Below are 57259 nucleotides of genomic sequence, written 5' to 3' on the forward strand. Positions count from 1 at the left end.
CGCCTATCTTCGGGGGCGCACCACGCTGGAGCGGGTCATTCTGCTTCTGGATGCGCGGATCGAGCTCAAGGCGTCCGATAAAGACGTCATGGAATTGCTGGATCGTGCTGCCGTAGTGTTCCAGATCGTGCTGACCAAATGCGATCAGGTACGCCCCAAGGCGCTCGCAGCAAAGACCGCTGAAGTCGAAGCGCTGGCGCTCAAGCATGCCGCCGCCTATCCGCGGATCATCTCCACAAGCAGCGAGACCGGTTTCGGGATCGAGGATCTGCGGGCGGAAATTGCCCGTTTTGCCGTGCCACTCGAGACGTCAGGGGAAGGACAGTCCGGATCATGACCAGCAAGACCCACAGCGACAAACTGCCGGATGTGCCTCCGGTTGTGAATGCGGAAGAAGCGCAGGCACAGGCGGCCATCCTGTCCAGTGCCCTGCCGTTCCTACGCCGGTATGCCGGGGACACGATTGTCGTTAAATATGGCGGCCATGCCATGGGTGAGGGCAAGCTGGCGCATGCGTTCGGCTATGATATCGCTCTGCTCAAGCTGGTCGGGATCAATCCGATTGTGGTGCATGGTGGCGGACCGCAGATCAGCGCAATGCTGGACCGTCTCAAAATCCGCTCCGAATTCATTGACGGCCTTCGGGTTACGGACCAGTCGATGGTTGACGTGATCGAGATGGTTCTGTCAGGCAGCGTCAACAAACAGGTCGCCGAACTGATTAACCGGGCTGGCGCACTGGCTGTCGGTATTTCCGGCAAGGATGGTGGTCTGCTGCAGGCGCGCCGCCTGACACGGACAAAGCGCGATCCGGACAGTGAGATCGAAAAGGTCATTGATCTTGGTTTCGTCGGGCAGCCGGAAAAGATTGATCCGCGGGTCCTCTATGCGCTGCTCGGGGCCGGGCTGATCCCTGTGATTGCTCCGGTTGGCGTGGGTGCGGACGGCGAAACCTATAACATCAACGCCGATACGGCAGCGGGTGCGATTGCCGGTGCGGTCCATGCCTCGCGTCTGCTGATGCTGACGGATGTTCCGGGTGTGCTGGATGAAAACGGCAAGCTTATTGAGGAACTGAGCGCGGAAGAGGCCCTGCGCCGGATTGCAGATGGTTCGATTTCGGGAGGCATGATTCCGAAGGTCGAAACCTGCCTTGAAGCCGTTCGTCAGGGGGCTAAGGCGGCTGTCATTCTGGACGGCCGTGTGCCGCATAGCTGTCTTCTGGAGCTTTTCACACGGGCAGGCCCGGGGACGCTCATCAAGGCCTAAGCGGCCTGACGTTTGAATTGGGCTGGAGATTATGGCGCTTCGTGTGAGAAGCGCCATTTTCTGTTTTCGGCCAGTCCTTCCTGTAAAGCCAGCATCCCGCGCTCCAGCAGGCTTTCCGGTGTTTCCTCGGCATTGGCTTCACGGGAGACGAGCCCGAGTTGCAACGGGAGATGAACGGGAGGGTCGATCAGGATGGGAATGCCGTGCGCCGTCATGCGTTCGGCCCGTTCGGCCGCTGCGAAACGATCGCCGCCATCCATCCAAAGCCCGAAAATATTATTACTGATGCGGCCTATTGCGTCCGTGGGACGAACCGCTTTGCGGAGCAGTGCGACGCATTGCCTGAGGGCTTCTTCGCCTGCTTCAAACCCCCGTGTTTTTGAGAGTTCCGTCAGGCCGGGAACGCGCGCGATGATCAGAGTGGCGGGCATAACCTCCTGATCCAGACGGCGGGTGCGGCGGTCTATTTCCGCTTTCAAACCCTGCCAGTTCAGCAGATTGGAGGAAACATCATAGTCGGAATCGAGCAGGATCCGGCGATGAATGCTGTCCAGTTCCCAAAAACCCGCCAGCAGGGAGCAGACGGCCTGACAGAGTTGCTGTTCCGGCAGTGACCATGAGGTCGCGCGCCAGACAACCAGACACATCTGTTCGAGACTGCGGATGTTTTCGCGACAGATCATGGCATAGCGGGTACCAGCTCTGAAAACGATTGTCCCTGTCTGTGCGGGAGTGGCGGAGAGAACGGCCTGAATGTCGTCTGTCAGACTTGAGGAACTGAACAGAAGTGTTTCGGGAGCTGCCGTATCCAGCAGGGCACCCTCGGCGGCGAGTGGCTCCAGCAGAGCCTCCATGGCGGAAGCAGCGGCCAGTCGGGGTACGATCGCCTTGCGCAAAGCTGTCGTCACGGCAGCAAGAATGGCGATTCCATCGTGTTCGGGGACAGGGACGGATTCGTTTGTAAGGCTGGAAAGGGGCGCGGAAACGGCTGTGAGTGTGCCGCGTGTTCCTGTAATGCGTCCTTCGCTATCGTGAAACGGGCAGGAAGACAAGATCGCGGTCAGAGGCGGCCCTTGCGGGGGCGTGATGGAAGCGGGCGTGCCCGTATGGGGCTGAAGAATATCTACAGAATCGCATAATGCGCTGAAAGGATGCCCGATCAGAGGAGTGGTCGGCTGCCCGAGCCATGTGTCCGGGGAAATGAGAATGATGCGACTTCGGCTGTCTGTCTCGAAGACCAGATCTACCGCCTGATAAAGCAGGGAGCGCCATCGTTCACGGCTTTCCAGCGTGGACGCCAGCATGTTCCGCAGGTCCTGCTGCGTTTTGCCTGCCGCAGATGGATTCACGAACTGGGACATCAAGGAACGTATATCAGGCAAGAGTGACATATCCCGCAGAAAGCTCTAGGTTGGGCCAGCCAGTCAAAGCCCCTCGCTTTCATAAGCTTGACGGATTAAGGATTCATGAACAACGCGCGAATGTGTGTAAGGTGAACTCCGGGGTAAAGATCCGTTGACATGCACCGTCGAGAACCGCATGGTCCGGCGGATTTTCTGCTTTTCTGACCGGAACGACCTGATGCCGAATGCACCCCTTCGTACTGCCATCGAAGCCCTGTGGGAGCGTCGTACGACTCTCAGCGCCCGTACGGAAGGCGAAGACCGCGACGTCGTGGAAAAAGCCCTGTCCGGACTTGATGCCGGAACCCTGCGTGTCGCCGAGCCTTCCGAAAACGGCTGGGTTGTTCACGAATGGCTGAAGAAAGCCGTTCTTTTGTCGTTCCGTCTGAACGACAGCCGTGTCATGGAACGCGGCTGCGGTGGTGAGCCGGCCTTCGACAAGGTTCCACTGAAGTTTGACGGCTGGGACCAGTTCCGTTTCGCCGAAGCCGGTTTCCGTGCTGTTCCGGGTGCGATCGTGCGTCGTTCCGCCTTCATTGCGCCGAATGTGGTGCTGATGCCGAGCTTCGTGAATGTAGGCGCACGCGTCGACAGCGGCACGATGATCGACACCTGGGCGACCGTCGGTTCGTGCGCCCAGATCGGCAAGAACTGCCACATCAGTGGTGGTGCGGGGATCGGCGGAGTGCTGGAGCCGTTGCAGGCTGCTCCGGTCATCATTGAGGACGACTGCTTCATTGGGGCGCGTTCGGAAGTGGCCGAAGGCGTCGTGGTCGAGAAGGGTTCCGTTCTGTCGATGGGTGTGTTCCTCGGAGCGTCCACCAAGATCGTGGACCGTGCGACCGGTGAGATTTTCATGGGCCGCGTCCCGGCCTATTCCGTCGTCATTCCGGGCACGCTGCCGCCGAAAGAGCCGGGCATGCCGTCTCTGGCCTGTGCGGTGATCGTCAAGCGTGTGGATGAGCGGACGCGCTCCAAGACCTCCATCAACGACCTCCTGCGCGACTGAGTGTCGTGAGCGGATCACACCTGCCGACAGATCCCGTGACACTGGCGCAGGATCTGCTGCGTTGCCCGTCCGTGACCCCGGCCGATGGGGGCGCACAGGCGCTTCTGGCAGGTGTGCTGGAGGGGATGGGTTTTGAGACAGTCCATCTTCCTTTCGGCCCCGCTGAGGCGCCGACGCCCAATCTGTATGCCCGGCTGGGGTCGGGATATCCCGTGCTCTGCTTTGCGGGACATACAGATGTTGTGCCGCCCGGCGAAGGCTGGGCGCATGATCCGTTTGCAGCTGTGGTTCAGGACGGTCGGCTTTATGGACGCGGCATTGCGGACATGAAGGGCGGCGTGGCCTGTTTCGTGGCTGCCGTAGCCCGGCGTCTGAAGCAGGGGCCGCTGAACGGCTCCATCTCCCTGTTGATTACGGGAGATGAGGAGGGCCCCGCGCATTTCGGGACGAAGCCAGTCATCGAATGGCTTGCTGAACGGGAAGAGCTTCCGGATTTCTGTCTGCTGGGTGAACCCACGAATCCCGAGGTTCTGGGCGATGTCATCAAGATCGGCCGACGCGGCAGCATGAACGCCGTGGTGACCGTTCAGGGCATTCAGGGGCATGTGGCGTATCCGCATCTGGCGGATAACCCGGTTCATCGTCTTCTGGCAGCGTTTTCCGAACTGACGGCGCGCGAGTTGGATGCGGGGAGCGAATGGTTTGATCCATCTTCGCTTCAGGTCACCAGTATCGACGTGGGCAATCCCGCAACCAATATCATTCCGGCGCAGGCCATCGGGCGGCTGAACATCCGTTTCAATGACCTGCACACCGGGGCCGCTTTAACGGCGTGGATCGAAGATGTCGTCCGGCGTCACGCGCCTTCAGCTGATGTGCAGGTGTCCATCAGCGGTGAGGCTTTTCTGACGCAGCCCGGAGAGGCCGTAACGTGCCTGTCGGATGCCGTGCGTCAGGTGACGGGGCGTACGCCCCGGCTCGATACCGGCGGCGGTACGTCCGATGCGCGTTTCATCTCGCGCTATTGCGACGTTGCGGAGTTCGGTCTTGTGGGGGCGACCATGCACAAACGGGACGAGCATGTGGGACTTGAAACGCTGGAGGATCTGACGCGGATCTATCTGGCGTTCATGGAAGGATACGGGCTGTGAATTCCGGACGGCAGGGTTCGTTTCCTCCCTCCGGGAACATGGCCATCCCGCTGGGTGTGTGGCTTCTAGGGCGCGGGCGTTCCGAAGGGATCAACTGTTTCGCTCCGGGAGCAGGTGCGCTGTTCGCGGCTCTGGCACCCACGATCGCACTGGCGCTCATCGGTGTGTGGATGGCCTTCATGCTGCCGCCTGCCGAACGGGTCATGGGACTGGTACGGGCGGTGGTGCCGCTGGTCTGCACGTTGTTGCAGCTTGTAGTGTCAGAGCTTTACGCGGTTTTTCTGAGCCGCAAGGGGCTGTGGACGCGCTATGCGACAGCCTCTTTATGGTGTGGCTGGCTGCCGCTGGTCATGCTCATTGTGGCCCAAGGCGTGCTGCATCTTGTGTTTCCAGGGGCTGCGGCCTCCGGTCAGGCGCTGGCCGGTCTCGCCTTCGGGGCACAGCTTTATACGCTGTGGCTGACCTGGTACGTCACGAAAGTCGGGCTTCTGACGACAGGGTGGCACGCCTTCGTCATGACGCTTCTTCAGACTCTGCCGGTTGCCGCATTCCTCTGGATTCTGTGGCTTCTGCCGCCGCATTACAATGCGGTGGTGGATCTGCTCGGGATCTCGTTTTAGGTCCTGCTGAACGGATTGTCGGGATAGCCGACATCCATCAGGCAGAGCCCTTCCGGCGGGGCCGTCTGTCCTGCGGCACAGCGGTCTTTCGCTTCCAGAATCTCAATCATTTTTTCGACCGGCCACAGACCCGCGCCGATCATCATCAGGGTTCCGGCCATGTTGCGGACCTGATGATGCAGGAAGGAGCGCGCTTTCGTGTCGATCATGACCAGTTCGCCCTCGCGACGGATCGTCAGAACGTCCAGCGTGCGAACGGGACTTCTGGCCTGACAGGCGACCGCACGAAAGGATGTGAAATCATGCGGGCCGAGGAGATGGTTCGCGGCCTGCTGCATGAGATCCACATCCAGCGGGCGCTTGATATGCCAGACACGGTTTTCCATCAGACCCGGACGGGCAGGGCGGTTCAGGATCGTGTAGCGGTAGCTGCGCCATGTGGCGGAGAAACGCGCATTCCACTCTGGCCCGACTTGCGCGGCTTCGAGCACAACAACACGGTGGGGCTTGAGATGATATCCCATGCCGTCGCGGATCTGGCGGGCGTCGATCGGGGCGTCATCCGGGAAATCGAGATGGATGACCATCCCAGCGGCATGGACGCCTGCGTCCGTGCGTCCGGCAGTGATGCTGGGCACGAGCCGGTTGCGGACCAGTTTCGAGGCGGCAGCTTCGATCAGGCTCTGAATGGAGACGCCGTCATTCTGCTTCTGCCAGCCGAGATAGCCGGTGCCGTCATATTCGATGCGTAAGGCCCAGCGGTTCAGGCCGGAAGGTTCATGCTCCTGAGCCTGTGCGTCAGACAAGTCCCATCCCTTTCGGCACGGGCTGACCGCGCAGGAAATCGGCGGCGGACATCATGCTGCGCCCCGGCTTCTGAAGGCGCTCGATACGAATCGCACCGGCGCCACACGCGATCGTCAGGGCGTCGTCGAGCGTGGTGCCGGGGGAGGCGTTGTGGGCTGTGTCCGGCAGCGGAGTGGCCGTGCCGATTTTTAGCACAACACCATCGAGCGTCGTAAACGCGCCGGGCCAAGGCGTGAGGCCGCGAATCTGGCGGTCAATCTCGGCTGCTGTGCGCGTCCAGTCGATACGGCCATCGTCGCGGGTCAGGCGTTCGGCATAGGTGACGCCGTCTGCGGGCTGTGGCACGGGTGTCGGCCGCTCGGCGAGCGCACGGACGACCAGACGTCCCCCGATTTCGGACAAACGGTCATGCAACGTGCTGGCGGTATCGGTCGCGCTGATGGGCGTAGCCTCCTCCAGCAGAACCGCGCCGGTGTCGAGGCCTTCATCCATCTGCATGATGGAAACGCCGCTTAGGGTATCGCCTGCGAGGATGGAGGACTGGATGGGCGAAGCCCCACGCCAGCGCGGCAGAAGGCTGGCATGGATGTTCAGACACCCCAGACGCGGAGCGGCCAGCATTTCCTTGGGCAGAATGAGGCCATAGGCGGCGACCACCGCAGCATCGGCATTCAGGGCAGCAAAAGCGGCGTGCTCCGTTGCGTCCCGGCGAACGCGGGCAGGTGTTCGCACGTCGATCCCGGCGGCTTCAGCGGCTTCATGAACCGGAGAGCGACGCAACGCCTTGCCACGCCCTGCCGGACGCGGCGGCTGTGTGTAGACCGCAACCACCTCGTGCCCTGCTTCGAGCAACGCGTGCAGCGCCGGGACCGAAAAGTCCGGCGTTCCCATGAAAATCAGCCGCATCGGAAATCAGCGCCTTCCGAGCTTCTGCTCTTTGGCAAGGCGACGCATGATCATGTTGCGCTTGAGCGTCGAGAGATGATCGACGAACAGGATGCCGTCGAGATGGTCCATCTCGTGCTGGATGCAGGTGGCGAGAAGGCCGGATGCATCACGCTCGATCGTCTCTCCGGCGAGGTTGCGATAGCGCACGCGGATCGATTCGGGGCGGACGACTTCGGCATACTGGTTCGGCAACGAAAGACAGCCTTCCTCGCGAGCCGCCATCTGCTCTGAATCCGTAACGATTTCCGGATTGATCAGCAGCATGGGCTCACGCGGCGCGTCTTCTTCGGCCACGTCCACCAGAGCAAAGCGCATGCCAAGGCCGACCTGCGGCGCGGCGAGGCCGATGCCGGGGGCCTTGTACATGGCGGAAAACATGCCCGGAAGCTGATCGCGGATAAAGGCGATATCCTCGGGGCGGACCTCGCGGGCGACCTCCCGCAGCACGGGCTGGGGGGCGATCAGGATCGGGGTGGGCGGCACATCGTCGATGCCGGACAGGAAATCGAATTCGCTCATGCCCTGCGATGTAGCGAGCACGGGCGTCAAATGCCAGTGTAACATGCAGTGCAACATGCCATTAACGTCGGTTTTGCACGTGCTTGGTTGAGAGCAGAGCTTGCATCCCTAGGGGTGGTCACCATATCGTAGGACCAGCCAGTTGCCGCAGAATGGGACTGGCTCTGTTTTACGTCTCGCTCATGGAGGAGGCTCTCGCCCTATGTCCGGTCGCCTGTTCACGTCCCCGATGTTCCTCGGCTTCGATCACCTCGAGCAGATGCTTGAGCGTGCTGCCAAGTCGACGTCCGATGGCTATCCCCCCTACAATATCGAGCAGCTCAGCTCCACGGCCCTGCGGATTACGCTGGCGGTTGCGGGCTTCGTCATGGACGATCTGCAAATCACGCAGGAAGACAACCAGCTCGTGATCCGTGGGCGTCAGACGGATGACAGTCAGGGGCGCATTTTCCTGCATCGTGGCATTGCGGCGCGGCAGTTCCATAAAGCCTTCGTACTAGCAGAAGGCATCGAAATTGGTGGGGCATGGCTTGATAATGGCCTGTTGCATATCGATCTTCTGCGTCCCGAGCCCGAAGTTCGGGTCAAGCGGATTGCGATTTCGCAGGGGCGGAGGAGCCCGGCACCTGCTCCGACGGTTCACCACGAAGTGGTGCCGCCTGTCGTGAAAACCCGGCGCGCAACGCGTCCTGCGCGCGATATCGACGACGAATAAGACCGGCCGCGCGCTTACAATTTTTACAGACTGAACCCAAGGCCGGACGGCAGAAGCCGCTGCGGCTCCAAAAGGAAACGGAATTGAACAATCCCTTCGAAAACGGTGATCGTTCGGACGAAAAACTACCTGCGGATCTGCGCCGCATCACGGGGCCGCAGCTTTTGACGCTGGGTATGTCCCGTCTCGCCTATGTCAGATCCGTCATGCATGAGGGCGAAATGCTCGTGGCCATCCACGCTGCCGACGGCACACCCATGGCCGTTGCAGAAGACGAGGAAAGCGCGCTCGACGCCATCCTTGAGCATGAAATGATCCCGACGCTTCTTCAATAACCTCTTTCAGAAGGTCCGCCCCCATGAGCAAAAACGCCGATATTTCCCGTCACCTCGAAGAGCAGCGCCTTGCAGGCGTCGTCGTCCATAACGGGCTGGCCTATCTGGCCGGTCAGGTCGCGGACGATGCCACGCTCGATACGGAAGGGCAGACGGTTGATATCCTGCGCCAAATCGACGCGCTTCTGGCCTCGCTGGGAACGGATAAGAGCCGGATCCTGTCGGTGCAGATCTTCCTGACGGATATTTCGGAAATCGGGGCGATGAACCGCGCTTGGGATGCGTGGCTAGACACGGACAGCAAACCAGCCCGTGCCACGGTTGAAGCAAAGCTAGCCGTTCCGGAATGGCGCGTGGAAATGACGGCGATTGCTGCGCTGAAATAAGAGCAATCAGCGGGGGCGGTTCAGGCAGGAAACAGAAACGCTCTCAATCGACGGTCCAGTTCTGCGTGCAGGGGCAGATCATGGCCGTCGATGCTCGAAACGGCTGTCAGGGACAACGCATTGACCAGCCACGCCCCCGTCACCGTTTGGAGGTCCTGCGGCAGAAGCCGGCCTTCCATGCAGAAACCGCCTTCCAGCAGTCGGGCGCGGGACGTTCCGGGCAGGGCGCCGTCAGCGATGGGGGGCGTTTGCAGGCATCCCTCCCGCAAAAACAGGATGTTCGCAGCACTGGCTTCTGCAACAGCCCCTGTCGTTCCCAGAAGAAGCGCATCGTCCAGTCCTGCTGCGACGGCTTCCATGCGGCTCATAACGGAGAGCAGACAGGCCAGCGATTTGACACGCGCCAGTGGAGAATCCCCGTCCCGCCGGTAGCGGCTGAGGCCTAGCCGGACCGGAGCAGGCACGGTCATTATGGAAGCCGTGGCCTGAATGAGAACAGTCGAATGCGACGTGGCGGGGGGCACAAGGCCACGCGGTCCAGTGCCCCGTGTGACTGTCAGGCGCAGCGATCCGTCTGACAGATTCGTAACATGGAGCAGGTCGGATATGGCTTGTGTCAGCAGCGTCCGGTCTGGCGCAGACAGGCGGAGGATCGCGCACCCTTCTTCCAGCCGTGCGAAATGCCGTGCCAGATGAGGCGTTTGTCCGTTAGCAACGCGGATTGTTTCAAACAGACCATCTGCGAGCAGAAAGCCCCGGTCATTCGGGGCAATATGGGCATCTGTAATGTCCAGAAGGCGCCCGTTGAGCCAGACTGTCGTGCTCATGCTCCAAACGCTTTCAGGAGCGGGGCGACTTTCAGAAGCATTTCCTCATATTCCCGCATCGGATCGGACAGCACGGTAATGCCGCCCCCTGCGCCGACGGAGACGGTATCGCCCGATCTCGCCAGACTGCGGATAATGACGGAACTGTCCATTGCACCGTCATTCCCGATACGGAACAGGCTGCCGCAATAGGCTCCACGGGCCGAGGCTTCCAGCAGGTCGATGATCTCCATGGCCCGTTTTTTCGGTGCCCCCGTGACGGAACCCGGCGGAAGTGTGGCCTGAAGCAGATCGATGGCGTCCAGCTCGGGTCGAAGCTGTCCCTGAACAGCTGAGACCAGATGCAGGACGTGGGGAAACTGCTCAACCTTCGAGAGTTGCGGAACACGGACGGAGCCGATCTGCGAGACACGACCAATATCGTTCCGCATCAGATCCGTAATCATCAGGTTTTCGGCAAGCTCTTTTTCGTCCGCAGCCAGTATCCGGCTGTTCCGGGTTGTGTCTTCCAGAGTGTGCCCAAGGGCAATGGTGCCTTTGATGGGACGCGTCTCGATCAGCCCATCCCGCGAGAGTGAAATGAACCGTTCCACAGAAGCACTGAGCAGCGAAAAATCTGGTGTTTTCAGATACGCCCTGAATGGAGCCGGCGAGGTCTGTCGCAACGTCCGATAGGCAGCCAGTTCATCGAAATCGTCACCACATTCTGCAACCCAACGCATCGTCAGATTGGCCTGAAAAATATCCCCGGCCCGAATGAAATCGACAATGCTGCGAACTGCATCCGTCCAGACATCCCGGGACTGTTCAGGCGCAAAGTGCAGGGAAGGTGCTGTGGAGCGGATGACGGGTTGGGTCAGATCAGGGACCGGGTTTCCAGTCTGACTGATCCACCAGCAGCGTTCTTCATGCCGGTCGAACGCCAATATGTCCGTAAAGGAGGCCGCAACCAGTCTGGGCGCAGACGAAACATGACGAGACGGGACGTTTTCGAGAGCCATGCCTGCCTCGTAGCTCACCATCCCGATCACCCCGCCCGTAAAGGGAATGATGCCCTCCGCTTTTGGACAACGGGGCGCGGCAGCGGCCATACCGCGCAGATGCGTCCAGACATCGCCCTCTACGGGCACGCCGTTCCTGCACAGGTTTTCCCCCTGCCAGTTGAGGGTCTCGGCAGGGGACAGGCACAAAAAGGTCCAGCGAGCACGTTCGTCCGTGTCCGGGCCTCCGCTATCGAGAAACGCGGCCCAGGGAGCAGCCTTCATGGCAGAAAGTGCCTGTTCGGGAGGTCTCCAGGGGATTTCAATAAAAGGCAGCGGAGCGTGGGACATTCAGGCTCCGTAAGGGAAATTCTGTCAGCCTGTCAAAGCTTTGCATCTTTGCTTGAAGTGTCAGGACGTGCGCCGCAGTCGCTTGCGCTGGCTGGACTTCGCAATGCCAAGCCCTTCACGATATTTCGCAACGGTGCGGCGTTGAATGGAGAAGCCTTCTTTTTGCAGAAGGGCCGTCAGGGCATCGTCGGACAGGACGTTGTCTCCTTCAGCCGAGACGAGCGCCTGTAGACGATGCTGGATCGCATGGGCGCTCTGGGACGTGCCGTCTTCGGACGTCAGAGCCGTGGAAAAAAACAGCCTGAGCGGGACAGTGCCCTGTGGCGTGTCGATATATTTGCTGCTGACGATGCGGCTGATGGTGCTTTCATGCAGCTCCGTGCGCTCGGCGATGTCGCGCATGGTCAGCGGGCGCAGGGCGCTGGGGCCATCGCGCAGAAAATCGGCCTGATGCTGCACAATGGCGCGACCAACCGTGAGCAGGGACTGCTTGCGGCTGTCCAGCGCGCGGATCAGGGCCGTGGCCTCTGCCGCACAGGCAAGGAGCGTCTTTCCGGAATCCGTGCGTCCATCAAGCTGTCCGCGCATCGTGTCATCAAAGCGGAGTTTCGGCAGCAGGCGCGTGTTGAGGGTCAGGCGGAAGCCAGCGCCGTTGGGGCGGACGATCAGATCGGGTTCGATGGGGGGCTCGGGCGGTGGCAGGGTCAGGCCGGGACGCGGATCGAGAGCCTGAATCTCGGCGAGCATCTCAAGCAGATCGTCCTGCTCAAGAGCGCATTTCTCGCGCAGCCTGCGCCAGTCCCGCCGTGCGAGGAGGTCCAGATTATCGAGCAAAACCTGCATCGCGGGATCAAGGCGATTGCGGACGCGGAGCTGCGCCGCCAGACATTCTTCAAGCGATCTGGCGAAAAGCCCGACAGGTTCAAAATGCATGAGACTCTGACGAATGGCTTCGAGCTTTGTCGCCTCCATGCGAAGGTTGTCTGCAAGATCCGATACCGAAACGGGAAGGCGACCGCTTTCGTCCAGACTGTCCAGAAGATGCAGCGCCGCATCCTGTTCGTTCGCAGGAAAAGAGAGGCGAATCTGGAGGATCAGATCGTCCCGGGCAGATGGAAGCGGGGCCGCGGCTTCCGGGCGATCAGAGGGCGTGGTGAAGTGGTCCGGGTCGTCGTCGTGAAACTCTTCCGAAGACGGTGCAGCTTCGGGCACTGTGTCGCCGGGCTCCAGAATGAGGAGCGGATTGGTTTCGCAGACCTGTCGCAGATGCTGGGCGAGATCGATCTGCGTGTATTGCAGCAGGGCAATCGCCTGACGCAGCTGGGGCGTCATGACGAGAGACTGCGACTGACGCTGGATCAGACCCGGGACAAGCATCCCGGCATGTTACAGCGAGAAATTCTCTCCGAGATAGACCCGGCGGACATCTTCGTTCGCAACGATGGCTTCGGGCGTACCTTCCATCAACACCTGACCGCCATGCATGATGTAGGCGCGATCAATAACTTCGAGCGTTTCGCGGACGTTATGGTCCGTAATCAGCACACCGATGCCACGATCCTTCAGATGCGAGACAAGATCGCGGATTTCACCGACTGCGATTGGATCGATACCGGCGAGCGGCTCGTCGAGCAGGATGTAGTTCGGCTGACTGGCCAGCGCACGGGCGATTTCCAGTCGACGGCGCTCACCGCCGGACAGCGCGAGCGACGGAGAGCGGCGCAGATGGGTGATGCCGAATTCCGCCAGAAGGCCATTGAGCATCAGGTCCCGCTTTTCCGGGGCGGGCTCGACGACCTCAAGGGCGGCCATGATGTTTTGCTCGACATTCAGGCCACGGAAAATACTGGCTTCCTGCGGCAGGTAGCCAACACCGAGGCGCGCGCGGCGATACATCGGCAACTGCGTGATGTCGGCGCCATCCAGCGTGATGGTGCCGGTATCGGGCTGAACGAGACCGACGATCATGTAGAAGCTGGTGGTCTTGCCCGCGCCGTTCGGGCCGAGGAGACCGACGGCTTCGCCGCGCTGCACCTGAAGCGAGACGTTTTTGACGACGGCGCGTTTCTTGTAAGATTTGCCGATACCGCTTGCGACCAGACCGGTTGCGGGCGGCTGAGAGGGGATATGGCTGTCTGTCACTTGGGTGCCTGGCTGCTGTTGGCCTCGTTTGGCACGACGAGCCCCTGAATGGGGGAATCCGTGCCCGGCAGCATGGTTGCGATGCCGGTCTTCATGTTCACGATGGCCTGCGAGCCATTGTTCTGGTTCTGCCCCTGCGTGACATGCACATGGCCGATCAGGCGGGCGATCTGGGTATCGAAAACATAGACGCCACGATCGCCCGTGGCGGTCTGGGTCGGTGTCCGCAGAACGACATGCCCCCAGCCATAGGCCCGGTCGAGCTTCGAGGAACCGCCGCCCATCGGATTGGACGAATCTGCAGCCGCCTGTCCCGGTTTTGCAGACTGTCCCGGAGCAGGCGCGTCGTTAGGTTTGCTGAACGAGACCAGCACGTCCGCCTTGACCTGCTTGCCGTCATTGGTTGTGACGGTCGCATCGCCCCGGCCAACCGACATGCGCGTCTTGGCGTGATATTCCATGACGTCGCGGGCCGTCAGAATGTCCTGCGGCGTCGTCAGCTTCAGATGCTTGCCGGTCATGACCATGACACCCTGATCCATGTCGTACAGCGCATGATCGCCCCAGCCCTGATCGGTCTGGTTGTAGATATGGACATTACCGCGCGCCTCGATCCGGTACAGTTCAAGCGAACCGCCCATCGGATCATTGCTGCTGGCGCTTTTGCCGTCGGCCGGTGTCGGCGCAGGAGCGGGCTGTCCGGGAGCAGGCGCTTTCTTGCGCAGATATCCGATCAGCGTATCCGCATCGACCGTCGTATCCCCGCGCACGGCCCGCGCTCCGCCCGTGAGTGTCACGGTCTGAGCATTGCGGTCGTAGACTTCTTCCTTTTTCCAGAACAGCTGTACGGCTTCACCGTGGGACATGTCCAGCCCGTCCGCATAGGCAGGAGCGGAGGGAAGAGCCAGAGGAAGGGCGATCAGGAAGGGAAGGAAGGCTGCGGAACGGCGGGTCATTTCTCTGTCTTCAGTCCTTGCAGGTGCAGGCGGGCCGCCGCACTCGGAGGGCCGTTGTCATCGTTGCGGACCGTCAGTCCGGGTCCCGTAAACTGCATGATACCCGCATGCTGGTCCAGAAAATAGCCTTGGGCATCCTGCGTGCCGAACGGACCTTCCGCATGGACCCAGTCCCGCGAGGCGATGACGTCCGCCTTGAGGTCCAGATCGGCGGAGGGGCCATTCAGGAGAAAACCATCGTCGCGGTAGAGCACGACGTTGTCGTCAAGATCGAGCGTCTGTTCGTGCTGCATATAGACGCCGCGATCAGCCTTGATATGTGCCCAGGAATTGCCCGAAAGCTGGATGTCGGCAACCGGCTCTACCAGGTCCACGCGATCCGGGCCCTGCTGGTGGGTGGTGCGGGCCGTGATCATGTAAAGATGGTCGTGGGCGTCGAGGCCGCGATAGGTGGCCTGTTCCATGTTGCCGCTTTCCACGCGCAGGCGGGCCATTTCCTTCAGGGCGGCGCGGTTCTGGTTCATGAGATGGGAGATCTCGGGCCAGGCCGCGATGGAACTGAGGAGGACGAGAGCGAGCCCCGGGAGTGCCCATTTAGCGAATCCCAGAAGCGAGCGGCGTCGGGCGAGTTCCTGAGCGTTGGGGGCTTGGCGGATCCGCTGGAAGGCGGCGCGGCGCAGGTTGTCGAGACGGGCGAGACTCTCTGTCCGGTTCGGGTCGAAATCTTCCCGGCGGATGCGGTGTTCGCCGTTATCAGGCGTGGGGTCGCTCATGACAGGCCGCTTCGCAGGAGGTCGTGAATATGGACGATTCCCGCAGGGCGGCGTCCTGCGTCCACGATGAATATGCTCGTGATGGGGCGCTCGCGCTGGTTCATAAGATGCAACACGTCCTGCGCCAGCGTGTCGGCACGTGCAGTGATGGGGGCGGGATTCATGACGTCCGCGGCCGTGGTCGCGTCGAGGTCGCCGGAGAGGGCGCGGCGCAGATCGGCGTCTGTGATGAGGCCCTGAAGTTCACCATTGTCATCAATGACACCCATGCACCCGAATGACTTGCGTGTCATCTCGAGAATGACGGAGCGGAGCGGGAGGCTGCCCTGTCCGAGGGGCAGAGCGTCGCCGGTATGCATGAGGTCGCTGATCGGGCGGAGGCGCGCGCCGAGAAGGCCGCCGGGGTGAAAAGCGCCGAAATCGCGGGCGGTAAATCCGCGCTTTTCCAGCAGGGCAATGGCGAGCGCGTCGCCCAGAGCCAGTTGCAGCAGGGTGCTCGTCGTTGGCGCCAGCCCCATCGGGCAGGCTTCGGCGCTGGTGGGCAGGACCAGCGGGATCTGTGCGGCACGGGCGAGGGCCGAGGTGCCGACGGCGGTCACAGCGATCACGCAGTGATTCTGCCGGGCAGCATAGGCCAGAATCGCTGCAAGTTCTGCGGTTTCGCCCGAATTGGAGAAAGCGAGGATCAGATCGCCGGGCGCCACCATCCCAAGGTCGCCATGTGCGGCTTCAGCGGGGTGCAGAAACAACGACGGTGTGCCGGTAGAGGCGAGGGTTGCCTGAATTTTGCGGGCGATATGACCTGATTTCCCGATTCCGGTCACGATCAGACGCGCGCGACTTTCTGCGATGCGGTCAACGGCTTCGCTGAACGCAACTCCGAGCGGGCCAGAGAGGGCCTGTTCGAGCGCTTCCAGCCCTTTGCGTTCGATGGAGATGGTTTGGAAGGCCGATTCCAGAGCAGTGCGGGAAAAACCGGGCGACGGGCGATTCATGATCAGGTGGGCCGGAATTCAGGCGCGGTGCGAGAAAATGTCGGACTCGTCGTAGCCCAGCAGGTCGAGGCGGCAGCGGGCCGGAAGGAAATCGTAGCAGGATTGCGCGAGGTCGCGGCGGTTTTCACGGATCAGCATGGCTTCGAGCTTATCCCACAATGCGTGAAGATGCAGCACGTCCGATGCGGCATAGCGAAGCTGATCGGGGGTGAGGGTCTCGGCGCCCCAGTCGGAACTCTGCTGATGTTTGGAGATTTCGACGCCGAGGAGGTCGCGGCACAGATAGGCCAGTCCGTGACGGTCCGTGAAGGTATAGACCAGCCGGGCGGCGATTTTGGTACAGATGACAGATGGGACCGTAATATTGAAAGCGTTCTGCAGGACTGCGACGTCAAAGCGTGCGTAATGCATCAGCTTGGTGACGGAATCGTCTGTCAGGAGCGCTTTAAGGTTTGGGCAGTCATAGCCCCTGCCGCCCATGGAGACCGGTTTGATCTGCACGAGGTGGGCTTCCCCGTCGCCGGCTGAGAGCTGGACGAGGCAGAGGCGATCACGATGGGGATTGAGACCCATGGTCTCGGTATCGATGGCAACGACAGGGCCAAGATCAAAGTCATCCGGCAGATCGCCGTCATGAAGATGGATGGCGTCTTGCGAACTCATTTGTCGTCACCAAATTTTTTTGATCACCAGAGGATCGAGGCGATTTATTGCCTGATCGTCTGTGGTGCCCAGAAGAAGACTCGAACTTCCACGTCCTTTCGGACACAGGTACCTGAAACCTGCGCGTCTACCAATTCCGCCATCTGGGCTCAGAAAGCACCGGAGTTTTTTCAGTTTCCTGAAGCATCCCGGCTCGGTGAAGAGGCGTTTACCCCTCCACGTATGGGGCGTCAACAGCCAACTGAAAGAAAAATGCAAATGCGTAGAAATTTTTCCGTGGACGGGACGTCGAGTGGAGAGGGAATAGGCCGCAGTCCAAGGGTTGTGGCGGTTCTGGGCGGAGGAGGCTTTGTCGGGCGCGAACTTGTCGGACGGCTCGTGGCCTTGGGGCACGTCGTGCGGGTGGGGAGCCGAAACCCCGAAGACGATCAGGGACTGGCGCGGTTTCCGGGTGACGGGCGTGTGGAGTTCATCAAGGCATCCGTGAATGACGCTGCTGCGCTGGAGCGTGTGTTTGCCGGGGCTGATGTGGGGATCAATCTGGTGTCCATCATGTCGCCGGACGTGCAGGCGATGCATCGGGTCAATGTGGAAGGGGCGCGACTTGCGGCGCTCGTGGCGCGGCGTGAGGGCGTGGGGCAATACCTGCATATGTCGGCCATCGGCGCGTCGCTGACGTCGCCGGGGAATTACGGGCGCAGCAAGGGACTGGCCGAAAGGATGGTGCGGGAGGTCTTTCCCGAGGCGGTTATGTTGCGGCCTTCGGTGATTTTCGGGCCGCAGGACAGTTTCTTCAACATGTTCGCGCTGATTGCGAAGCTCTCCCCGGTTCTGCCGGTGTTTGCGCCAAAGACGCGGTTTCAGCCGGTCTATGTTGGTGATGTGGCGCGGGCGATCGTCACACTGACTGAGCCGGGGCACGAAGGTCTGACTGTCGAAGCAGGTGGACCGGATGTTCTGAGCATGAAGGACTTGATGGCGTTCGTTCTGGAAGCGTCGGGGCGTCATCGGATTCTGGTGTCTGTGCCGGGATGGGCGGCGAAACTGGAGGCCGATGTTCTTGAGTCACTGCCGGGACATCTGCTGACGCGCGATCAGGTTGCGATGATGGGCGTGGACAATGTGGTGCAGCGGGGAGCGGTCGATCTTCAAGCGCTCGGGATCAGGCCTGCGGCGATGCGGAGTATCGTTCCAGACTATCTGAGGGGGAGTGTTTGTGAGAGCTGGCGGCGCTTCCGAAAGTAATTGATCCGTTTCGGACCTAAAAATTTGTGTGAAAAATGGCTCATACGATAAGAAGATGGGCCATTTCGCACGAAAGGTCAGCATTACTGACTGTTATTGAATAAAGTGACGGAATAGCTGCATTCTCACTCGCATGTTTGCAGGAGACACGACGCATGGCCGAACGGATGTTGCAGTTCGTCACCCACCCCCAGGTGCTTCCCGAGAAGCGCGACGCGGCCGAACGCCGTCAGGATTTCGGGGAGATTTACCGTGGGTTCGCGCGCAGCCGGGCGGAAGAACAGGCGTCGCGGTGTTCGCAGTGCGGGATTCCGTTCTGCTCCGTGCATTGTCCTCTGGGGAACAACATTCCCGACTGGCTGAAGCTGACGGCGGAAGACCGGCTTGAGGAAGCGTATGAGATGTCGTCCGCGACAAATACGTTTCCAGAGATCTGCGGGCGCATCTGTCCGCAGGACCGGCTGTGCGAAGGCAACTGCGTCATCAACAAGGGCTTCGAGAGCGTTACCATTGGCGCGGTCGAGCGCTTCATTACCGAAAATGCGTTCGAGCAGGGCTGGGTGAAGCCCGCTCTCCCGGACCGGGAGCTTGGGCGCAGTGTCGGGATCGTGGGCTCCGGCCCGGCGGGGCTGGCCTGTGCGGAGCGGCTGCGGGCGCAGGGTTATGAAGTTCATGTCTATGAGCGTCAGGACCGTGTGGGCGGGCTGCTGACCTACGGCATTCCGAGCTTCAAGCTGGAAAAGCATGTGGTGGCGCGGCGTCATGCGCTGCTGGAAGAGCAGGGGATTGTGTTCCATCTCTCCACGCCAGTTGGCTCGGGCGAAGGCGAGGCGGCGCTTGAGGACCTGCGGGCGCGGCATGATGCGGTGTTTCTTGCAACGGGCGTGTACCGCTCGCGCGATGTGAAGGTGCCGGGAGCTGGGCTTGAGGGCGTCGTCGATGCGATCGACTTCCTGACGGCGTCCAACCGTCGGGGCTATGACGACGATCCGGGCGAGGATGCAGCGCTTCATGCGAAGGGGCGTCGGGTCGTGGTGATTGGCGGTGGCGACACGGCCATGGACTGCGTGCGCACGTCGATCCGTCAGGGTGCCGAGCGTGTGACGTGCGTTTATCGTCGGGACCGGGCGAATATGCCGGGATCGCGGCAGGAAGTTTACAATGCCGAGGAAGAGGGCGCGCAGTTCGAGTGGCTGGGGTCGCCGGAAGCGTTTCTGGGCGATGGCAGCGTGTCGGGCGTGCGGGTTCTGAAGATGCGTCTGGGGTCTCCGGATGCGTCGGGGCGTCGTTCCATTGAAGGCACGGGGCAGCATGACGTGATCGAGGGCGATCTGGTCATCAAGGCTCTGGGCTTCGATCCCGAGGATCTGCCGGGGCAGTTCGCGACCCCCGATCTGGCCGTGACGCGCTGGGGCACGCTGACGGTGCCGCCGGGTGGCTTTGAGACGAGCCTGCCGGGCGTGTTCGCCGGTGGAGACATCGTGCGCGGAGCGAGCCTTGTCGTTTGGGCGATCAAGGATGGCCGGGATGCGGCCGATGCGATCCATCATCATCTGACTGAAACAGTAACCGGTTCTCTGGAGGCCGCGGAATGACACACAATAACGATTTCATCCGCGAGTATGCTGAGAACGTCGAACGCCTGAAGGGGCTGTATGACCCGTCCCAGGAGCGCGATTCCTGCGGTGTGGGTCTGGTCGCGTCGCTGGATGGCAAGCCGTCGCGCAGCGTGGTGCTGGCGAGCATCGAGGCGTTGGGCAATATCTGGCATCGCGGTGCGGTCGATGCCGATGGCAAGACCGGCGATGGCGCGGGCATCCATGTTGAGATCCCTCAGGATTTCTTTGCCGAGGCGATCCATAACAGTTCCAGCGACGATACGATTGACGGTCGCATCGCAGTGGGCATGGTGTTCCTGCCCAAGACCGATTTAGGCTCGCAGGAGCGGGGCCGTCAGATCATTGAGACGGAGATCCTGAACTTCGGTTACGGGATCTATGGCTGGCGTCAGGTGCCGATCGATACGGCGTGCATTGGCGAGAAGGCCAACCAGACGCGGCCGGAAATCGAACAGATCATGATCCGCAACCGCCTCGGCCGGTCCGAGGACGAGTTCGAGCGCGACCTGTATGTGTTGCGTCGGCGGATCGAGAAGCAGGCGACGGCGCAGCAGGTTGATCTGTATGTGTGCTCGATGTCCTGCCGTTCGGTGATCTACAAGGGCATGTTCCTTGCGGAGAACCTGACGGATTTTTATCCGGATCTGCTGGATGAGCGGTTCGTCTCGCGGTTTGCGATCTACCATCAGCGCTATTCGACCAACACGTTTCCGACCTGGAAGCTGGCCCAGCCTTTCCGCAAAGTGGCGCATAACGGCGAGATCAACACGATTTCGGGCAATACGAACTGGATGCGCTCGCATGAGACGCGGCTCGCCCATCCGGATCTGGACCCGTACATGGCGGATCTGAAGCCTGTGGTGCAGGCTGCCGGTTCGGATACGGCGGTTCTAGACAATGTGTTCGAACTGCTGACCTTCGCCGGGCGGGATGCGCCGATGGCGAAGACGATGCTGGTACCGGCCTCTGGCGGTGCGAACTCGGCAATGTCCGACGCGGCGCGCGCACTGTTCCGGTATTGCAATGCCGTGATCGAACCGTGGGATGGCCCGGCGGCTTTGTGTGCGACGGACGGGCGCTGGGTTGTGGCGGGTCTGGATCGCGCCGGGCTACGACCGCTGCGCTACAGCATCACGCAGGACGGGCTCCTCATTGTGGGCTCCGAGACCGGGATGGTCCGGGTACCGGATGCACGCGTTAAAAGCCGCGGGCGGCTTGGCCCGGGGCAGACGCTGGCGCTCGATCTGAAGGAAGGGCGACTTTACCAGTCTGAAGAACTACTGGAAATGCTGGCCTCGCGTCAGGATTTTCAGGGCTGGGTGAAGCGCATTCGCGATATCGAGCCGATTGTGCGGGATGTGGTTGAACCCGAGGCGCTGGACCCGGATGTGCTGCGGCGGCATCAGGTGGCGGTCAGTCTGACGCATGAGGAGCTGGAGACGATCCTGCATCCGATGGTGGAAACCGCTGCCGAGGCTCTGGGCTCCATGGGCGACGATACGCCCCTTCAGGTGTTGTCGCAGATCTATCGTGGGCTGGCGCATTATTTCCGTCAGGGGTTCAGTCAGGTCACGAATCCGCCGATTGATTCCCTGCGTGAGACGCGGGTGATGAGCCTGATTACGCGGCTTGGCAATCTGGGGAATATTCTCGATCAGGCGCCGGAGCAGTGCGACCTATTGCAGCTTCCGAGCCCTGTCCTGACGATCGGTGAGTTCGACGAATTGCGGAAGGTCTGCGGCGAGAATGCGGGCGTGATCGACTGCACCTTCCCGGCTGAAGAGGGCGAGGAAGGTCTGCGGGCGGCGATTGCGTCCATCCGCGTGCAGGCGGAGGATCATGTTCGCGGTGGATGCACGCATCTGTTCCTAACGGACGACAACACGGACGCAACACGGGTTGCCATTCCGATGATCCTCGCCACGGCGGCCGTGCATATCCATCTGGTGCGCAATTCGCTGCGGACGTTCACGTCGCTGAACGTGCGGACGTCTGGCGCGATTGATGTTCATGCGATTGCCGTCACGATTGGGGTGGGTGCGACGACGGTGAACCCGGCTCTGGCGCAGCATTGTGTGGCGGACCGGCTGCGGCGTGGTCTGTTCGGCAAGATGTCGCTGCGTGAGGCGATGGAGCGGTATCGCAAGGCTGTGGACAAGGGTCTGCTCAAGATCATGTCCAAGTCGGGCATTTCGATCATTTCGGCCTATCGTGGAGGGTATAATTTCGAGGCGATCGGACTGTCCCGCGCGCTGGTGGCGGAGTTCTTCCCCGGTATGCCGTCGCGGATTTCGGGGATCGGTCTGCCGGGCATTGCGCGCAACATTCTTGGCGCACATACGGCCGCATGGAACCGAAAGGTCGAAGCGCTCCCCGTGGGTGGGCGTTACAAGCTGCGGCGTCAGGGTGAGACGCATGCGTTCTCGGGGCAGCTTGTACACATGCTCCAGAGCGCAGTGACGGCGAACAGTTTCACGCTGTACCGGCGTTATGCGGATGCGGTGCGTCAGATGCCACCGGTGGCGCTGCGTGATCTGCTGGATTTCAAACCGCTTCATGCGCCGGTTCCGGTGGATGAGGTGGAGAGCATCACGCAGATCCGGCGTCGTCTGGTGGCACCAGGAATTTCGCTGGGCGCCCTCAGCCCCGAGGCGCATGAGACACTGGCGATTGCCATGAACCGGATCGGCGCGAAATCCGATTCCGGCGAGGGTGGTGAGGATGCCGAGCGCTCAAAGCCGCGTCCGAACGGAGACAATGCGTCTTCGGCCATCAAGCAGGTGGCATCCGGGCGTTTTGGTGTGACCGCGCAGTATCTGAATGACTGCCGCGAGATCGAAATCAAGATGGCGCAGGGTGCGAAGCCTGGCGAGGGTGGACAGCTTCCGGGCTTTAAGGTCACGGAGCTGATCGGGCGGCTGCGTCATGCGACGCCGGGCGTCACACTGATTTCGCCGCCGCCGCATCACGACATCTATTCGATCGAGGATCTGGCGCAGCTCATTTACGATCTCAAGCAGATCAACCCGACGGCGACCGTGACGGTCAAACTGGTGGCGCGGACGGGTATTGGTACGATTGCGGCCGGTGTGGCGAAGGCCAAGGCAGATGCGATTCTGATTTCCGGCCATTCGGGCGGGACGGGTGCCAGCCCGCAGTCTTCGATCCATTATGCAGGCCTGCCGTGGGAAATGGGGCTGTCCGAAGCGCATCAGGTGCTGATGCTGAACCGGCTGCGTCATCGTCTGGTGCTGCGGACGGATGGCGGCATCAAGACGGGCCGCGATGTTGTCATGGCGGCGATGCTGGGTGCCGAAGAATTTGGTATCGGCACGGCAGCATTGGTCGCGATGGGCTGCATCATGGTGCGTCAGTGCCATTCCAACACCTGCCCGGTGGGCGTGTGTGTGCAGGACGAGAAACTGCGGGAGAAGTTCGGGGGATCGCCGGAGAAGGTCATCAACCTGTTCACGCTGATTGCGGAAGACATCCGGCATATTCTCGCAGATCTCGGCGTGCGGTCGCTTGAAGAAGTGATCGGGCGGACGGACATGCTGCGTCAGGTGTCGCGTGGTGCGGATTATCTGGACGATCTGGATCTGAACTCCCTGCTGGTTCAGGCCGATCCGGGCGAGCATGCGCGTTACTGCACCCGTGAAGGGCGTAACGAAGTACCGGAGACGCTGGACGGGCAGATCATCCCTGATGCGACGGCGCTGTTCGAACGTCGGGAGAAGCTGCACCTGCATTACACGGTGCAGAATACCCATCGTGCGATCGGCACGCGGGTTTCGGGGCTGATTACGCGCAAGTTCGGCATGAAGGAGCTTCCGGAAGGCCAGCTCACGCTGTCGTTGCGCGGGTCTGCCGGGCAGTCTCTGGGCGCGTTCGGTGTGCAGGGGCTCAAGATCGAGGTCGAGGGCGATGCCAACGACTATGTCGGCAAGGGCCTGTCAGGCGCGACGATCGTTGTCCGCAAGTCACCGGCCGCGCAGTGGGCCTCCGAACAGAGCGCGATCATCGGCAATACCGTTCTGTACGGCGCCACGGCAGGCACGCTGTTTGCAGCCGGTCAGGCGGGTGAGCGCTTTGCGGTGCGGAATTCCGGTGCGACGGCCGTGGTCGAGGGCTGTGGTTCGAATGGCTGTGAATACATGACCGGCGGGACGGTCGTAATCCTTGGGGAGACGGGCGATAATTTCGGCGCCGGTTTCACGGGTGGCATGGCCTATGTGCTGGATGTGAAGGGACGGTTCGAGGCGCAGATCAACCCCGATACGGTGATGTGGAGCCGCGTTCAGGCTGGCAGCCGCTGGGATCAGGAACTGCGCACCCTTGTGGAGCGGCATGTGGCGGAGACGGGCAGCACCTATGCCGAAGATCTGCTGCATTGCTGGGAGCGGACGATGGAGCGCTTCTGGCATGTCGTGCCGCGCGATTATGCGCGGATCATTGGCTACGTGCAGGAAGACCTGTCGCAGCTTTCGGCTTGAAGCACGTTATCCCTGCCTGGGACGGAGTTTCAGGCAGGGGCGCTCCACGAGGCGCCATGACAGGATTGCGCCGGCGATCGTGGTGAGGATCGTGAGAAGTACGGCGTTTCGGCGGCTGAGGCCGTAGCGGATGTGAAGGTCTCCGGCCATCATCACCAGCGGGAGATGACACAGATAAAGCCCGTAACTATGGGTGCTGAGGCTGCGGACCGCCGGGCCGATCACAGGCGGTAGGGTTCGCAGGCGCATCATTGCAGGCATGCAGAGCGCATAACCGAAGCCTACAGTATCAAATGAAAAGATGGGGCTAAAGCGTGGCGGCCAGAGCGGGATGGGCAAAAGATCTCCCAGCCATGTCGTGAGGACGATCACTGCGCCAAGAATGGCCAGTGGTCTGTACAGGCGGGGGATGCTTTCCGAATATCGGTTCAGGCACGCGGCGGCGACGCCCCACGCGATGGAGTCAAGGCGGCAGGATACGATTTTGCTGACGGCTTCCTCCCAGTTGAGGTCTGTGGGCAGCGACAGGCGCCAGCAGACCGGAACGATGAAGAAAGCCGCAAGTGTGAGTCCGAACGCCCGAGCGGGTCTGATCCGGCAGGCAAGAAGCATGAGTAGCAGGGCGGGGAAGGTGATGTAGAACCATTCCTCCACGCAAAGCGACCATGTAACACCATACCAGTTCGAAACCATGGGCCAGCCGAGATTTTGCGTCAGGGTCAGGAACCAGGGCAGGACGCGTCGGGCTTCGTCCCATGTCACGCCGTAGGGGCCGAAACGGGCGAGCGGGATCAGCAGTGCGAACAGCCAGACATAGTAGGCTGGGAGGGTGCGCATCCATCGGCGGACGAGAAAAATTCCCCAGCCTTTGAGGGAGGTTCCGCGTTCCAGCAGATCCAGCATGATCGTGCCGATCAGAAAGCCACTGAGAACGAAGAACAGCATCACGCCATAAAAGCCGAGGATCACCAGATGGAACGGAAGCACGCGGTGCCACCAGTCCAGAAACAGGCTTCCGTCGTGGCAGATCAGGACATCAAGGATGGCGATCGAGCGCAGCAGATCGGGGCCTGCGATTCGCTGCTGCAGATTTTCAAAGGATGTCAGAGCAATTGATGCCTGGGGGGGGGTATTTTTTCATGAAATGGCGGAAGATCCCGGAGTGTGGCTCCATTAGGCTCCGAGAGGCGATTTTATACTACAGATTTGTCATCAACATCCCGTTTGACGGCTGGGATTGTGGCTCTAAGGTCAGGTTATGACCATGCTCTTTTCTGCCGCTGACGGCACGCCCAATTCGTCCTCCGGGGAGCAGATGCCGCCCCGCTGGGACCTGTTCGATCTCTATGCTTCCCCGGAAGATCCGGTTCTGGCGACGGATTTCGATCGCTGGGCAGGAGAGGCACACCGTTTCTGCGAGACTTATAAAGGGCGTCTGGGCAGTCTGAGCGGGGCGGAACTCGCAGCGGCCTTCGCTGAATATGAAGCGATTGAAGAAGGTCTCGGGAAGATCGGGTCGTTCTCCAGCCTTGGTTTTGCGGCGCATACGACTGATCCGGTCTGGGGGCGGTTTGCGCAGGGTGTGCAGGAGCGGATGACGGAGGTGGCCTCCGATCTGATGTTCTTCACGTTGGAACTGAATCGGATCGCGGATGCGGATCTGGCGCGGATCTGTGAAGCACCGGAAATGCGTAAATGGGATGCGTATCTGCGGGATCTGCGGATGTACCGGCCCTATCAGCTCTCCGACGAGGCCGAGCAGGTGCTGATGGACAAGTCAGTGACGGGGCGCAATGCCTGGAACCGGCTGTTCGACGAAACGATGGCGACGCTGAGCGTCACGATCGACGGCGAGGAAAAGCCGCTGGGCGAGGCGTTCAACCTGCTGACGAATGCGGATCGTGCGAAGCGCGAGGCTGCGGCGCAGCAGATCAGTGCGGTTCTGGGCGAGAATTCGCGTCTGCTGACGATGATTACCAATACCCTCGCCAAGGACAAGGCGATCGGGGACAAACTGCGCGGCTATCCGCGCCCGACGAGTTCGCGCAATCTGGCGAACATGGTCGAGGACGAGGTTGTCGATGCGCTGGTGGGCGCGGTGGACGAGGCTTATCCGCGTCTGGCGCACCGGTATTATGCGCTCAAGGCGAAGTGGCTCGGGCTGGAAAAGCTGGAGCACTGGGACCGCAATGCCCCGCTGCCAGGTGTGGAGGCGCGTCCGATCGACTGGGAGCAGGGCAAAGAGATCGTGCGGACGGCCTATGCCGGGTTCGATCCGGCTCTGGGTGAGATCGTCCAGAACTTCCTGACCAATCCGTGGATTGATGCTGCACCAGTGCCGGGGAAGTCTTCGGGGGCGTTCTCCCATTCCTGCGTCCCGTCCGTGCATCCGTATATTCTGATGAATTATCGCGGGCAGCCGCGGGACGTCATGACGCTGGCGCATGAACTGGGGCATGGCGTGCATCAGACGCTGGCCGGGAAAAAACAAGGCTATCTGAATGCGGATACGCCTCTGACGCTGGCCGAGACGGCATCGGTGTTTGGCGAAATGCTGACGTTCCAGTCCCTGCTGGATGCCGAAAGCGATCCGAAGCGTCGTCGTCATATGCTGGCAGCGAAGGTCGAGGATATGCTGAACACGGTTGTCCGGCAGATCGCGTTCTATCAGTTTGAAGTGAAGGTCCATGACGAGCGGGCGAAGGGTGAGCTTTCGCCGGAGCGTCTGGGAGAAATCTGGCGGGAGGTTCAGGTCCGGAGTCTGGGGCCCGTGTTCCACTTCACACCAGATTATGACCTGTACTGGTCTTACATTCCGCATTTCGTGCATTCCCCGTTCTATGTTTATGCGTATGCTTTCGGGGATTGTCTGGTGAATGCGCTGTATGGCGTTTATCAGGAAAAACCCGAGGGTTTTGCTGCGAAATATCGCACCATGCTCGAAGCCGGCGGAACGCTGCGGCACAAGGACCTGCTCGCGCCGTTCGGACTTGATGCGACAGATCCGGGTTTCTGGCGTAAAGGACTGGATGTGATCTCGGGGCTGATCGATCAGCTCGAGCAGGAGGACTGAGGAGCATCATGGCGAGGGATCTCGACAACACCGGCCTTATGGGGGAACTGCGTCGCATGGCGCGGACTTCCGGCGCGGTCGGCGGTATTGCAGCGCGGATGGCGGGTAACCGTCTGGGCTTCAAGACAGACAAGGGCGTTCATGCAGAGGGCCTGAAGTCGGCGTTGGGAAACCTCAAAGGGCCGCTGATGAAGGCGGCCCAGCTTCTCTCCACCATTCCCGGCGCGCTTCCGGACGAATATGCGGAAGAACTGGCGCATTTGCAGTCCAACGCGCCGCCGATGGGCTGGAGCTTCGTGCGCCGTCGCATGCAGGCAGAGCTTGGGGCGGGTTGGGAAAAGCATTTCCGCTCCTTCAGCCACGAAGCCGTGGCAGCGGCGTCGCTCGGGCAGGTGCACCGGGCGCGTCTGGTCGATGGGCGCGAGGTAGCGTGTAAGTTGCAGTATCCGGACATGCAGGCGGCTGTGGATTCGGATCTGCGGCAGTTCCGGGCCGCGCTGGGTATTTACAAGCAGTTCGAGACGACGATCCGTCAGGACGAGGTTTACACCGAACTTGCGGACCGACTGCGCGAAGAACTGGATTACCGGCGGGAAGCGAGCCATCTGCGGCTCTATCGGGACATGCTCTCGGAAACGCCCGAGGTCACGGTTCCAGCGCCGGTCGAGGAACTGTCCACAGGGCGGCTGCTGACGATGGACTGGGTGAGCGGGCGCAGCATGCGGACCGTTCTGGGCGAGAACCTGCCGCTTGAGGATCGCAATGCGATGGCGACAGCGCTGTTCAAGGCCTGGTATACGCCGGTGTATCGCTACGGTGTCATTCACGGTGACCCGCATATGGGTAATTTCACCGTGCGGGACGATTACGGTCTGAACCTGTTGGATTTCGGGGCTGTTCGGATTTTCTCGCCGCGCTTTGTGGAAGGGATCATCGACCTGTTCACGGCGCTGCGTGAGAACAACGAGGAGCTCGCGTTCCATGCCTACAGCAAGTGGGGCTTCGTCGGCATTTCGCGTGAAACGGCGGCTATTCTGAATGAATGGGCGCGGTTCTTCTACCGTCCGCTCATGACAGACCGCGTCTGCTCCATGCAGGAAAGTAACGATCCGGCAGAAGCACGTCAGGTTCTGGAGAAAGTCTATGACGGTCTCAAGCGCACGGGCGGTGTGAAGCTGCCGCGCGAGTTCGTACTGATGGACCGGTCCGCGATCGGGCTGGGCAGCGCGTTCCTGCGTCTGGAGGCGCGGTTGAACTGGCACAATATGTTTGAGGAACTGATTGAGGGCTTCGATGTGAATGTTCTGGCCGCGCGTCAGAAAGAAGCTCTGGAAAAAGCGAAGGTGCCCCCGGCACTGTCTTCACTTTAAGGGGTTCAGCCAACAAAAAGGGCGCTTCCTTTGCAGGAAGCGCCCTTTTTGTTTCTGGAGTGCTGATAACGGTTCAGAACTGGGCTGCAATCGTTCCGAAGAATTCGCGCGGTGCTGCGACAAACAGGTTTGCGTTGTCATCGCCAGCAACCGAGGCTGCGCCGTACACGCCGCCGATATAGTTCTGATTATAGAGATTGGTGATGCCAAAGGACGTCTTCAGGTTCTGGGCAAAGCCGACCTTGCCGAAATCGTAGGCAACATTGAGGTTTGATGTCCAGTAAGCGGGGATTTGCTCGTCGTTGGTGTAGGTCATCTGACGCGCGCTGGTGTATGTCGTGTTGAAGTTGAAGGTTGCGCGATGCCATGTGTAGCTCACGTCAGCCTTATACATGAACTTCGGGTAGTAGACCTGCTGCTTGCCCTTGATGCTGACGTAACCGCCATTATACGGCAGATGCGTGTCTTCGTAGGTGGCATCGTTCCAGCTGAAGCTGTTGGTGATGGCCAGACCGGGCAGCGGGCGGAACGTACCTGCGACGTCTGCGCCATTCATGGTTTCACGACCCACATTCATGAATGCGCTGTAGGTGTTGCCGGTTGATCCGCTGGTGATAGCGGCAAGACGGTTATAATAATCGGTGTGGTAGAAATCGGCACTTCCGGAGAAGAAGTGGGAGTTGAAACGGTAGCCGACCACATAGTTCCAGGTCCGCTCCGGGCGCAGGGATTTCTTGTTCTCGTCAAAGACGGTCTGTGCGGGGTTGGCTGCGCTTCCAAGACCGGACCAGGGCGATCCGCTGGAACTCTGGGCGGAGTAATCATAAGCGCGCATATTTTCAGCAATATCGAAATAGACTTCGTGCTGATTCAGGAAATGATAGTCGAAGTTGAAATGCGGAAGGAACGCATTCGCTGCCGTCAGATTACCGGAAGCAGGATGGCTGTAATAGACGCCCCATGAGGACAGCGTGCTTGTGTTGTCGACGCTGGTTCCGCCATGCGTCGTTTGCAGCAGGGAGCGGAAGCCTGCCTCAACGGTCATGCCCGGGATGATGTGGTATGTATCCTGCAAATAGAACTGAAATGTATTGGTGTTAAAGGAGTCTGCCCACCAGGTTGTTCCGTTCTTGAAGTTGGAGATGGAGGAATGCGGTGTATCGACGCCGTCTTCATACATCATCATCGGGTAGTTAAAGCGGTCGTTTTCGTACCAGATGCCGGTTTTGATATCGTTGTTATGACCGGCATGGATATCAAAATTCTGGACAAAACCGAGACGTCGAACGTCGGGATGGCCGGTTTCCATCGCCATGGGAACCTGTGAGGTCGGGGAGGTCAGGAACGGGTTCGTGGCGCTGTAATCGCCGTTCGAGACGTGGGCGTAAGCGATTGTCTTGGATGTGACGTTGGGGAACAGCTGGAACTCACCCGTGATGGCGGAGAGATAGTTCCGCTGGGTCTGGGTGCCGTCGTAAGCGTAATCGCCAATTTCATCGTTGGACAGAACCCCTTCAAGACCAGCCGGGACGCCGCCATTCTGGGCATAATAGGCGTATTCTTTGGCAAGAGCATAATTGGGTTTCAGATAGGTCGTATTGCGCCCCATCTTCTGCCACATGTTCTTGGTCAGGCTGAGATAGTTGTACTGTTCAAAGTTTGAATAGTCGAAAACTGCCGTGATTTTACCACGATCGCCAACGGGCTGGACCAGTTTGAAATTGGCCTGCTGTTCCTGCTGATCGCCATAGCCTTTCCAGAGATCCTGATCGGTTCGGGCATAGGCAGCGTAAAATTTGGTGCCGCTGGAATTCAGCTTGCCACTATCCACACGCCCGAAAGTTCTGAAGCCGTTATAACTGCCGAAAAGCTGACTGATCTGGCCGCCTGCCTTGTCGGAAGGGTCTGCAGAAGTAAAGGTAATGGCGCCTCCAAGCGTCTGGGCTGATGGCGTGTCCAGTGCGCCTGCGCCCTGAGACATGGTCAGGCTGGTGATGTTTTCCTGAATTTCCATCTGGTCGACACCGAGGCCGTTCCAGTTGTGGAAGCCCTGCCCACCCATCGGGATTCCGTCGAGCGAGACACCGAGCTGGGTCTGATTGAAGCCGCGGACATAAAGGGTATTGGCGACTGTATCGAGTCCGAAGGCGTCATCGGAGGCAAAGTTTGCGCCAGGTGTCGTCAGAGCAAGGATCTGCATCGGGCTTGTGCCGGCGACGAAATGATCCATTGTTTCTCGTGTGACGACTTCCACCGCACTATGCGAGCCTCTGCGCTGTGCATGAACCGTCATGTCTTCAGTGCCGGATGCCACTGTTGCATGTTTATGCGTCGGGAGTGCGCGGTGTGCAGGCGTCGTGGTCCTGGCGTGGTTTGCATGATGCGGATGTGTTTTGTGCGTAGTGCTGGCGGCCCGGGTCGGGCTGACCAGAAGGCCGATCAATGCGACACCGGATAAAAGATATCGTCCCAAGGCTGACTGCACGAGCGGGTTCCAGTTCCTGTTCATAAAAATTCTGGAATTCACGCTATGTCATCGAATTGAAACACTGCAATATGTTTATTAAACAATAAGTCATAATTCCAGTCGGGCTGGCAAATACATCACATATGAAACGAATTGTTGCGACGAAGATTCTGGAGAGAATTTTATAAATAAAAAACAATTCGGAATATAATTATCAAATAATGCAACTGAAAATTTATATTATTATCTTGTTGGATATTTTTCATTCATTATATGTTGGATCGGTCGGTAAAAAGCTTTTCGTTTTAGAGATTGCTAGAGGCTGGCCCGTTGGTAAGTCGGGCCTGATCATGACTTTGCGCAATAGAGCGTGTCAGAATGTACGGAAAATCAGAAGATTTCCTTGATAAGGTCGTTGCCAATGCTGAACCCTGCGCCAGCTTCGACCGAGCGGGCAAAGCCGGAATTGAGGATATCGGAAATGAAATTGTTGTCGGGCAGGGCCTGAACCGGTTGGACGGGGATCTGCTGCGTCGGGGCTTGATAGGTCGTTGATGTGCCGTCATCGGGCTGCGCGTTGGACAGGGCTGCGTGAAGCTGCTGCAGAAGATTCGTGACCTGCTGCTGTTCCGCCTGAAAGGCAAGGGCGAGTTCACGCAGGTCGAGAGACCATTCCCGGGCCTGCATGTCGCCGCTCTGGACAGAAGCCTGCATCTTGGAGCCAAGAGCCTGAAGCGCCTGCGCGGTTTGCTGGGCCTGCTGCTGGAGCTGGATGTAGGTCTGTTCGATCGTTTGGACGTCCATGACGGTTTTTCCTTCAAAGAGACATGGGTGTTGATAGCGTCGGACGGCGAGTCTCTCCATCCCTTTCAGCAATAAAATGTCATAAAGATATGCGGGCGAAATGTTGTCCGGAGAGGCCTCTGTGCAGATGCCTCTTGCCCTGTGTCGCGCGGTTTCCCATCTTGCGATGATGGCCAAAAAACCGACCTCTTCCATTCGCAATGCCGCATCCATGCCCCTAACGCAGTTTCTTCCTGAGAGACAGCCCGTCAAACCCAAAACGCGCAGGCTCGTCGTTAAGTCGGATTACGATCCGGCGGGCGATCAGCCGACGGCGATTTCGGAGCTTGTGAAGGGCGTCGAAGACGGCGAACGGGATCAGGTCCTGCTGGGTGTGACCGGTTCGGGCAAGACGTTCAGCATGGCGAAAGTCATTGAAGCGACGCAGAAGCCGACTCTCATTCTGGCCCCCAACAAGACGCTGGCAGCGCAGCTTTATGGGGAGATGAAGCAGTTCTTTCCGGACAATGCGGTCGAGTATTTCGTGTCGTACTACGATTACTACCAACCAGAGGCGTATGTGCCGCGGTCGGATACGTATATCGAGAAAGACAGCCAGATCAACGAACAGATCGACCGGATGCGCCATGCGGCCACGCAGGCGCTGCTGGAGCGCAATGACGTCATAATTGTGGCGTCTGTGTCCTGTATCTACGGTATCGGGTCGGTCGAGACGTATTCGAAGATGGTCGTGCGACTTGAGGTCGGTGGCTCCATCGATCGCGAACGGCTGATCAAAGCGCTGGTGGAATTACAGTACCGGCGCAACGATGCAGCATTCGAGCGCGGGACGTTCCGGGTGCGGGGTGAGCAGATCGACATCTTTCCGGTGCAGAACGAGGACCGGGCCTGGCGCGTGTCGCTTTTTGGCGACGAGATCGATCAGATCGTGGAGTTCGACCCGCTGACGGGAAACAAGACGGCGGATCTGGCGGAAATCAGCGTCTATGCGAACTCGCATTACGTGACGCCGCGTCCAACACTCAATCAGGCGATGATCGGGATCAAGAACGAACTTCGCGGACGCCTTGAGCAGTTCACCGAGGACGGAAAGCTGCTGGAGGCGGAGCGTCTGTCGCAGCGCACCACGTTCGATCTGGAAATGATCGAGACGACGGGTGCGTGCAAGGGGATCGAGAACTACTCGCGCTATCTGTCCGGGCGTGGTCCGGGCGATCCACCGCCGACATTGTTCGAATATCTGCCGGAAGATGCGCTCCTGATCGTGGATGAAAGTCATGTCACGGTGCCGCAGATTGGTGGCATGGAGCGTGGGGACAGGGCACGGAAAAGCGTGCTGTCGGATTACGGGTTTCGCCTGCCATCCTGCATCGACAACCGTCCGCTGGCGTTCGGGGAATGGAACGCATTCCGACCGCAGTCGATTTTCGTCTCCGCGACGCCGGGGCCGTGGGAAATGGAACAAACGGGCGGTGTGTTTGCCGAGCAAATCATCCGTCCGACGGGTCTGATCGATCCGGTGACGGATGTGCGGCCTGTCGAAGGGCAGGTCGATGACCTGCTGCATGAATGTCGGGACGCGATCAGTAAGGGCGGGCGTGTGCTGGTGACGACGTTGACCAAGCGGATGGCCGAGGATCTGACGGATTATCTGGGCGAGGCGGGCGTCAAGGTCCGGTATCTGCACTCGGATGTGGATACGCTGGAGCGGATTGAGATCATTCGGGATCTGCGTCTCGGGGCCTTCGATGTACTGGTGGGGATCAACCTGCTGCGAGAGGGGCTGGATATTCCGGAATGTTCGGTCGTGGCCATTCTCGATGCGGACAAGGAAGGATTCCTCCGGTCCAAGACCTCGCTGATCCAGACGATCGGCCGTGCGGCCCGTAACGTCGACGGGCGTGTCCTGCTGTATGCGGACAAGATGACGGACAGCCTGAAATACGCGATCGAAGAAACGGCGCGGCGTCGGGCCAAGCAGACGGAATGGAACGAGGCGCACGGAATTACGCCGATGACGGTGCGGTCGAAGATCGGCGATGCGCTGTCGTCGGTGTTCGAGCAGGATTATGTGACCGTGGCGCCAGATGGCTCTGGCGATACGGAACAGTTCGTCGGCAAGTCGTTGCCTGCCACGATTCAGGATCTGGAAAAGCGGATGCGCGAGGCTGCGGCCAATCTGGACTTCGAACAGGCCGCCCGACTGCGTGATGAGGTCAAGCGGCTTGAGGCGATTGATATGGGGCTGGAGCCGCCACCGATTGCGAACTCGACCGCCGGACGTCCGGGTGCCCGAAAGGCTCCGAAGACGCCTGTTCCTCTGGGACCGGGCGGGGGTGGGTATGATCCGGCCAAGAAGAAACGCGGCCGGGGAGGTCGCTGAGATGGCTGAGAAAACGCCGCTGTCGCATTACCTGTCGCCGAAAGGGGCGGCTGTCATGCGGGCTGAACTGAAGGAATTGGCGCAAAAGGAACGGCCACGCATTGTGGAAATCGTGTCTTGGGCAGCCAGTAATGGCGATCGTTCGGAGAACGCCGATTATCAGTATGGCAAGCGCAGGCTGCGGGAAATCGACCGGCGGATGCGGTTTTTGGGCAAGCGGCTGGAAAACGCGGTGATTGTCGATCCTGCGGCCCAGACGACGCGGGATCGTGTATTTTTCGGTGCGACCGTGACCTATGTGGACGAAGATGACGTCGAGCACACGGTGACGATCCTCGGTGTGGACGAGTCCGATCTGGCGCGTGGCGAGGTCAGTCTGGTCTCGCCGGTGGCGCGGGCACTGATGCGGACGCGCGTAGGGGATGTTGCGATGTTGCAGACGCCGCGCGGGCCGGTCGAGATCGAAATCCTGAAGATCGCCTATCCCGTGGCGGTAGCGGCCTGACGTATGAACGCGCGGCAGGGGGGGTGGCTTTGAAAAAGTACGACCTGCGTTTACACAGACTGTTCCACTCCCATTTCCCCGGACCGGAGTTTCCTGATGTCCCGTTCTCTTCGCGTTGCTGTTCAGATGGACCCTCTGGAGTCCGTCAATATTGATGGCGACTCCACGTTTGCGATGATGCTTGAGGCTCAGGCGCGCGGCTATGAACTGTGGGTCTATCCGGTGACGACGCTGAGCCTTGTCGAAGGACAGGGACGGGGCGGGCGTGTTCAGGCGCTGGCACGGCCGGTTGAAGTGCGGCGCGAGCGTGGCAATCATGCCACGTTTGGCGAAGAGCAGGTTCTGGATCTGGGGCAGACGGATGTGATCCTGATGCGTCAGGATCCGCCGTTCGACATGGGTTACATTACGGCCACGCATATGCTCGAGCACGTGCATGGTGTGGGCGAGGGACGCTCGCTTGTGGTGAACGATCCGGTGGCAGTGCGGAACGCGCCGGAAAAGCTGCTGGTGACTCATTTTCCGCATCTGATGCCCCCGACCCTCGTGACATGGGATACGCGCGAGATTCTGGCGTTCCGCGAAAAATATCACGACCTGATCGTCAAGCCGTTGTTCGGTAACGGTGGGGCCGGGATTTTCCGGATCAAGCCGGATGATGAAAATCTGGGCGCGCTACTGGAGATGCATTTCGCACGTTCGCGTGAACCGCTCATGATCCAGCGTTACGAGCCGGCCGTGCGTCAGGGGGACAAGCGTATCATTCTGGTGGATGGCGAGCCGATCGGTGCGATCAACCGGGTTCCGGCAACGGGAGAGGCGCGCTCGAACATGCATGTCGGCGGCCGGGCCATGAGTGTGGAACTGACGGCGCGTGATCGGGAAATCTGTGAGTCGATCGGGCCATATCTGCGCGACCATGGGCTGATTTTTACAGGAATCGACGTGATCGGGAACTGGCTGACGGAAATCAACGTCACGTCCCCAACCGGTTTGCAGGAACTGGACCGCTTTGATGGCATCAACAGTGCGGGGCTGATCTGGGATGCGATTGAGAGACGCGTTCTGGCGTGAAGTCTGTCGGGGACGGGCTGCCGGTCAGGGCTGTCCGTCCTCTGAAGGAAGCCTGTGAGCGAAGGACGTCCGCGGTTCCTCCGGCGGAAGTTCTTTCACCTTGGGGGGCTGGTCCCGGCCGAAACGGTTGCCGAACCACTCCTCAAGATGTTTGCGGAAATACATGAAAAAGATGCTGCCCCAGGCCACGCAAGTGAACGCCACAAGGAAATAGATCAGCACGTTTGTCCTCCCTGGTCTTGTTCATGGCATGGGTTTGAAGGGGCATGCACACTGCGTGTCTTGCCAGATGCCTATCGGGGAGGGCAAGAAGGTGCGAATTGAACATGTTCCGGATAGCTCTGGTCTGCGAAGGCCGGGCGGACAAAGAAGGTCGCATATTACGATGTCCTCAACCCTTTCCCCGCGTTCGGCACTGGACGCGGAAGCCGTCAAGACGGCTTATCGTCGTTGGGCCCGTGTTTATGATACTGTTTTTGGCGGTATTTCGGGTTACGGGCGCAAGAGAGCAGTGGCTGCGGTCAATGCTCTGCCAGGCGAGAGGGTTCTGGAAGTCGGTGTCGGAACGGGGCTGGCCCTGCCGTCCTACTCCCAGAGCAAACGCATCACGGGAATCGATCTTTCCGAAGACATGCTTGAGCGTGCACGGATGCGGGTGCTTCAGGAGCATCTGACGAATGTGGACGATCTGCTGGAAATGGATGCGGAAGCCACAACGTTCGAAGATGACAGCTTCGATATTGCGGTGGCGATGTTCGTGGCCTCCGTTGTCCCGCACCCTGACCGGCTGCTGGCCGAACTCAAGCGCGTCGTGAAGCCAGGTGGGCACATTCTTTTCGTGAACCATTTTCTGGCAACAGGTGGGGTGCGTCTGTCGGTGGAGCGTGGCATGGCCCGGGCGTCGCGGTCGCTGGGCTGGCATCCGGATTTCGCCATTGAGTCGCTTCTGCCGCCCGAAGACCTGCGTCGTGCCACGCTGACGCCGGTTCCACCAGCGGGGCTGTTTACACTCGTGACATTGCCGCAATGCGAGAGTAAAAGCGACGCAGCAGCCCTGGTCGCCTGATCGGCGTTTGGTTCCGCATGTGTGTCGGCGCCGAGTATTCCGACGCTCGCTGCGGTATTCCTAAGTTCAGGGACCGACTACGCGATCATGACTTATCAGGCCGTCGATACTGCTCCGGATACTGGCTCGGACCGCTCAAGCCGCCGAGTCGGAACATCCTTCATTCTGCTGGCCCTGTTTGCGGGCCTGCTGGGTGGGTCGCTGGCCCTGCCAATTCTCCAGACACATCCCACAAGCGGACAGGCCTTCTGCCACGGTATTCTCATGACGTTTTTCGTCATGTGTCCTGCGGCGCTGGGCGGGTTTGGACAGTGGCTTCTCCCGGGAGCACTCGGGACTGACCGAACGGTACTTCGCGGACTGACGCTGGCGGGTTTCGGTTTTCTCTCGGCGGGTGTGGTTCTTCTGCCCCTCCTGCCGTTCGTCGCCATGCTGCTCTGGTCTGCTGGTATTCTGGCCGTGGCGACTGACGTGATTACAACCTGCCTCGAAGGACGGACCTGCCGCTTCAGGGACATGGCCCCCTTGGCGTGGTCGCTTCTCGCAACGGCATGCAGTGTCGTTCTGGTGGCACCGGTTCTGGCGGCTGTTGTAACGCGCGGCATGATGGACGGACTGACCACCGACGCCCTGATCGAGACACTTCATCTGCCCGAAATGGCACTGATGCTGACTCCCGCGCTCGGGCTGGTTACGTCAGCCCTTCTGTCACGTTCTGCCCGTGGCGGAGCGTCTTGGACCGTTGCGCCTTATGTGTTCGGTGTAATGGGGATTGGTGGCCCGCTGTTCTGGATGGACGGGCTGTATGGGTCTTTGGCATCCGAGGTAGGGGCCAGTCTTGTTCTGGTGACGCAGATCGTACCGTCAGTGGTGCTGATCGGGGCGCTGTGTCGGGATGTGTGGCAGCAGAAGCGCGATCTGGATGGCGCTGCGCTCTGGGCGATCGGCAGCATTCTTCTGTTTGCGGCGGGCTGGCTGTCTGATGGTCTGCCGGGCCATTCGGGCGATCATACGGCCGTGGCATTTGGCGGGATCATGGCGTTGTGCGGCGGGTTCTATGCCTGGGTTGAGAGGCTTCTCCCCGGTCGGGTGCCTACGCTGCTCAGCCGAGGTCATGCGGGTCTTATGCTTGTGGGCGCGTTTTGTTCAATCGTGCCGGGCGTGATGATTTATGGTGAGGTTCTGATGGGGCTCAGTCTCCTGGCCTTTGGGCTGGTGGGGCTGTTCCTGCTGAGGGAGACCGGGCGTGCCCGGGTCTCGGTATGAGCGATACGACAACACCTCTGGCCCCTTCGGGGGTTTTTTCCGTTCCGGGGAAGGATAATGATCCGTCCCTGCGCGAGTGGCTGGCACTTCTTAAACCGCGTGTGATTTCTCTGGTGGTGTTTACCGGGGCCGCGGGTATGGCCGTGGCGCCGCGTTGGCCGTCCATTCCGATCGGACTGATTACCATCCTGTGCATTTGCATCGGGGCAGGGGCCGCAGGCGCCATCAACATGTGGTACGACCGCGACATCGACGCGATCATGAAGCGGACGGTCGTGCGGCCTATCCCGGACGGGCGGATGCCGGAACAGGCGGCGCTGGTTTATGGCGTCGTCCTGTCGGTTCTGTCTGTCGTTGTGCTCTGGCTCGCGACGAACGCGTTGGCAGCCGGTATTCTGGCGTTTTCGATCTTTTTCTACAGCGTCATTTATACGATGTGGCTCAAGCGTAGCACGCCGCAGAATATCGTAATCGGTGGGGCAGCAGGTGCATTCCCGCCGATGATCGGCTGGGCTGCGAGCATGAATTCCATGGCAGTTCTGCCAGTCGCGATGTTTGCGATCGTGTTCCTGTGGACGCCGCCGCATTTCTGGTCGCTGTCGCTTTATGCCTGCAAGGATTACGACAAGGCTGGCATTCCAATGCTGCCGGTCGTGAAAGGCGCGCGTCATACGCGCTGGCAGATCCTGATCTACACGTTCATTCTCACCGCAGTATCGCTGGTGCCGGCGTTCGTTCATGAAGTCGGGCTGACCTATACGATCGTGACCAGCCTGCTGGATCTGGGCTTCATTCTCTGCGCGTTTCGCGTGCTGATGGACAAACAGGATGCAGCGGGTGTGAGTCTGACAAAGGACAAGCCCGCGCGCTTCGCATTCCGATACTCGCTGGCTTATCTGTTCCTGCTGTTCTGCGGGCTTCTTGTTGACCGGGTTCTGATCGGATGACCATGACGACGGATATTGATCTTGCCCGCAAGCGCCGGCTCAGCCGGATTACGGGGATTGTCAGCGGCGTGGTGCTGCTGGCCGTAATTTTTTATGTGATTACGCTGACACGGCTTTAAGAAGCGTTCAGGCAATAAAACAAGGCCCAGGGTTATGCCCAGGCCTTTTTCGTTTGAGGCGCTTTTCAGCCTGCCTGCTGGATGGCGGACAGGATCCAGTTGCCGCGACCATCGGCCCGGACGAAGGTCCAGAGCTCCGTTACGGTCATGGGTTCGGTGGAACTGCCGTCAATGACATTGCCCATGGAGTCCGTCGTAACATCCGTCATGGCGTAACGCATGGCAACGGTGGCGTAGGTCAGATTGCCTTCACGCCAGGCTTCGGAGAGGTCACCGCGCTGGAACTGGACGTTGGACACGATGTTCCGTGCGCCACGGCTGGCGAGTTCGGAAAGCTGTGCGTTGAAATAGCCCGTCATTTCCGGAGTGGCCATGCTGGCAAGCGCGCGCATGTTCTGTGCGCTCCAGGCCGCCTGAATGTCGAGCAGAAGCCTCTGGAAGCTCGTATAGTCGTCATTCGTGAGCGTCACGGGTGTGCTGCCGCCGTTATTGCCGAAAGGCGAGGCCCCTGCGGGCATTCCTGTGGAACTGGCGCTCATCTGGTTCTGACGGCGATTGCCGAACAAACGCAGCACAAAAGCAATCAGGCCGCCGATGATCAGGACCTGAAACAGGAAGCCGAAGAACGACGTTCCGCCTGTCATGCCGCCCATCATGCCGTGACCGCTGAGGAGACCGAAAAACCCCGCGCCCAGAAAGCCGCCCGCAAAGCCGCTCAGGAACGGATGCCGGACCGGATAGGACGGTCTGTAGGCCGGAGCACCGTAACCCGGCATCGGACGGGCCGGAGCGGCATAGCCGGGTGCGCCGCCGTAATTGGGCGAGGGACGCGGGGTTGCGGACTGGTCCATCGGGCGCGCCCAGCCGGGCGTGATGGACGTGCGCGGCGGGGCGCTCCAGGTGTGGGAGCCGCGGCTTCCGATGGAGCTGCCGCCGCCCGGACGCGCATCTGCCGTTCCAAGAAGGCAGAAGACCGCGAAGGCGATGGGGAGAAGTCGAAAATTACGCATCAAAGTCCTGCAATGTTCATGCCGTCGATCCGGATGCTGGGCGCATTCACGCTTTGCCGGAAGATCAGGTCACTGCCCGGAACCATGCGGGCAAACATGTCTTTCAGATTGCCCGCAACCGTGAGTTCGGCGACGGGTTCGGCAATCTCGCCGTTGCGGATCATGAAACCCGAAGCCCCACGGCTGTAATCGCCGGTCAGCATGTTGACCGATGAGCCCATGAGTTCGGTGATCAGGATTCCTTCACTGATATCGGAACGCAGGGCGTCGGAAGAAAGGGTTCCGGCTGCGAGATGAAGATTTGTCACACTTGGGGAAGGCGGAGAGGCGACCCCACGGCTGGCACGACCGTTTGTAGGCATGTTGAGCTGGCGACCGCTGCGGGAATCGAGCAACCATGTCTGGAGAACGCCATCTGCGATCAGGTCCAGCGGCAGGGCGGCACAGCCTTCGGCATCGAACGGACGGGACGCTGCCCCCCGGATGCGGCGCGGATCATCATGGACGGTCAGGCCTGCGGAGAGGATCTGCTTTCCGAGGCTGTCTTTGAGGAAGGACGTTCCGCGTGCAATGGCCGCGCCGTTGATGGCACCGACCAGATGGCCGAGCAGCGATGCCGAGACGCGCGGGTCGTAGATGACACTGTAAGTGCCGGTACGAGGACGGCCGGGATTGAGGCGCGCCAGTGCCCGTTCGGCGGCTTCACGGCCGATGACGGTCGGGCGTTCGAGGTCTTCCAGATGTACGGCACTGCGATAGGCATAGTCGCGCTGCATCGTTGCCCCTTCGCCAACAAGAACGCTGGCGCTGGTGGAATGAGCCGTGCGGCTATAAGCGCCGAAGAACCCTGCCGAAGTACCGAGTGCGACCGAGGTCCGGCCGTGCCCGGCGGAGGCGCCGTTGGTGTTGGTGATGCCCTCAAAAGACAATGCAGTGTCCTCGGCTTCACGGGCGCGGACGAGGAGGTCGTCCATGCTGGGCGAGGAACTGCATTCCAGATCCAGTCCGGCGGCATCGAAACGGCCCTGAAGGGCGGATTCGGCCAGTCCGGCATACTGGTCTTCGGGGATGACGAGAGCCATGGCGCAGGCCTGTTCGGCCAGACGGTCGAATTCAGCCTCGTTCAGAACGCTTGTCGAAACCGTGGCAGCCCGTTTGCCGCGAAAGACGCGCAGCCCGAGCGCGACGCTTTCGGAGCGCTCGATGCCTTCGGGAACGCCTTTGCGGATGAGCGCGGATTCAGATTCGTCACGGATGAAAATGGCATCCGCGTGATCTGCGCCGTGGCGGCGAGCGGCGGCGAGGAGGGCTTCGACGGGCGTCATGGTCATGCGGCAAGCCTTGCTGTGATGTCCTCCAGAGAGGGCATGGTGCCGACGGGGCCGATCGCGGTGAAGGTCGGCGTGCCGGAAAAAATGGTGCGGGCGACGCGCAGGATGTCGGCTTCTGTTACAGCGTCGATTTTCGCAACGGTCTCGGAAGTCGGAACCGGGCGGTTATGGACCTGGATCTGGCGGGCAAGCTGTTCGCAGCGGCTGCCGGTGCTTTCCAGCGACATCAGAAGCGAGGATTTGAGCTGGGCGCGGGCGCGGGAGAGTTCCGCTTCGCTCAGGCCGTCCTGAAGGCGCTTGAGTTCGTCGATCATGACGGGGACGAGTTCGGCAGCCTGATCCTCGCCCGTGCCAGCATAGAGGCCGAACAGGCCGCTGTCGCTGAAAGGGGAGGCGAAGGAATAGACGCTGTAAACCAGCCCGCGGCGCTCGCGGATTTCCTGAAACAGGCGAGAAGACATACCGCCGCCAAGCAGGGTCGAGAGGATCATGACCGCGTAATGGTCGGGGTGCAGGTAGCTGACCGAGGGGAAGCCCATGACGAGATGGGCCTGATCCAGTTCTCGCGTCGTGCGGAGTTCGCCGCCCTCATAGGCCGCGGCGCGGGGGCGGGGCGTCTGATGGGATGGGAGGTCGCGGAAATGCTCCTTCACCAAGTCCACAACGTCCTGATGCTGCAGGTTTCCGGCAGCAGCGATCGTGATGTTGTGGGTCGTGTAGTGCTCGCGCATGTAAGACATGAGCGTGTCGCGCGTCATGCTCGACACGAGGTCTTCCGAGCCCAGTGTGGGGCGGCCCATGGGCTGTTCGGGGAAGGCGCGTTCCTGAAACTGGTCGAAAATAATGTCGTCGGGGGTGTCGTTGGCCTGACCGATTTCCTGAAGGATCACGCCGCGTTCGCGCTCGATTTCGGCATCGAGGAACGTGCTGTGGGTCAGGATGTCGCCGATGATGTCCACGCCCAGAGCCAGATCGTTCTTGAGCAGCTTGACGTAATAGGCAGTGGTTTCGCGGGCCGTGTAGGCGTTGATGTAGCCGCCCACATTCTCGATGTCTTCTGCGATCTGCGCGGCGGACCGACGCTCGGTGCCCTTGAAGGCCATATGTTCGAGGAAGTGGGAGACACCGTTATTGGCGGCGGTCTCGTCGCGTGTGCCGATGGAGACGTAAGCTCCGAAAGACACGGTTTCAACGCGGTCCATCCGTTCGGTGATGATGGTCAGGCCGTTATCGAGTCTGGTGACTTCAATCGTATCGGGCATGAGGTTCCGTAATGTCGAAGGAAGGCAGGCTCCCCGGATGGAGAGCCTGTGTTTTTCTGAAGATCAGGCGCGTTTGATGTGAGCGCGGACAGCGTCCTGAAGACCAGCGATCTGACTGTCCATGCACTCGTAACGCTCGGTGCGCTCGAAAAGATCGGACAGGTGCGGCGGGAGTTTGGGATGGATGCCGGTAGCAGCAGTGACGGCGTCCGGGAATTTGGCGGGATGCGCCGTGGCAGCCGCTACCATGGGGATGCCGGGTTCCTGAAAGCGCTTGCCAACGGCGAGGCCGATCGCACTATGCGGGTCTGCGAGATAGAGGCTCTCGTTGTAGAATAGTCGCATGGCCTCGCTGGTCTGTTCGTCGGTGAGGGTCATGCCCTCGAAGACGTCCTTCATGCGGGTCCAGGCGTCATGCGGGACAGCCATGCGACCGGTCTCGCGGAATTCGCGCATGATGGCGGCGCAACGCGTGGAATTGCGGTCCAGCAGTTCGAACAGCAGGCGCTCGAAATTGGACGAAACCTGAATGTCCATCGACGGCGACAGGCTTGGCTCGACCGTACGGACGCTCATGTCGTTGTCGATGACGAAGCGCGTCAGAATGTCGTTGCGGTTGGAGCCGATGCAGAGCTTTTTGATGGGCAGGCCCATCTGCTTTGCGGCCCATGCGGCGAGGACATTGCCGAAATTGCCAGTCGGGACCGAGAACGAGACTTCGCGGTCCGGCGCGCCAAGAGCGAGAGCCGCGCGGACATAATACGGAATCTGGGCGGCGATGCGGGCCCAGTTGATGGAATTGACGGCAGAGAGCGAGACCTCGTCGCGGAAAGCATGGTCAGCGAACATCGCCTTGACCAGATCCTGACAGGTATCGAAATCGCCCTCGACGGCAATGTTGAGGATGTTGTCGTCCTGAACGGTCGTCATCTGGCGCCGCTGGACGTCAGAAGTGCGGCCCTTGGGATGCAGGATGACGACGGAGAGGCGTTCGCGTCCACGGCAGGCTTCGATGGCGGCCGAGCCAGTGTCGCCGGACGTTGCGCCGACGATCGTGACATGGCGGTTGCGCTGGGTCAGGACATGATCGAACAGGCGGCCGAGCATCTGCATCGCCATGTCTTTAAAGGCGAGCGTGGGGCCGTGGAACAGTTCGAGGGAGTAGAGGTCCTGCTCGACTTCAACCAGCGGGACGACGGCGGCATGGTCGAAACCGGCATAGGCGTCCCGCGTCATGTGGCGCAGGGTGTCGACGTCGATTGCGCCTTCCGTGAAGAGGGCGATGACTTCTGCAGCGAGATCCGGATAGGAGAGCGCGCGCCATTCACGCAGGGTCTGCGGGCTGATCTTCGGCCAGTTCTCCGGCATGTAGAGACCGCCGTCTCCCGCAAGGCCAGCGAGAAGGATGTCAGAGAAATTCGGGGCGTCGGCGGTCAGCTCGCCGCGGGTCGATCGGTAGCGCATGGGGGATTTTATATCACGTCCTGTCAGGGCAAGGCGATGCGAAGAATGTGCGTTTTGCCATCTTCCGTGGCGAGTACGGCCATCTGGTGGCTGTCGGAGACTGCGGGCGAGCCTGCATCATAGAGACGCGGGTCTGTGAGGATCCGCAGAGGAATACGGTCAGTGCCGAATTTCAGGATGCTGCCGACGGTAATGTCGGAGAGGTAAAATATGTTGTCCGGCGTCAGGGTTTCGCCGCCAATGCCAGGGGTTGTCCGCCATTCAGTAATGCCGTCAAGCTGCTCGACGGGGGTGAATTCCGTGTCGGTCAGCAGAGCGGTGTCGATGCGGGACATCGGGCCGCAGGCGGGCTGATAGAACAGCCACTGGCCTTTTGCGTCCAGAAGCAGGAAGCGCACATTGCCACCCGCAATGGGGCGTCCGTCTGGTCCCATCCGGGGCTGGCCAGCGCGCAGGAGCGGATGACGCCCGGTGAGAGAAGGATCATAGGACAGGAAACGCTTTGCGTTGCCAGTCTTGAGATCAATCGCGACGAGAGCAGGTTTGCCTTCGTCGGCCAGATAGGCCTGTGTGCCGTGAACCTGAAGCGCGACAAGATTGCTGCCCGCAATCGCGGCACCTGTCAGCGGGAGGCGGGACTGGGCTGCTCCATCCGGGGACATGCGGATGAGGGTGGGAGTTTCTTCTGTCGAAAGACCCCACAAATCGTCGCCTGAGGTCGCAAGCGCGCTCAGCGGTTCGGTGGGAACGTCGGGGCCGGACAAAGGCGCCGGCGTGTTAGTGGCGTCGATCCGGACGGGATGTCCGCTGGCATCAAGCGCGAGATAGGTTCCGTTCTTACCTGCAAGCAGCACGGTGGATCGAAGGCCGGGGAGTGCTGCGTCGGCTATAATGGAAGCCTGAGTAGGAGAGTCCTGCCAGGGGTGATCCGCTCTGGCGGGAGAGGCGCTCAAGGCCAATGCCGCCAGCCCTGTTGCGGCGGCGACGTGCAGGAGACGGGTTTTCATAGGACTGACATTGCCTTGCCGGACGCATTTGGCAAGGATGAAGTGGACTCAGGAGTTCGCTTCGGTTTTCTGTTTGAGAGTTTTCGGAGGTGCCGGAAGGGGCCCCTGACCATCAGCAATCGGGCTCTTTATCGGTCCAGCAGCATTGCTAAGCGCGGACGGGGCAGGCTTGGGATTGGAGAGCCAGGGAGAGAGTTCCTGTTCGATCGGGAACAGGACTGCGGCGTGCATGAGCAGCGCGGCTTCGACGGTCAGGCATTCGATGGACCAGCGATTGTCTGGCATACGGGAGATATAGTGGCCGGAAGCCGTACGGCGTACTTCGATGGGGAATGTTCGGGTGGTCATACCCTGTCGGACAGTCGCGTACACCAAGCCCGGCACAGGACCGGTTCGTTGCTCAAGATGCATTGCTGAAAAACCTCTGCTTCTGTCTCGGACTTACAATATTGACCAGAGAATCGTGAAAACTTCGTTAACACTATCTTTGGGAATTTTTAGGATTTTCCGGAGCACGAAGAATTGATGACAGTGCTATTTTCTCCTGACCCCACAGAAACCGCTTTCGCCTGTTTCGACGCAGGAGACCTCTCTGGCGCGGGGGAGGGCTTTCGCGCCATTCTGACCCTCGAACCGGGCCAGCCGGATGCTCTGCACGGTATGGCGTGTCTCGCCCGAGCCCGCGGGCAGAGTGCTACAGCAGTCGCCTTGGTGGGGCGTGCCTTACAGAAATCGGCTGTTTCTCCCGATCGCAGGGCACGGATGCACATAACGCTGGGCCTGGCCTTGCTTGAGCAGGGTCATACTGAGGCGGCGCGGGCCGCATTGCATGTGTCCGTACTATTACAGCCTGCCGATCCGCGTGCCCATGCTGCGCTTGCAGAGGCACTTGCAGGGCTGGGGCGTCGAGGCGAAGCGCGGAAGGCTTTGCAGAAAGCAGCGGCTCTGCTGCCAGATAAAAGTAATGTGAGAACCCGAATCGGGGAACTTTTTCTCGATGACGGTTTGGTGATGCAGGCGGTCGAAGAGTTCCGGCAGGTCGTGCGCGACAGGCCCGGTGACGGCGCAGCGCTGGCAAATCTGGGTGCCGCTCTTTTCGCTGGAAATGCTCTCGATGAAGCAGGAGACGTTCTGTTGCAGGCCTGCGAACTTGGTGCTGGGACTGCGGAGACACTTAACAGTCTGGGTCTTGTGCAGATGGCGCGGGGCGAGCTTACGGCGGCGTACAGCACATTAGGGCAGGCGTTGGAGTTACGTCCTTCGGATGCACGGATCGCCAACAATCTTGGCACGATCCTGATGGAAATCGGGCGCGTGGAGGATGCGGAGGCTCTATTCAAAATAATCATGGCCCGTGAAGCGGGGGAAGAAGCCGAGCGGGCGCGTTTCAACCGGGCGACCGTTTTATTGGGGCAGGGACGGTTTGCGGAGGGCTGGCCGTGCTTTGAAAGCCGTCGCTCGCTTCTGGGACTGATTTCGGACAGCCCGCAGTGGGACGGCTCGGCGGGAGAGGAGCCTGTTGCAGTCGTGGGAGAGCAGGGACTGGGCGACGAGGTCCAGTTCCTGCGGTTTCTGAGAGAGGCGGCGCGGCTCCGTCCGTTGCGTCTGCGGTTCCGCACGGCCGCGCTGGCGGGGCTGATGCCAGACCTAGATCAGGAGCGGATTCTACCAGCGGAAGGGCCTGTGGCGGCGGAGATCAGCCTGTTAAGTCTGCCGGATGTTCTGGAGCTTGAAGCGCCACCTTGTACTGAGCCCTATCTTGCGGTTGAAGAAGTGCCTGAAGCAGGGCGGATCGGACTCTGCTGGTCGGGAAATCCGTCCTACCGCTTTGATCGCAGACGCTCGGTTCCGACCGGATGTCTGGAGGTTTTGCGACAGCTTTCCGGGATACGGTTTGTGGCGCTTCAGCGCGGCGATGCGCCGGAATGGATGGAGCGCGTGTCGCTTGAAACTTCTGAAGATCTGGCGCGGGAAGTGGGGCGATGTGCGCTGGTGATCAGTGTGGATACGCTGGTGGCGCATATGGCAGGAGCATTGGGGCGTCCGCTCTGGCTGCTGAACCGTGAAGGCGGGGACTGGCGTTGGAAAGACGTAAACTGGTACCGCGATGTCCGTCAGTTCCGCCCGCCCGCTGGAGCGGGCATCGCTGAAGGATGGTCGGTTGTGCTGGAGGACGTAGCAGCGGCGCTCAGTTTGCGGAAGCGGTGACCGGAGGACTTGTGAGGGATGCCAGCAGGGTTTCGCGCAGACGGGCAAGACGGACCGGATCGGTAATTTTCAGGCCCAGCAGGTCCCGCACATAGAAGACGTCCACGGCGCGCATGCCGTAGGTCGTGATATGGGCCGAGGAAATCTGGAGGGACTGGCTGCTAAGCGTTGATGTGATGTCGTGCAGCAGGCCGGGGCGGTCGCGTCCGTTGACCTCGATGACGGTATGACGGTCCGAAGCCGTGTTGTCGATGACGACGCGGGGTGGGACGTGAATCGCGCGCATCCGGCGCGAAGTGCTGTGATGGCTGGCGTCTTCAATGCCCTTGCGGATGTCGAGGCGGCCCGACAGTGCCTGTTCCACGAGATGGTTGAGGCGCCCGAGTTGATGGGGCTCCTCGAAGGAACAGCCTTCGCCGTCCTGCACCCAGAATGTGTCGAGCGCCATACCATCGCTCAGCGTGTGAATACGGGCGTCCACGATGGAGGCCCCGGCGACCGCGAGGGCTCCCGCAATCTGTGAGAACAGGCCCGGATGGTCGGCGCAGAGGACGGTGAGTTCGGTAACGCCGCGTTCGGGGATCGGGAAGGCTTCGACCGTCACAGGAGAGCGATATCGGTCCGAATCGTGGACCATGCGGGCGTGGCGCATCTGGGTATCGGTGTCGAAGCCGAGCCAGTAGCTCGGGTAGCCGAGTTCCAGAAAGCGTTCGATGCTACTTTCAGGCAGCGTGCCAGTGAGGCCATCCCGGGCGAGGTCCCGGGCATGGTTGACGCGGCTGTCGCGCTCGGTGGCAGCCAGTCCGCCTTCCAGAACCTCGGCAACGCGGGAGAAAAGCTCGCGCAGAAGCGTCGCTTTCCAGGCGTTCCAGACCTTCGGGCTGACGGCGCGCATGTCGGCGATGGTCAGCAGAAGCAGCAGGCGCAGACGTTCGGGAGACTGAATGGTGTCGGCGAGGTCGAGAATCGTGCGGGGATCGTCGATGTCGCGGGTGAAGGCGGTCTGGGAAAGCAGGAGGTGATGCAGGACCAGCCAGGAGACGGTGTCGGTTTCTTCGGGGTCCAGCCCGAGCTGCGGACAGATCGTCAACGCAAGATCGGCCCCGATTTCGGAATGATCGCCGCCGCGTCCCTTGCCAATATCGTGGAGTAGAACCGCGACGTAGAGTGCACGGCGGGAGCGGAGATCGCTGGCCAGTGTATAAGCCAATGGGATTTCGTCCGCCATGCGACCGGCTTCGATCTGACCCATCATGCGAACGGCTTCGACGATATGCTCATCGACCGTATAGATATGATAGCTGTCGAACTGCATCTGCCCGACAACACGGGACCAGTCCGGCAGGAGGCGACCGAGAAGGCCGGTTTCGTTCAGGATCGGGAGCCAGAACGGAACGGCTTTCGTGTCGTCCGCACTCGGCTCGCAGAGCAGGTCCAGAAAGATTTTTGCAGTCTCGGGATCATCACGCAGGGCGACGGCATGGCGTTCGTTGCGGATGATCTGCTGCATCGCGATGGGATGCAGCGGCAGATCGTGACGACGCCCGCAATCAAGCAGGCGGAACATCTCGCGAGGCTCGTCTGCGAACGTGACGGGCTCGATCGGACAGATCCGTCCGGCGATGGTCTGGAACTCTTCGGGTCCGGGAACGATTTTGGGCGGCTCGCCGGTGGTCTGATCCTGAAGATGCATCAGCACAACGGGTTGCAGCACGCTGGTCAGGCGCATGACGTCACGGGCGGTCAGGAAGTAATGCCGCATGAAGCGTTCAACACCGCGCTGTCGGCCGTGTGTTGCATACCCCATGCGTCCGCCGATGACGGGCTGGACATCGAAGGTCAGGCGTTCTTCTGCGCGACCGGTGATGTAGTGCAGGTGCAGGCGAACCGTCCACAGGAAGTCCCATGAGCGTCGGGCGCGATGGGCTTCACGCTCCGTCAGCAGGCCGAAAGACGCGAAAGACGGCGTCTGGGGGGCTTCGGCAGGGCGGCCATTATGTTCGGGGGTCGAGACGGCACAGCCTAAAGCTGCACGGCCCATCCAGTTCAGGGTTTGCAGGTCCCGCAGGCCGCCGCGGCCTTCCTTTATGTTGGGTTCGACCATGTAGGGGTTATCACCGAAGCGGCGGTGACGCTGTTCGCGCTCGCCGATCTTGCCCATGACGAAGTCGCACAGACGGTCATTCTGAAGATCAGCGCCCAGAGCGCATCGCAGGTTGCGGGCGAGGGCGCGGTCGCCGTGGAGGAAGCGCAGGTCCAGCAGGGCCGTACGGATCGTCAGGTCGGTATCGGCGTCGCGGACGCATTCGGCGATGGAGCGCGTGGCATGACCGACGCGCAGGCCGAGATCCCACAGGGCGTAAAGAATGAATTCGATCCGGGCCGTCATGGCGGCTGAGGGATCGCCGGGGATCAGAAACAGGATGTCGATGTCGCTAAAAGGGGCGAGCAGGCCCGCGCCGTAGCCGCCGGTGGCGCAAAGGCAGAGTGTTTCGCCGGGAGCACCGTGTTTCTGCGCAGCGAGGTCGGCCAGCGCGCAGACCATGTCGTCGGCCTGATGGGCGAGCGCACGGGCGGCATCGATTCCCGAGATCCGGCGCTTTTCAAACTGATAGCGGACGGAGGCGTTCCCGCTGCCGAGATGCCGGCGCAGGATCGAAAGCACGGCTTCGCGGCTTGTCTGACCCTGTTCCGCAGCCGTATCGAGAGCGCTCTGCAGGGAGGAGGCCGGGTCATACGGGAGGGGGGCGGTTCGGTCAGACAGGGGCTTATCCGTATCGTCAGCGAAGGAAAGAGGGAGAGTTTCGCCCCAGAAAGAGTTTTCTTTCAAGTGCCGTTTCCTGAGGCAAGGCGTTTCAAAGAATATAACGCATCCAGCGCGTCCCGTGGAGAGAGATCGTCGGGGTTCAGGGCGCGGAGTGCGTCCTCCAGCGGAGTGGGTGCGGGAGGTGTGGCAGGCGCAGCCGACTCTGGTTCCGCAACCGCTTCAAACAGCGGTAGAGACGATCGGGAATCGGCCTGTTCGCGCTCGAACTGGGTCAGAAGACGGCTGGCACGGTTGATGACTGAGGCCGGGATTCCCGCCAGTTTTGCGACATGTAGCCCCCAGCTCTTGCGGGCGGCACCGGGGCGGACCTCGTGCTGGAAGATAACCTCGCCGCGCCACTCTTTCACGGCCATCGTGTAAGGCGCGAGGCGGGGCAGAAAGTCGGTCAGCGCGCCGAGTTCATGGAAATGTGTGGCAAAGATTGTCCGCGAGCCAAGCTGTGTGTGCAGGGCTTCGAGCGTGGCCCATGCGATGGACAGACCGTCGAGGGTTGCGGTGCCCCGGCCGATCTCGTCCACGACAACAAGCGATTTTGGGCCGGCCTGATTGAGAATCGCAGCCGTCTCGGTCATTTCGACCATGAAGGTGGAGCGGCCCCGGGCAAGGTCGTCCGCTCCGCCAACGCGGGAGAACAGGCGGTCCACCACGCCGATCTGCGCGGATTTTGCTGGGACAGGCAGCCCCGCCTGCGCGAGAATGACGGCCAGTGCCGTCTGGCGCAGGAAGGTCGATTTACCCGCCATGTTCGGCCCCGTCAGCAACATGGCGCGGTGTTCGGGGGGGAGGGCACAGTCATTGGGGATGAAGCGGGCATCAGCACTTCCCGACTCGGCCAGCGCAGCCTCCACAACCGGATGTCGGCAGGCAACGAGCGCAAATTCCGTGCCATCCGTGACGACGGGACGGCACCATGAGCCGCCTTCTGCAAGCAGGCCGCAGGAGCGCAACACGTCGGCGAGGGCGAGGAACTCCGCGACTTCATCGAGAGCCGGGGTTTGGAGAATGCGGGTGCAGAGTTCAGCGAAGATGCGGCGCTCCAGCGCAGAGGCTCTGTCGGCAGCTTCGAGGATCGCACGATCCAGACCGGCAAGCTCTTCGGTGGAGAAGCGGGCGAGACTGGCAGTCCCTTGGCGGAACGAGAGTTCGCGGTTGTCGCGCAGTTTCGTGGCAGCCGCGGACGGGACTTCGATGACGTAGCCAAGCTGGGCGTGGTGTTTGATTTTCAGCGTCGTGACGCCGAATTTTTCAGACAGTTCGCCCTGCATGGCGGCGATGATGCGGCGGCTTTCGTCACGCAGGCCACGATAACGGTCCAGTTCCGTATTGTAGCCGGGTGCGATAAAGCCGCCGTCTTCGATACGGGCGGGCAGGGTTTCGGCGACGGCGGCCTGAAGCTGCTCCAGCAGGGTATCGGCGCGGCCGTACAGACCAGCGGTGAGCGTGCGGATGAGAGTGGGGGTGGACGCATCGCAGGCAGACTGGAACAGAGCCGTTATGTCGTTGGCGGCGACCAGTGTGTCGCGGATCGCGGCGAGATCGCGCGGCTGCCCGCGCCCAGCGGAGATGCGGCCAAGGGCACGGGCAGGATCGGGCGTGCGGCGCAGAATATCGCCCAGTGCACTGGACAGGCCGGGAATGGACTCAAGCCACAGCCAGCCGTTCTGTCGATCCGTGATGGCGGTGGCATCCGTCAGCGGAGAAGCGAGCCACTGGGCCAGAAGACGCGAACCCGCAGCTGTAGCGGTGCGGGTGACGGCGCCGAGAAGGCTGTGTTTCGTCTCGCCGTCACGGGTGCGGAGAATATCGAGGCTGGCGCGGGTGGCGGGATCAATGCCCAGCACACCGTCCGTGCCTTGAGGAATGGGACGCGACAGGCGCGGGAGCGCTCCGGCCTGACTGCGCTGGACGTAGTTCAGGGCGATGGCGCAGGCAACGGCCTGTTCGGAGGGGAAGTCTCCGAGAGCGTCGATCTGGGCCACGCCATAGGCGCGGGCGACGAGGGTGCGGGCGCTGTCGAGCGTGGGCGGGACGGCGACGGGGGCCAGTCGGTTCGCATGGTCGGGCGGGATGAGTTCCGGTTCGGACAGGATTTCGGCGGGGTCCAGCCTTGCCAGAAGTTCCGGCAAAGCGGCATCGCTGACCGAAGCCGTTTCGAAGGCGCCAGTGGAAATATCGATCCAGGCCGCGCCGATCGTTTTTGCGCGTTTTTCCGGGCTGCGGGCGAGGGCCAGTAGGAGGTTGGCGCGTCCGGCTTCGAGCAGTTCGTCTTCGGTCAGGGTGCCGGGGGTGACGACGCGAACAATGGCACGGGCGAGCGGGCCTTTCTGGGGCTTTTCCCCCTTTTTCGGCGGGGTCTGCGTCTGCTCGGCGACAGCGACGCGAAAGCCGCGACGGATCAGCCGCGAGAGATAGGCCGGAGCAGCTGCGACCGGGACGCCACACATGGGGATCGGCTCGCCCTGATGCGTGCCGCGGGCTGTCAGTGCGATGTCGAGCGCCATGGCGGCCGCCTGTGCGTCGGCAAAGAACAGCTCGTAGAAATCGCCCATGCGGAAAAACAGCAGGGCATCGGGTTCGCGGTGTTTGAGATCGAACCACTGGGCCATCGCAGGGCTGGCGTTTTCGGCGGTAGGCAGGGGCATGAAAGTGCCGATGGGTCCGGTCTCCGGGTTGTCAGGTCGGGGAAGGGGAAAACAGTGCCTTGGCAATACCGTCTTCCTGCCGATGTGTGAACCGGCAGGGCGGGGTCAGCGGGTGCGTCTGCGGTTCAGGCGTGACTGGAAAGCCACGGCGACGTCACGCAGGCGCACCACCTTCAAGGCATCGAGCGTCATGACATAGACCAGCATGCCGAAGAGGATCAGAGCCATGAGCATGCTGAAGCGCCACACGCCATGCCAGGAAGGCAGGTCGGGTGCTGCGAGTTTTTCTGAAGCCGCGACCCAGAGCGCCATCATGACGGCGGCCCCCGTAATGCGGAGCGCGCGGCCTTTGAGGAGCGGGTCTGCGATGAACAGTCCGCGCCGGTGCAGAATGATGGCAAGGAGGGTGCAGTTGACGAAAGCGGCAATTGTGCTGGCCAGCGGCGGTCCGATATGGCCCAGCGGGCGATACAGCAGCAGGTTGAGGACGAGGTTCAGGCCCAGTGTGAAGAAACCGATACGGACGGGCGTGACGGTGTCGCCTTCCGCGAAAAAGGCCGGGGAGAGAACCTTGATGAGAACGAAGGCGGGCAGACCGAGCGCATACGCCTGAAGGCACTGGCCGGAAAGGAGAGCATCCGCGACGGTGAAATGGCCGTAGCTGAAAAGAGCGGCCATGATGGGGAAGGCGAGGACGATCATGCCAATCATCGCGGGCAGGGTCAGCAGCAGCGTGTAGTCGATGGCGCGGTTGACGCTGGAATGGACGGCGGAGCGGTTGTTGTTGGCGATATGGCGGGTCAGGAGCGGCAGAAGAGCCGTCCCGGCAGCCGAGCCCAGAACGCCGAGGGGAAGCTGGTTGATGCGGTCCGCGAAATACAGGATCGAGGGCGTCCCCACAGGCAGATGGGTTGCGATGATCATGTCCACGGTCAGATTGATCTGGGTGACGCCGGAGCCGACAAGGCCTGGTCCCATGCGGCGCAAAAGCGCCCGCATGTCTGCCGACAGGCTGGGCCATGTCAGATGTGGCCCCATGCCTGCGCGATGGGCAGCCCAGTAGAGAGCGCCAAACTGCACGATGCCTGAAAGCGTCACGCCCCAAGCGCTCACGACGGCGGTATTATGCCAGACCAGAGCGCCGAGGAGAATCGCCGCGATGCCGATAATGTTGAAGGTGACGTATGCGGCGGCGGCGGCAGTAAATTTCCCAAGCCCGTTGAGAATGCCCGAGACGAGAGCCGCGCCGCAGATCAGCAGCATGTAGGGAAACGTGATTCGCGACAAATGCACCGCGATTTCGAAACGGGTGCCGGTGAGGCCCGAACCGATGAAGCTCACAACCAGAGGCATAAAAATTTCGGCAAGGATCGTCAGCAGGGCAAGCCACAGCATCAGGCCGGAAAGCGCCTGACCGGCGAAGCGCAGAGCGGGCTGGGGGCCTTTTGTTTCGTAACGCTCGGTGAACATCGGCACGAAAGCAGCGTTGAACGCGCCTTCGCCGAAAAGACGCCGAAACATGTTGGGCAGCCTCAGCGCGATCAGGTAGGCGTCCTGAACGGGGCCGGCACCAAGGAACGCGGCGAGAAGCTGGTCACGAACGAGGCCGAGGACACGCGAAAGCATGGTCCAGCTGCCGACTGTCAGGAAATTGCGAAGCATTTCCTGATCCTAGCCTATCATTCAGCGCCGCAACATATGCTCCGTGACAGGAAAAACACGCCGTGGCGGATTGGCCTCAGCGCAGGATCGTTTCGCGGTTGTATGGGGTCGTGCTGCTGCGCTGCGAGGGGCCCATGCTGGGGCGCACGGCAGCAAGACCGATGCAGAGCAGCGTGACTTCCAGCATCAGCATGGCGCTGGCCCAGAAAATGCCGGACAGGCCGAGGAAAGTCGTGACGTGATGGGCCACGGCCGGGGTCAGGGCACCAAGCGCCGCAACCAACAGAAGGGGCAGGATCGGACGGAGTGCTGAGTCCTTCATAACGAATCTCCTGTCACATTTCTGACTTGAACTGTGACGGATTTCGATACGGATATTCAAGGAAAAAAGACGATAGCCCGCATCTCTCCTGCGTGAGGGCAGTCCGTCAGTTGCTCAGGATAACCTTGCGGATGGCTTCTTCCACCCGGTTGGAAGCCGGTTTGGCCAGCGGGGTGAACCAGTTCGCAAGGTTGCCATCGCGGTCGATCAGGTATTTGTAGAAATTCCAGCGCGGACGGGCGAGGAAACCGCCCTGCTTGTCAAGCCATTGGAAAATCGGCGTGATTTCCGGTCCACGAACGTGCTGTTTGGCCGTCATGGGAAAAGAGACGCCGTAGTTGCGGTAACAGAAAGTCTTGATATCTGTCGCAGAGCCGGGTTCCTGCTCGCCGAAATCGTTTGACGGAATACCAATGACCATCAGACCATCCGAAGTGTCACGGCCATAACGGGACCAGACATGCTGGAGATCTTCATATTGCGGAGTAAAGCCGCATTTTGAAGCCGTGTTGACAATCAGCAATGGTCGCCCGCGATAGGCCGAAAGGTCGATCGTATCGCCGGACAGGCCGGGAAGGCTGAAATCATAGGCACAGGTCATGGGGCGTTTCCCTATCAGTCGGGCGGCATCCTAGCGGGTCAGGCGCGTGCAGGCGAGAGAGGAGGGGTGGACAGAACGTGACATGATGGACAGGTTCAGATCGTTTCAGGTTCAGTTCTACCTGTTTTTCATGAGGAGTTTGCCTGAGTGATCCTGCGCGTCCTTTTCGGCATGGCCGGGCTTCTGTTTCTGGGAGCGCTCCTGTCCACCAACCGCCGGGACATCGACTGGACGGTGGTGGGCCGGGCGTTGCTCTTGCAGGTACTGATTGCGGCGGTCGTGCTGTGGGTGCCAGTGGGCGCGCATGGACTGCATGTCGTGTCCGATGCGGTGACGAAAGTTCTGTCCTTCGGGGATGTGGGTAGTGCGTTTCTGTTTGGTGGTCTTGTGGGACCGAAAATGGACGGATTGTTCGGCAATGGCGGCTTTGTCTTTGCGCTGAAGGTGCTGCCGGAGATCGTCTATGTCGCTGCACTTCTGGGGCTTTTACAGCATTGGGGCGTGTTGCAGTTCCTCTCGAAACTGATTGGTGGGGCGCTCTCGCGGATCTTGGGAACGACGGGGCTGGAATCGTTTGCAGCGGTACTCACGATCTTTCTGGGACAGAGCGAGATACCGATCGCGCTTCAGACCTGTCTGACGGAAATGTCGGAGGGGGAACTGGCGACGGTTCTGTGCAGCGGAACGTCGTCCATCGCGGGGTCCGTGCTGGCGGGATATGCGTCGCTGGGTGTGCCGATGGAGAACCTGCTGGCGGCATCTTTCATGGCCATTCCGGGCGGATTGCTGTTTTCACGCATCCTGTTTCCGGGGCCGCGTCGGTCTGACGCTCAGATTGCGGGGGCGGATCACGGGCATCACAGCATGTTCGAGGCCATTGCCGACGGCGCGATGAACGGTGCAAAGATCGCGGTGGCGGTGGGGTCTGTCCTGATTGCCTTCGTGGGGCTGATTGCGTTGGCGAACGGGCTTCTCGGTGCGTTCGGGCTGTCGCTGTCGTGGATTCTGGGGATGGTATTTGCGCCGTTTGCCTGGTTGCTTGGCGTGCCGTGGAGCGAGTGTGTCGTGGCGGGAGGACTGCTGGGACAGAAAATCGCGTTCAATGAGTTCGTGGCCTATGTGAACCTGTCGCCGCTGATCCATGCCCATGCGCTGTCTCAGCGGACAATCACGATCCTGTCCTTTGCCCTGTGCGGATTTGCGAATATTTCGACGATCGGCATTCTGATCGGCGCGTTCGGAAGTGCGGAGCCGCGTCGGCGGACGGATGTAGCATCGCTTGCCGTGCGGGCTGTTGTGGCGGGAACACTGTCCAATGCGATGAGCGCAGTCATTGCGGGGCTCTTTGTCTGACTTTTGGGCGGATCACGAATCTCTGATCAGAAGATTTGCCTGACCTGAGGTAAGATGAGAATATTTATCATCTGACTTTATAAAGACTGTGAGTGCCCATGCGTCGTTCCGGATTTCTGACTCTTCTTCTGGCCTCCGCCATAGCCATCCCTTCTCTGGCCTGTGCGGCAGACAGTGTTTCGGGAGAACTGAAAGGGACGGATGGCGCGTCTCATGGGATCGTGACCGTGACGGATGCGCCAAAGGGCGTTCTGCTGCGCCTTCAGGTGCAGGGGCTGACGCCGGGCTGG

General features: G+C 60.7%; 49 protein-coding genes and 1 tRNA gene (2 of these 50 cut by a window edge). 22 read left to right on the forward strand and 28 right to left on the reverse strand.

Annotated elements, in window-relative coordinates:
- On the forward strand, positions 1 to 337 hold the 3' portion of the coding sequence (gene yihA / locus JK208_RS01860) for a ribosome biogenesis GTP-binding protein YihA/YsxC (protein WP_194261669.1). 344 nt of this gene lie to the left of the window's left edge; only the last 337 of its 681 coding nucleotides appear in the window; its start codon lies off the left edge, out of view; it ends in the stop codon at positions 335 to 337.
- Positions 334 to 1269 carry an acetylglutamate kinase gene (gene argB / locus JK208_RS01865; RefSeq protein ID WP_194261559.1) on the forward strand — a complete coding sequence of 312 codons (936 nt, stop codon included), beginning with the start codon at positions 334 to 336 and terminating at the stop codon, positions 1267 to 1269. The genes yihA and argB overlap by 4 nt, the downstream gene beginning before the upstream one ends.
- A 29-nt stretch (positions 1270 to 1298) precedes the next feature.
- Here argB and JK208_RS01870 read toward each other — a convergent pair whose 3' ends face one another.
- Positions 1299 to 2630, reverse strand: a complete 1332-nt coding sequence (locus JK208_RS01870) for a GGDEF domain-containing protein (RefSeq protein ID WP_249201871.1) — start codon at positions 2628 to 2630, stop codon at positions 1299 to 1301.
- Between the two features lie 220 nt (positions 2631 to 2850).
- On the opposite strand from JK208_RS01870, the gene dapD reads away from it, so the two are divergent.
- The 3 genes from dapD to JK208_RS01885 are packed head-to-tail and all read left to right on the forward strand — an operon-like array spanning position 2851 to position 5452.
- Positions 2851 to 3681 carry a 2,3,4,5-tetrahydropyridine-2,6-dicarboxylate N-succinyltransferase gene (gene dapD, locus JK208_RS01875; protein WP_099285558.1) on the forward strand — a complete coding sequence of 277 codons (831 nt, stop codon included), beginning with the start codon at positions 2851 to 2853 and terminating at the stop codon, positions 3679 to 3681.
- 5 nt (positions 3682 to 3686) lie between these two features.
- Positions 3687 to 4832, forward strand: a complete 1146-nt coding sequence (gene dapE, locus JK208_RS01880) for a succinyl-diaminopimelate desuccinylase (protein ID WP_211574121.1) — start codon at positions 3687 to 3689, stop codon at positions 4830 to 4832.
- The gene (locus JK208_RS01885; protein ID WP_349291951.1) at positions 4829 to 5452 is read left to right on the forward strand and encodes a hypothetical protein; all 624 of its coding nucleotides are present in this window, start codon (positions 4829 to 4831) and stop codon (positions 5450 to 5452) included. The genes dapE and JK208_RS01885 overlap by 4 nt, the downstream gene beginning before the upstream one ends.
- Here JK208_RS01885 and truA read toward each other — a convergent pair.
- The 3 genes from truA to def are packed head-to-tail and all read right to left on the reverse strand — an operon-like array spanning position 5449 to position 7726.
- The gene (gene truA, locus JK208_RS01890) at positions 5449 to 6258 is read right to left on the reverse strand and encodes a tRNA pseudouridine(38-40) synthase TruA (protein WP_194261555.1); all 810 of its coding nucleotides are present in this window, start codon (positions 6256 to 6258) and stop codon (positions 5449 to 5451) included. The two genes, JK208_RS01885 and truA, sit on opposite strands and share 4 nt — an antisense overlap.
- A complete protein-coding gene (gene fmt, locus JK208_RS01895) occupies positions 6251 to 7165 on the reverse strand; it encodes a methionyl-tRNA formyltransferase (protein ID WP_211574122.1) in 915 nt (304 codons plus the stop codon). The genes truA and fmt overlap by 8 nt, the downstream gene beginning before the upstream one ends.
- 6 nt (positions 7166 to 7171) lie before the next feature.
- Entirely contained in the window at positions 7172 to 7726 is a 555-nt protein-coding gene (def, locus tag JK208_RS01900) for a peptide deformylase (RefSeq protein ID WP_099285342.1), read from the reverse strand.
- A gap of 202 nt (positions 7727 to 7928) precedes the next feature.
- Here def and JK208_RS01905 point away from each other — a divergent pair, with 202 nt between their 5' ends.
- The 3 genes from JK208_RS01905 to JK208_RS01915 all read left to right on the forward strand — a co-directional run bounded on the left by JK208_RS01905 (position 7929) and on the right by JK208_RS01915 (position 9162).
- Entirely contained in the window at positions 7929 to 8441 is a 513-nt protein-coding gene (locus tag JK208_RS01905) for an Hsp20 family protein (protein WP_062033469.1), read from the forward strand.
- A gap of 83 nt (positions 8442 to 8524) precedes the next feature.
- Positions 8525 to 8776, forward strand: a complete 252-nt coding sequence (locus JK208_RS01910) for a DUF1150 family protein (RefSeq protein ID WP_062033464.1) — start codon at positions 8525 to 8527, stop codon at positions 8774 to 8776.
- A 23-nt stretch (positions 8777 to 8799) separates the two neighbouring features.
- Entirely contained in the window at positions 8800 to 9162 is a 363-nt protein-coding gene (locus JK208_RS01915; RefSeq protein WP_194261553.1) for a RidA family protein, read from the forward strand.
- A gap of 20 nt (positions 9163 to 9182) precedes the next feature.
- Here the strand turns inward: JK208_RS01915 and JK208_RS01920 are convergent, their stop codons facing one another.
- From JK208_RS01920 to JK208_RS01960, 9 genes are all read right to left on the reverse strand, one after another.
- Positions 9183 to 9989, reverse strand: a complete 807-nt coding sequence (locus tag JK208_RS01920; protein WP_211574123.1) for an aminotransferase class IV — start codon at positions 9987 to 9989, stop codon at positions 9183 to 9185.
- Entirely contained in the window at positions 9986 to 11320 is a 1335-nt protein-coding gene (locus tag JK208_RS01925; protein ID WP_211574124.1) for an anthranilate synthase component I family protein, read from the reverse strand. Before JK208_RS01925 ends, JK208_RS01920 begins: the two co-directional genes overlap by 4 nt.
- A 60-nt stretch (positions 11321 to 11380) precedes the next feature.
- Entirely contained in the window at positions 11381 to 12697 is a 1317-nt protein-coding gene (gene rpoN / locus JK208_RS01930; protein WP_211574125.1) for an RNA polymerase factor sigma-54, read from the reverse strand.
- A 9-nt stretch (positions 12698 to 12706) separates the two neighbouring features.
- Entirely contained in the window at positions 12707 to 13462 is a 756-nt protein-coding gene (gene lptB, locus JK208_RS01935) for an LPS export ABC transporter ATP-binding protein (RefSeq protein WP_211574126.1), read from the reverse strand.
- On the reverse strand, positions 13459 to 14418 hold the full coding sequence (locus tag JK208_RS01940; RefSeq protein WP_211574127.1) for an LptA/OstA family protein: 960 nt from the start codon (positions 14416 to 14418) through the stop codon (positions 13459 to 13461). Before JK208_RS01940 ends, lptB begins: the two co-directional genes overlap by 4 nt.
- Complete coding sequence (gene lptC, locus JK208_RS01945; RefSeq protein ID WP_194254382.1) at positions 14415 to 15191, reverse strand: LPS export ABC transporter periplasmic protein LptC; 777 nt, start codon at positions 15189 to 15191, stop codon at positions 14415 to 14417. The genes JK208_RS01940 and lptC overlap by 4 nt, the downstream gene beginning before the upstream one ends.
- Positions 15188 to 16186, reverse strand: coding sequence for an SIS domain-containing protein (locus JK208_RS01950; RefSeq protein WP_211574128.1), 999 nt, complete (start codon positions 16184 to 16186; stop codon positions 15188 to 15190). The genes lptC and JK208_RS01950 overlap by 4 nt, the downstream gene beginning before the upstream one ends.
- Positions 16187 to 16204: 18 nt before the next feature.
- Positions 16205 to 16849, reverse strand: a complete 645-nt coding sequence (locus tag JK208_RS01955) for a ribonuclease D (RefSeq protein WP_211574129.1) — start codon at positions 16847 to 16849, stop codon at positions 16205 to 16207.
- Positions 16850 to 16911: 62 nt separating this feature from the next.
- Positions 16912 to 16998, reverse strand: a tRNA-Leu gene (locus JK208_RS01960).
- A gap of 109 nt (positions 16999 to 17107) precedes the next feature.
- Between JK208_RS01960 and JK208_RS01965 the strand changes: the two genes are divergently transcribed.
- From JK208_RS01965 to gltB, 3 genes are all read left to right on the forward strand, one after another.
- Entirely contained in the window at positions 17108 to 18094 is a 987-nt protein-coding gene (locus JK208_RS01965; RefSeq protein ID WP_211574130.1) for a complex I NDUFA9 subunit family protein, read from the forward strand.
- 155 nt (positions 18095 to 18249) lie between these two features.
- On the forward strand, positions 18250 to 19689 hold the full coding sequence (locus JK208_RS01970) for an NAD(P)-dependent oxidoreductase (protein ID WP_211574131.1): 1440 nt from the start codon (positions 18250 to 18252) through the stop codon (positions 19687 to 19689).
- Positions 19686 to 24206 (forward strand): glutamate synthase large subunit, encoded by a 4521-nt coding sequence (gene gltB, locus JK208_RS01975; RefSeq protein ID WP_211574132.1) that lies wholly within the window; start codon positions 19686 to 19688, stop codon positions 24204 to 24206. The genes JK208_RS01970 and gltB overlap by 4 nt, the downstream gene beginning before the upstream one ends.
- A 6-nt stretch (positions 24207 to 24212) precedes the next feature.
- On the opposite strand, the gene JK208_RS01980 is transcribed toward gltB, so the two are convergent.
- Positions 24213 to 25319: an acyltransferase gene (locus JK208_RS01980; protein WP_211574326.1), complete on the reverse strand. Its 1107-nt coding sequence runs from the start codon at positions 25317 to 25319 to the stop codon at positions 24213 to 24215.
- A 151-nt stretch (positions 25320 to 25470) separates the two neighbouring features.
- On the opposite strand from JK208_RS01980, the gene JK208_RS01985 reads away from it, so the two are divergent.
- The gene (locus JK208_RS01985) at positions 25471 to 27279 is read left to right on the forward strand and encodes a M3 family oligoendopeptidase (protein ID WP_211574327.1); all 1809 of its coding nucleotides are present in this window, start codon (positions 25471 to 25473) and stop codon (positions 27277 to 27279) included.
- Between the two features lie 8 nt (positions 27280 to 27287).
- Positions 27288 to 28649: an AarF/ABC1/UbiB kinase family protein gene (locus JK208_RS01990; RefSeq protein ID WP_211574133.1), complete on the forward strand. Its 1362-nt coding sequence runs from the start codon at positions 27288 to 27290 to the stop codon at positions 28647 to 28649.
- A gap of 73 nt (positions 28650 to 28722) precedes the next feature.
- Here JK208_RS01990 and JK208_RS01995 read toward each other — a convergent pair whose 3' ends face one another.
- Positions 28723 to 30942 carry a TonB-dependent receptor domain-containing protein gene (locus JK208_RS01995; RefSeq protein ID WP_228125371.1) on the reverse strand — a complete coding sequence of 740 codons (2220 nt, stop codon included), beginning with the start codon at positions 30940 to 30942 and terminating at the stop codon, positions 28723 to 28725.
- 564 nt (positions 30943 to 31506) lie between these two features.
- Positions 31507 to 31920, reverse strand: a complete 414-nt coding sequence (locus tag JK208_RS02000; protein WP_211574134.1) for a hypothetical protein — start codon at positions 31918 to 31920, stop codon at positions 31507 to 31509.
- Positions 31921 to 32089: 169 nt separating this feature from the next.
- Between JK208_RS02000 and uvrB the strand changes: the two genes are divergently transcribed.
- From uvrB to gshB, 3 genes are all read left to right on the forward strand, one after another.
- Positions 32090 to 34303: an excinuclease ABC subunit UvrB gene (gene uvrB / locus JK208_RS02005; protein ID WP_283092406.1), complete on the forward strand. Its 2214-nt coding sequence runs from the start codon at positions 32090 to 32092 to the stop codon at positions 34301 to 34303.
- Position 34304: 1 nt separating this feature from the next.
- Positions 34305 to 34808 carry a transcription elongation factor GreB gene (greB, locus tag JK208_RS02010; protein WP_194266555.1) on the forward strand — a complete coding sequence of 168 codons (504 nt, stop codon included), beginning with the start codon at positions 34305 to 34307 and terminating at the stop codon, positions 34806 to 34808.
- Between the two features lie 96 nt (positions 34809 to 34904).
- On the forward strand, positions 34905 to 35882 hold the full coding sequence (gshB, locus tag JK208_RS02015) for a glutathione synthase (RefSeq protein ID WP_211574135.1): 978 nt from the start codon (positions 34905 to 34907) through the stop codon (positions 35880 to 35882).
- Positions 35883 to 35906: 24 nt separating this feature from the next.
- Here the strand turns inward: gshB and JK208_RS02020 are convergent, their stop codons facing one another.
- Positions 35907 to 36104, reverse strand: a complete 198-nt coding sequence (locus JK208_RS02020) for a hypothetical protein (protein WP_194266553.1) — start codon at positions 36102 to 36104, stop codon at positions 35907 to 35909.
- A gap of 163 nt (positions 36105 to 36267) precedes the next feature.
- Between JK208_RS02020 and JK208_RS02025 the strand changes: the two genes are divergently transcribed.
- From JK208_RS02025 to JK208_RS02035, 3 genes are all read left to right on the forward strand, one after another.
- Positions 36268 to 36948, forward strand: a complete 681-nt coding sequence (locus JK208_RS02025; RefSeq protein ID WP_211563105.1) for a class I SAM-dependent methyltransferase — start codon at positions 36268 to 36270, stop codon at positions 36946 to 36948.
- An 87-nt stretch (positions 36949 to 37035) separates the two neighbouring features.
- Positions 37036 to 38214, forward strand: a complete 1179-nt coding sequence (locus JK208_RS02030; protein WP_211574136.1) for a cbb3-type cytochrome c oxidase subunit I — start codon at positions 37036 to 37038, stop codon at positions 38212 to 38214.
- Positions 38211 to 39161, forward strand: coding sequence for a heme o synthase (locus tag JK208_RS02035; RefSeq protein WP_211574137.1), 951 nt, complete (start codon positions 38211 to 38213; stop codon positions 39159 to 39161). The genes JK208_RS02030 and JK208_RS02035 overlap by 4 nt, the downstream gene beginning before the upstream one ends.
- A gap of 184 nt (positions 39162 to 39345) precedes the next feature.
- Here the strand turns inward: JK208_RS02035 and JK208_RS02040 are convergent, their stop codons facing one another.
- The 6 genes from JK208_RS02040 to JK208_RS02065 form a co-directional block, all read right to left on the reverse strand.
- A complete protein-coding gene (locus tag JK208_RS02040) occupies positions 39346 to 40290 on the reverse strand; it encodes a TIM44-like domain-containing protein (RefSeq protein ID WP_211574138.1) in 945 nt (314 codons plus the stop codon).
- Positions 40290 to 41621, reverse strand: a complete 1332-nt coding sequence (locus tag JK208_RS02045) for a TldD/PmbA family protein (RefSeq protein WP_211574139.1) — start codon at positions 41619 to 41621, stop codon at positions 40290 to 40292. Before JK208_RS02045 ends, JK208_RS02040 begins: the two co-directional genes overlap by 1 nt.
- Positions 41618 to 42883: a pitrilysin family protein gene (locus JK208_RS02050; protein WP_211574140.1), complete on the reverse strand. Its 1266-nt coding sequence runs from the start codon at positions 42881 to 42883 to the stop codon at positions 41618 to 41620. The genes JK208_RS02045 and JK208_RS02050 overlap by 4 nt, the downstream gene beginning before the upstream one ends.
- 63 nt (positions 42884 to 42946) lie before the next feature.
- Positions 42947 to 44347 carry a threonine synthase gene (gene thrC, locus JK208_RS02055; RefSeq protein WP_211574141.1) on the reverse strand — a complete coding sequence of 467 codons (1401 nt, stop codon included), beginning with the start codon at positions 44345 to 44347 and terminating at the stop codon, positions 42947 to 42949.
- Positions 44348 to 44370: 23 nt separating this feature from the next.
- Positions 44371 to 45354, reverse strand: coding sequence for a hypothetical protein (locus JK208_RS02060; RefSeq protein ID WP_211574142.1), 984 nt, complete (start codon positions 45352 to 45354; stop codon positions 44371 to 44373).
- A 48-nt stretch (positions 45355 to 45402) separates the two neighbouring features.
- Positions 45403 to 45702 carry a hypothetical protein gene (locus JK208_RS02065; RefSeq protein WP_228125346.1) on the reverse strand — a complete coding sequence of 100 codons (300 nt, stop codon included), beginning with the start codon at positions 45700 to 45702 and terminating at the stop codon, positions 45403 to 45405.
- 177 nt (positions 45703 to 45879) lie between these two features.
- Here JK208_RS02065 and JK208_RS02070 point away from each other — a divergent pair, with 177 nt between their 5' ends.
- Positions 45880 to 47562 carry a lipopolysaccharide assembly protein LapB gene (locus tag JK208_RS02070; RefSeq protein ID WP_211574143.1) on the forward strand — a complete coding sequence of 561 codons (1683 nt, stop codon included), beginning with the start codon at positions 45880 to 45882 and terminating at the stop codon, positions 47560 to 47562.
- Here JK208_RS02070 and JK208_RS02075 read toward each other — a convergent pair.
- The 5 genes from JK208_RS02075 to JK208_RS02095 all read right to left on the reverse strand — a co-directional run bounded on the left by JK208_RS02075 (position 47543) and on the right by JK208_RS02095 (position 55616).
- Complete coding sequence (locus JK208_RS02075; RefSeq protein WP_211574144.1) at positions 47543 to 50392, reverse strand: [protein-PII] uridylyltransferase; 2850 nt, start codon at positions 50390 to 50392, stop codon at positions 47543 to 47545. The two genes, JK208_RS02070 and JK208_RS02075, sit on opposite strands and share 20 nt — an antisense overlap.
- Complete coding sequence (gene mutS / locus JK208_RS02080; RefSeq protein ID WP_211574145.1) at positions 50389 to 53031, reverse strand: DNA mismatch repair protein MutS; 2643 nt, start codon at positions 53029 to 53031, stop codon at positions 50389 to 50391. The genes JK208_RS02075 and mutS overlap by 4 nt, the downstream gene beginning before the upstream one ends.
- Positions 53032 to 53136: 105 nt before the next feature.
- Positions 53137 to 54693, reverse strand: coding sequence for a murein biosynthesis integral membrane protein MurJ (murJ, locus tag JK208_RS02085; protein WP_211574146.1), 1557 nt, complete (start codon positions 54691 to 54693; stop codon positions 53137 to 53139).
- Positions 54694 to 54769: 76 nt separating this feature from the next.
- Positions 54770 to 55015, reverse strand: coding sequence for a hypothetical protein (locus JK208_RS02090; RefSeq protein ID WP_211574147.1), 246 nt, complete (start codon positions 55013 to 55015; stop codon positions 54770 to 54772).
- A gap of 106 nt (positions 55016 to 55121) precedes the next feature.
- On the reverse strand, positions 55122 to 55616 hold the full coding sequence (locus JK208_RS02095) for a glutathione peroxidase (RefSeq protein ID WP_211574148.1): 495 nt from the start codon (positions 55614 to 55616) through the stop codon (positions 55122 to 55124).
- A 147-nt stretch (positions 55617 to 55763) separates the two neighbouring features.
- Here JK208_RS02095 and JK208_RS02100 point away from each other — a divergent pair, with 147 nt between their 5' ends.
- The gene (locus JK208_RS02100; protein ID WP_211574149.1) at positions 55764 to 56969 is read left to right on the forward strand and encodes a nucleoside transporter C-terminal domain-containing protein; all 1206 of its coding nucleotides are present in this window, start codon (positions 55764 to 55766) and stop codon (positions 56967 to 56969) included.
- A 98-nt stretch (positions 56970 to 57067) separates the two neighbouring features.
- Positions 57068 to 57259, forward strand: partial view of a superoxide dismutase[Cu-Zn] gene (gene sodC / locus JK208_RS02105; protein ID WP_211574150.1) — the 5' portion only. Its footprint extends 333 nt past the window's final position; only the first 192 of its 525 coding nucleotides appear in the window; it begins with the start codon at positions 57068 to 57070; its stop codon lies beyond the right edge, outside the window.

The sequence above is a fragment of the Gluconobacter sp. Dm-74 genome (genome assembly GCF_018256135.1).
GTDB classification, from domain to species: Bacteria; Pseudomonadota; Alphaproteobacteria; order Acetobacterales; family Acetobacteraceae; genus Gluconobacter; species Gluconobacter cadivus.

Excerpts from the sequence above, each read along its gene's own strand:
- argB (WP_194261559.1), top strand. The coding sequence starts at position 334 with ATGACCAGCAAGACCCACAGCGACAAACTGCCGGATGTGCCTCCGGTT.
- JK208_RS01870 (WP_249201871.1), bottom strand. The coding sequence starts at position 2,630 with ATGTCCCAGTTCGTGAATCCATCTGCGGCAGGCAAAACGCAGCAGGAC.
- dapD (WP_099285558.1), top strand. The coding sequence starts at position 2,851 with ATGCCGAATGCACCCCTTCGTACTGCCATCGAAGCCCTGTGGGAGCGT.
- fmt (WP_211574122.1), bottom strand. The coding sequence starts at position 7,165 with ATGCGGCTGATTTTCATGGGAACGCCGGACTTTTCGGTCCCGGCGCTG.
- def (WP_099285342.1), bottom strand. The coding sequence starts at position 7,726 with ATGAGCGAATTCGATTTCCTGTCCGGCATCGACGATGTGCCGCCCACC.
- JK208_RS01905 (WP_062033469.1), top strand. The coding sequence starts at position 7,929 with ATGTCCGGTCGCCTGTTCACGTCCCCGATGTTCCTCGGCTTCGATCAC.
- JK208_RS01915 (WP_194261553.1), top strand. The coding sequence starts at position 8,800 with ATGAGCAAAAACGCCGATATTTCCCGTCACCTCGAAGAGCAGCGCCTT.
- JK208_RS01920 (WP_211574123.1), bottom strand. The coding sequence starts at position 9,989 with ATGAGCACGACAGTCTGGCTCAACGGGCGCCTTCTGGACATTACAGAT.
- JK208_RS01925 (WP_211574124.1), bottom strand. The coding sequence starts at position 11,320 with ATGTCCCACGCTCCGCTGCCTTTTATTGAAATCCCCTGGAGACCTCCC.
- rpoN (WP_211574125.1), bottom strand. The coding sequence starts at position 12,697 with ATGCTTGTCCCGGGTCTGATCCAGCGTCAGTCGCAGTCTCTCGTCATG.
- JK208_RS01940 (WP_211574127.1), bottom strand. The coding sequence starts at position 14,418 with ATGACCCGCCGTTCCGCAGCCTTCCTTCCCTTCCTGATCGCCCTTCCT.
- lptC (WP_194254382.1), bottom strand. The coding sequence starts at position 15,191 with ATGAGCGACCCCACGCCTGATAACGGCGAACACCGCATCCGCCGGGAA.
- JK208_RS01950 (WP_211574128.1), bottom strand. The coding sequence starts at position 16,186 with ATGAATCGCCCGTCGCCCGGTTTTTCCCGCACTGCTCTGGAATCGGCC.
- JK208_RS01955 (WP_211574129.1), bottom strand. The coding sequence starts at position 16,849 with ATGAGTTCGCAAGACGCCATCCATCTTCATGACGGCGATCTGCCGGAT.
- JK208_RS01965 (WP_211574130.1), top strand. The coding sequence starts at position 17,108 with ATGCGTAGAAATTTTTCCGTGGACGGGACGTCGAGTGGAGAGGGAATA.
- JK208_RS01970 (WP_211574131.1), top strand. The coding sequence starts at position 18,250 with ATGGCCGAACGGATGTTGCAGTTCGTCACCCACCCCCAGGTGCTTCCC.
- gltB (WP_211574132.1), top strand. The coding sequence starts at position 19,686 with ATGACACACAATAACGATTTCATCCGCGAGTATGCTGAGAACGTCGAA.
- JK208_RS01985 (WP_211574327.1), top strand. The coding sequence starts at position 25,471 with ATGCTCTTTTCTGCCGCTGACGGCACGCCCAATTCGTCCTCCGGGGAG.
- JK208_RS01990 (WP_211574133.1), top strand. The coding sequence starts at position 27,288 with ATGGCGAGGGATCTCGACAACACCGGCCTTATGGGGGAACTGCGTCGC.
- JK208_RS01995 (WP_228125371.1), bottom strand. The coding sequence starts at position 30,942 with ATGACGGTTCATGCACAGCGCAGAGGCTCGCATAGTGCGGTGGAAGTC.
- JK208_RS02000 (WP_211574134.1), bottom strand. The coding sequence starts at position 31,920 with ATGGACGTCCAAACGATCGAACAGACCTACATCCAGCTCCAGCAGCAG.
- uvrB (WP_283092406.1), top strand. The coding sequence starts at position 32,090 with ATGGCCAAAAAACCGACCTCTTCCATTCGCAATGCCGCATCCATGCCC.
- greB (WP_194266555.1), top strand. The coding sequence starts at position 34,305 with ATGGCTGAGAAAACGCCGCTGTCGCATTACCTGTCGCCGAAAGGGGCG.
- gshB (WP_211574135.1), top strand. The coding sequence starts at position 34,905 with ATGTCCCGTTCTCTTCGCGTTGCTGTTCAGATGGACCCTCTGGAGTCC.
- JK208_RS02025 (WP_211563105.1), top strand. The coding sequence starts at position 36,268 with ATGTCCTCAACCCTTTCCCCGCGTTCGGCACTGGACGCGGAAGCCGTC.
- JK208_RS02030 (WP_211574136.1), top strand. The coding sequence starts at position 37,036 with ATGACTTATCAGGCCGTCGATACTGCTCCGGATACTGGCTCGGACCGC.
- JK208_RS02035 (WP_211574137.1), top strand. The coding sequence starts at position 38,211 with ATGAGCGATACGACAACACCTCTGGCCCCTTCGGGGGTTTTTTCCGTT.
- JK208_RS02040 (WP_211574138.1), bottom strand. The coding sequence starts at position 40,290 with ATGCGTAATTTTCGACTTCTCCCCATCGCCTTCGCGGTCTTCTGCCTT.
- JK208_RS02045 (WP_211574139.1), bottom strand. The coding sequence starts at position 41,621 with ATGACCATGACGCCCGTCGAAGCCCTCCTCGCCGCCGCTCGCCGCCAC.
- JK208_RS02050 (WP_211574140.1), bottom strand. The coding sequence starts at position 42,883 with ATGCCCGATACGATTGAAGTCACCAGACTCGATAACGGCCTGACCATC.
- thrC (WP_211574141.1), bottom strand. The coding sequence starts at position 44,347 with ATGCGCTACCGATCGACCCGCGGCGAGCTGACCGCCGACGCCCCGAAT.
- JK208_RS02060 (WP_211574142.1), bottom strand. The coding sequence starts at position 45,354 with ATGAAAACCCGTCTCCTGCACGTCGCCGCCGCAACAGGGCTGGCGGCA.
- JK208_RS02065 (WP_228125346.1), bottom strand. The coding sequence starts at position 45,702 with ATGACCACCCGAACATTCCCCATCGAAGTACGCCGTACGGCTTCCGGC.
- JK208_RS02070 (WP_211574143.1), top strand. The coding sequence starts at position 45,880 with ATGACAGTGCTATTTTCTCCTGACCCCACAGAAACCGCTTTCGCCTGT.
- mutS (WP_211574145.1), bottom strand. The coding sequence starts at position 53,031 with ATGCCCCTGCCTACCGCCGAAAACGCCAGCCCTGCGATGGCCCAGTGG.
- murJ (WP_211574146.1), bottom strand. The coding sequence starts at position 54,693 with ATGCTTCGCAATTTCCTGACAGTCGGCAGCTGGACCATGCTTTCGCGT.
- JK208_RS02090 (WP_211574147.1), bottom strand. The coding sequence starts at position 55,015 with ATGAAGGACTCAGCACTCCGTCCGATCCTGCCCCTTCTGTTGGTTGCG.
- JK208_RS02095 (WP_211574148.1), bottom strand. The coding sequence starts at position 55,616 with ATGACCTGTGCCTATGATTTCAGCCTTCCCGGCCTGTCCGGCGATACG.